Annotated in this window: 57 protein-coding genes and 2 pseudogenes (2 of these 59 cut by a window edge); 51 read left to right on the top strand and 8 right to left on the bottom strand. The window is 39.0% G+C overall.

Translation table 11 applies throughout. From position 1 onward, the window contains the following. Positions 1–578 carry the 5' portion of an FMN-binding glutamate synthase family protein gene (locus tag IOC57_RS06180; RefSeq protein WP_207437880.1) on the bottom strand. 835 nt of this gene lie to the left of the window's left edge, so only the first 578 of its 1413 coding nucleotides appear in the window; its start codon is at positions 576–578; its stop codon lies beyond the left edge, outside the window. 210 nt (positions 579–788) lie between these two features. On the opposite strand from IOC57_RS06180, the gene IOC57_RS06175 reads away from it, so the two are divergent. Beyond that, a complete protein-coding gene (locus tag IOC57_RS06175) occupies positions 789–1535 on the top strand; it encodes a YqjF family protein (protein WP_207437879.1) in 747 nt (248 codons plus the stop codon). A 412-nt stretch (positions 1536–1947) separates the two neighbouring features. Here the strand turns inward: IOC57_RS06175 and IOC57_RS06170 are convergent, their stop codons facing one another. After that, a complete protein-coding gene (locus tag IOC57_RS06170) occupies positions 1948–2115 on the bottom strand; it encodes a hypothetical protein (RefSeq protein WP_207437878.1) in 168 nt (55 codons plus the stop codon). A gap of 905 nt (positions 2116–3020) precedes the next feature. On the opposite strand from IOC57_RS06170, the gene IOC57_RS25735 reads away from it, so the two are divergent. The 9 genes from IOC57_RS25735 to IOC57_RS06130 all read left to right on the top strand — a co-directional run bounded on the left by IOC57_RS25735 (position 3021) and on the right by IOC57_RS06130 (position 12822). After that, positions 3021–3122 carry a hypothetical protein gene (locus IOC57_RS25735; protein WP_309487677.1) on the top strand — a complete coding sequence of 34 codons (102 nt, stop codon included), beginning with the start codon at positions 3021–3023 and terminating at the stop codon, positions 3120–3122. Between the two features lie 91 nt (positions 3123–3213). Next, positions 3214–3618 (top strand): spore germination protein, encoded by a 405-nt coding sequence (locus IOC57_RS25730; protein WP_309487676.1) that lies wholly within the window; start codon positions 3214–3216, stop codon positions 3616–3618. A gap of 53 nt (positions 3619–3671) precedes the next feature. Next, positions 3672–4859 (top strand): Ger(x)C family spore germination protein, encoded by a 1188-nt coding sequence (locus tag IOC57_RS06160; RefSeq protein WP_207437877.1) that lies wholly within the window; start codon positions 3672–3674, stop codon positions 4857–4859. 275 nt (positions 4860–5134) lie between these two features. Beyond that, entirely contained in the window at positions 5135–6235 is a 1101-nt protein-coding gene (locus IOC57_RS06155) for a GerAB/ArcD/ProY family transporter (RefSeq protein WP_207437876.1), read from the top strand. 479 nt (positions 6236–6714) lie between these two features. After that, positions 6715–7815: a GerAB/ArcD/ProY family transporter gene (locus IOC57_RS06150; RefSeq protein ID WP_309487675.1), complete on the top strand. Its 1101-nt coding sequence runs from the start codon at positions 6715–6717 to the stop codon at positions 7813–7815. Positions 7816–8537: 722 nt separating this feature from the next. Then, positions 8538–8915: a winged helix-turn-helix transcriptional regulator gene (locus tag IOC57_RS06145; protein WP_207437874.1), complete on the top strand. Its 378-nt coding sequence runs from the start codon at positions 8538–8540 to the stop codon at positions 8913–8915. A gap of 297 nt (positions 8916–9212) precedes the next feature. After that, a complete protein-coding gene (locus IOC57_RS06140) occupies positions 9213–10400 on the top strand; it encodes a hypothetical protein (RefSeq protein ID WP_207437873.1) in 1188 nt (395 codons plus the stop codon). 17 nt (positions 10401–10417) lie between these two features. Further along, positions 10418–11650 carry a Zn-dependent hydrolase gene (locus IOC57_RS06135; RefSeq protein WP_309487674.1) on the top strand — a complete coding sequence of 411 codons (1233 nt, stop codon included), beginning with the start codon at positions 10418–10420 and terminating at the stop codon, positions 11648–11650. Continuing rightward, the gene (locus tag IOC57_RS06130; protein WP_207437871.1) at positions 11647–12822 is read left to right on the top strand and encodes an amidohydrolase; all 1176 of its coding nucleotides are present in this window, start codon (positions 11647–11649) and stop codon (positions 12820–12822) included. The genes IOC57_RS06135 and IOC57_RS06130 overlap by 4 nt, the downstream gene beginning before the upstream one ends. Positions 12823–13010: 188 nt before the next feature. Here IOC57_RS06130 and IOC57_RS06125 read toward each other — a convergent pair. Beyond that, positions 13011–13455, bottom strand: a pseudogene (locus tag IOC57_RS06125) (GNAT family N-acetyltransferase); the annotation flags it as partial. Between the two features lie 430 nt (positions 13456–13885). Between IOC57_RS06125 and IOC57_RS06120 the strand changes: the two are divergent. From IOC57_RS06120 to IOC57_RS06040, 17 genes are all read left to right on the top strand, one after another. After that, positions 13886–14713 (top strand): MerR family transcriptional regulator, encoded by an 828-nt coding sequence (locus tag IOC57_RS06120; protein ID WP_207437870.1) that lies wholly within the window; start codon positions 13886–13888, stop codon positions 14711–14713. A 130-nt stretch (positions 14714–14843) separates the two neighbouring features. Continuing rightward, a complete protein-coding gene (locus tag IOC57_RS06115) occupies positions 14844–16331 on the top strand; it encodes a UbiD family decarboxylase (protein WP_286184559.1) in 1488 nt (495 codons plus the stop codon). Between the two features lie 55 nt (positions 16332–16386). Next, positions 16387–16962 carry a non-oxidative hydroxyarylic acid decarboxylases subunit B gene (locus IOC57_RS06110; protein WP_207437869.1) on the top strand — a complete coding sequence of 192 codons (576 nt, stop codon included), beginning with the start codon at positions 16387–16389 and terminating at the stop codon, positions 16960–16962. A gap of 35 nt (positions 16963–16997) precedes the next feature. After that, complete coding sequence (locus tag IOC57_RS06105; RefSeq protein WP_396020774.1) at positions 16998–17459, top strand: pyridoxamine 5'-phosphate oxidase family protein; 462 nt, start codon at positions 16998–17000, stop codon at positions 17457–17459. A gap of 276 nt (positions 17460–17735) precedes the next feature. Then, the gene (locus IOC57_RS06100; RefSeq protein ID WP_207437868.1) at positions 17736–18569 is read left to right on the top strand and encodes an alpha/beta fold hydrolase; all 834 of its coding nucleotides are present in this window, start codon (positions 17736–17738) and stop codon (positions 18567–18569) included. Between the two features lie 241 nt (positions 18570–18810). After that, on the top strand, positions 18811–19497 hold the full coding sequence (locus IOC57_RS06095; RefSeq protein WP_207437867.1) for a cyclase family protein: 687 nt from the start codon (positions 18811–18813) through the stop codon (positions 19495–19497). Between the two features lie 14 nt (positions 19498–19511). Continuing rightward, positions 19512–20231 (top strand): carboxymuconolactone decarboxylase family protein, encoded by a 720-nt coding sequence (locus tag IOC57_RS06090; RefSeq protein WP_207437866.1) that lies wholly within the window; start codon positions 19512–19514, stop codon positions 20229–20231. A gap of 21 nt (positions 20232–20252) precedes the next feature. Next, on the top strand, positions 20253–20942 hold the full coding sequence (locus IOC57_RS06085) for a CoA transferase subunit A (RefSeq protein ID WP_207437865.1): 690 nt from the start codon (positions 20253–20255) through the stop codon (positions 20940–20942). Then, entirely contained in the window at positions 20935–21567 is a 633-nt protein-coding gene (locus IOC57_RS06080; protein ID WP_207437864.1) for a 3-oxoacid CoA-transferase subunit B, read from the top strand. The genes IOC57_RS06085 and IOC57_RS06080 overlap by 8 nt, the downstream gene beginning before the upstream one ends. Positions 21568–21587: 20 nt before the next feature. Continuing rightward, on the top strand, positions 21588–22703 hold the full coding sequence (locus IOC57_RS06075) for a muconate cycloisomerase family protein (protein WP_207437863.1): 1116 nt from the start codon (positions 21588–21590) through the stop codon (positions 22701–22703). A 76-nt stretch (positions 22704–22779) separates the two neighbouring features. Continuing rightward, positions 22780–23118, top strand: coding sequence for a DUF3870 domain-containing protein (locus IOC57_RS06070; protein WP_207437862.1), 339 nt, complete (start codon positions 22780–22782; stop codon positions 23116–23118). 4 nt (positions 23119–23122) lie between these two features. Beyond that, the gene (locus IOC57_RS06065) at positions 23123–24316 is read left to right on the top strand and encodes a thiolase family protein (RefSeq protein ID WP_207437861.1); all 1194 of its coding nucleotides are present in this window, start codon (positions 23123–23125) and stop codon (positions 24314–24316) included. 27 nt (positions 24317–24343) lie between these two features. Continuing rightward, complete coding sequence (locus IOC57_RS06060) at positions 24344–25156, top strand: dioxygenase family protein (protein ID WP_207437860.1); 813 nt, start codon at positions 24344–24346, stop codon at positions 25154–25156. A 209-nt stretch (positions 25157–25365) separates the two neighbouring features. Further along, positions 25366–25689: a hypothetical protein gene (locus IOC57_RS06055; RefSeq protein ID WP_207437859.1), complete on the top strand. Its 324-nt coding sequence runs from the start codon at positions 25366–25368 to the stop codon at positions 25687–25689. Positions 25690–25925: 236 nt separating this feature from the next. Further along, complete coding sequence (locus IOC57_RS06050; protein ID WP_207437858.1) at positions 25926–27266, top strand: MFS transporter; 1341 nt, start codon at positions 25926–25928, stop codon at positions 27264–27266. 31 nt (positions 27267–27297) lie between these two features. Continuing rightward, a complete protein-coding gene (locus IOC57_RS06045) occupies positions 27298–28104 on the top strand; it encodes a sugar phosphate isomerase/epimerase family protein (protein ID WP_207437857.1) in 807 nt (268 codons plus the stop codon). 157 nt (positions 28105–28261) lie between these two features. Continuing rightward, positions 28262–28663 carry a YybH family protein gene (locus IOC57_RS06040; protein ID WP_207437856.1) on the top strand — a complete coding sequence of 134 codons (402 nt, stop codon included), beginning with the start codon at positions 28262–28264 and terminating at the stop codon, positions 28661–28663. Positions 28664–28868: 205 nt separating this feature from the next. Here IOC57_RS06040 and IOC57_RS06035 read toward each other — a convergent pair whose 3' ends face one another. Next, positions 28869–30302, bottom strand: coding sequence for an aldehyde dehydrogenase family protein (locus IOC57_RS06035; RefSeq protein ID WP_207437855.1), 1434 nt, complete (start codon positions 30300–30302; stop codon positions 28869–28871). A 26-nt stretch (positions 30303–30328) separates the two neighbouring features. Continuing rightward, positions 30329–31947: pseudogene (locus IOC57_RS06030) on the bottom strand (acetolactate synthase large subunit). A gap of 564 nt (positions 31948–32511) precedes the next feature. On the opposite strand from IOC57_RS06030, the gene IOC57_RS06025 reads away from it, so the two are divergent. From IOC57_RS06025 to IOC57_RS05945, 17 genes are all read left to right on the top strand, one after another. Then, on the top strand, positions 32512–32997 hold the full coding sequence (locus IOC57_RS06025) for a peptidoglycan-binding domain-containing protein (RefSeq protein ID WP_207437854.1): 486 nt from the start codon (positions 32512–32514) through the stop codon (positions 32995–32997). Positions 32998–33301: 304 nt separating this feature from the next. Beyond that, on the top strand, positions 33302–35917 hold the full coding sequence (gene ppsA / locus IOC57_RS06020; RefSeq protein WP_207437853.1) for a phosphoenolpyruvate synthase: 2616 nt from the start codon (positions 33302–33304) through the stop codon (positions 35915–35917). Positions 35918–36469: 552 nt separating this feature from the next. After that, positions 36470–36748 carry an ArsR/SmtB family transcription factor gene (locus IOC57_RS06015; RefSeq protein ID WP_207437953.1) on the top strand — a complete coding sequence of 93 codons (279 nt, stop codon included), beginning with the start codon at positions 36470–36472 and terminating at the stop codon, positions 36746–36748. 109 nt (positions 36749–36857) lie between these two features. Beyond that, positions 36858–37241 carry a VOC family protein gene (locus IOC57_RS06010; protein ID WP_207437852.1) on the top strand — a complete coding sequence of 128 codons (384 nt, stop codon included), beginning with the start codon at positions 36858–36860 and terminating at the stop codon, positions 37239–37241. Between the two features lie 1282 nt (positions 37242–38523). Beyond that, positions 38524–39288, top strand: coding sequence for a hypothetical protein (locus IOC57_RS06005; protein ID WP_207437851.1), 765 nt, complete (start codon positions 38524–38526; stop codon positions 39286–39288). Between the two features lie 385 nt (positions 39289–39673). Continuing rightward, positions 39674–39886, top strand: a complete 213-nt coding sequence (locus IOC57_RS06000) for a hypothetical protein (protein ID WP_207437850.1) — start codon at positions 39674–39676, stop codon at positions 39884–39886. A 688-nt stretch (positions 39887–40574) separates the two neighbouring features. Continuing rightward, positions 40575–40835: a metal-sensitive transcriptional regulator gene (locus tag IOC57_RS05995; protein WP_207437849.1), complete on the top strand. Its 261-nt coding sequence runs from the start codon at positions 40575–40577 to the stop codon at positions 40833–40835. Between the two features lie 39 nt (positions 40836–40874). Continuing rightward, entirely contained in the window at positions 40875–41180 is a 306-nt protein-coding gene (locus IOC57_RS05990; protein WP_207437848.1) for a monooxygenase, read from the top strand. 114 nt (positions 41181–41294) lie between these two features. Next, positions 41295–41774 carry a DsrE/DsrF/DrsH-like family protein gene (locus tag IOC57_RS05985; RefSeq protein ID WP_207437847.1) on the top strand — a complete coding sequence of 160 codons (480 nt, stop codon included), beginning with the start codon at positions 41295–41297 and terminating at the stop codon, positions 41772–41774. Between the two features lie 26 nt (positions 41775–41800). Further along, positions 41801–42163 carry a rhodanese-like domain-containing protein gene (locus IOC57_RS05980; RefSeq protein WP_207437846.1) on the top strand — a complete coding sequence of 121 codons (363 nt, stop codon included), beginning with the start codon at positions 41801–41803 and terminating at the stop codon, positions 42161–42163. Positions 42164–42184: 21 nt separating this feature from the next. Then, a complete protein-coding gene (locus IOC57_RS05975; protein ID WP_207437845.1) occupies positions 42185–42481 on the top strand; it encodes a rhodanese-like domain-containing protein in 297 nt (98 codons plus the stop codon). Positions 42482–42536: 55 nt separating this feature from the next. Then, complete coding sequence (locus IOC57_RS05970) at positions 42537–43109, top strand: sulfurtransferase TusA family protein (protein ID WP_207437844.1); 573 nt, start codon at positions 42537–42539, stop codon at positions 43107–43109. Between the two features lie 257 nt (positions 43110–43366). Beyond that, positions 43367–43477 carry a hypothetical protein gene (locus tag IOC57_RS26475; RefSeq protein ID WP_396020779.1) on the top strand — a complete coding sequence of 37 codons (111 nt, stop codon included), beginning with the start codon at positions 43367–43369 and terminating at the stop codon, positions 43475–43477. A gap of 86 nt (positions 43478–43563) precedes the next feature. Then, the gene (locus IOC57_RS05960; protein ID WP_207437843.1) at positions 43564–44685 is read left to right on the top strand and encodes an MBL fold metallo-hydrolase; all 1122 of its coding nucleotides are present in this window, start codon (positions 43564–43566) and stop codon (positions 44683–44685) included. 42 nt (positions 44686–44727) lie between these two features. Further along, the gene (locus IOC57_RS05955; protein WP_207437952.1) at positions 44728–44955 is read left to right on the top strand and encodes a sulfurtransferase TusA family protein; all 228 of its coding nucleotides are present in this window, start codon (positions 44728–44730) and stop codon (positions 44953–44955) included. Positions 44956–45006: 51 nt separating this feature from the next. After that, positions 45007–45786: a sulfite exporter TauE/SafE family protein gene (locus IOC57_RS05950; protein ID WP_207437842.1), complete on the top strand. Its 780-nt coding sequence runs from the start codon at positions 45007–45009 to the stop codon at positions 45784–45786. An 835-nt stretch (positions 45787–46621) separates the two neighbouring features. Then, positions 46622–47038 (top strand): hypothetical protein, encoded by a 417-nt coding sequence (locus tag IOC57_RS05945; RefSeq protein ID WP_207437841.1) that lies wholly within the window; start codon positions 46622–46624, stop codon positions 47036–47038. A 940-nt stretch (positions 47039–47978) separates the two neighbouring features. Here the strand turns inward: IOC57_RS05945 and IOC57_RS05940 are convergent. Beyond that, positions 47979–48278, bottom strand: a complete 300-nt coding sequence (locus IOC57_RS05940) for a spore coat protein (protein WP_207437840.1) — start codon at positions 48276–48278, stop codon at positions 47979–47981. Positions 48279–48663: 385 nt separating this feature from the next. Between IOC57_RS05940 and IOC57_RS05935 the strand changes: the two genes are divergently transcribed. Genes IOC57_RS05935 through IOC57_RS05925 form a run of 3 tightly spaced genes read left to right on the top strand, consistent with a single transcriptional unit; the run spans position 48664 to position 50406 of the window. Continuing rightward, positions 48664–48879 carry a spore coat protein gene (locus IOC57_RS05935; RefSeq protein WP_207437839.1) on the top strand — a complete coding sequence of 72 codons (216 nt, stop codon included), beginning with the start codon at positions 48664–48666 and terminating at the stop codon, positions 48877–48879. Between the two features lie 12 nt (positions 48880–48891). Beyond that, positions 48892–49254 carry a spore coat protein gene (locus tag IOC57_RS05930; protein WP_048682441.1) on the top strand — a complete coding sequence of 121 codons (363 nt, stop codon included), beginning with the start codon at positions 48892–48894 and terminating at the stop codon, positions 49252–49254. 15 nt (positions 49255–49269) lie between these two features. Next, positions 49270–50406, top strand: a complete 1137-nt coding sequence (locus IOC57_RS05925; protein WP_057215463.1) for a zinc-dependent alcohol dehydrogenase — start codon at positions 49270–49272, stop codon at positions 50404–50406. Between the two features lie 529 nt (positions 50407–50935). On the opposite strand, the gene IOC57_RS26470 is transcribed toward IOC57_RS05925, so the two are convergent. Together IOC57_RS26470 and IOC57_RS05915 are read right to left on the bottom strand one after the other, a co-directional pair. Continuing rightward, positions 50936–51061 (bottom strand): topoisomerase C-terminal repeat-containing protein, encoded by a 126-nt coding sequence (locus IOC57_RS26470; RefSeq protein ID WP_207437838.1) that lies wholly within the window; start codon positions 51059–51061, stop codon positions 50936–50938. 150 nt (positions 51062–51211) lie between these two features. Further along, positions 51212–51877, bottom strand: a complete 666-nt coding sequence (locus tag IOC57_RS05915; protein WP_207437837.1) for a GntR family transcriptional regulator — start codon at positions 51875–51877, stop codon at positions 51212–51214. Positions 51878–52485: 608 nt separating this feature from the next. Here IOC57_RS05915 and IOC57_RS05910 point away from each other — a divergent pair. The 4 genes from IOC57_RS05910 to IOC57_RS05895 form a co-directional block, all read left to right on the top strand. Further along, a complete protein-coding gene (locus IOC57_RS05910; RefSeq protein WP_207437836.1) occupies positions 52486–53928 on the top strand; it encodes an aldehyde dehydrogenase family protein in 1443 nt (480 codons plus the stop codon). Between the two features lie 18 nt (positions 53929–53946). Beyond that, on the top strand, positions 53947–55152 hold the full coding sequence (locus IOC57_RS05905; RefSeq protein ID WP_207437835.1) for a hydroxyacid-oxoacid transhydrogenase: 1206 nt from the start codon (positions 53947–53949) through the stop codon (positions 55150–55152). Positions 55153–55261: 109 nt separating this feature from the next. Beyond that, complete coding sequence (locus IOC57_RS05900) at positions 55262–56506, top strand: iron-containing alcohol dehydrogenase (RefSeq protein ID WP_286184558.1); 1245 nt, start codon at positions 55262–55264, stop codon at positions 56504–56506. Positions 56507–56639: 133 nt separating this feature from the next. Continuing rightward, a protein-coding gene (locus IOC57_RS05895; RefSeq protein ID WP_207437834.1) for an MFS transporter crosses the window boundary here: on the top strand, positions 56640–57671 show its 5' portion. The gene runs 264 nt beyond the window's last position; 1032 of the gene's 1296 nt are visible here — the first part of the coding sequence; the start codon lies at positions 56640–56642; its stop codon lies beyond the right edge, outside the window.

Below are 57671 nucleotides of genomic sequence, written 5' to 3'. Positions count from 1 at the left end.
TCCTTTGACCATTCTGTTTTTGAAAACTGTAATATATACTTTCCCGCTTTATCTAATTCTTCAGGTATCACCCCGCCTTCTCCGGAATTAATCGCGGTTCCTACGTTTTTTGCCGCTTCCGCCAAAGAAAGCCTTGTTTGTTCACTAAGTGCGATACCATAGGCCATCCCTGTAATCATAAGAGGAATTTTTATTTTCATTGGTTTTTTTGCTTTTGGTCCAATGGTTACCTTAACATCAACGTCTTCTTCACCATCAATAGGAAATGGTGTCGTTTGAGCAGGAATAAAAGTAATTGGATCCAAATGCGGCCATTTTTTTGAAGAGCCAAGTGGCCGATGAAGGACATCGCCTGTTTCTGCACGCAAGCTATTTTCAAGCATATTTTGAACGCCCATATGCCTTAGTCCTGGCATCAACTCCATGATATTTTCTTGATAGCTGTCGGTTAAAATGATTTTTCCAATTTTCTTAACTAAACGTTTCATAATCCAACGCCAACCAATAAGCATGGATAAAAATAGGACAAATATTATTGCAACCATCACAAAAGATAAATAGGATAGAATGTTCGACATATTCACATCTCCACTATCAAAATAATTTAACAGCCTGATTTTATGGTAATTTCCAAAAAAAGTAATAATATGTTATTTTATAAAGATATCACTCACAACTTTATAGGGTGAAAGTCCATGCAGAGAGCAATTGAAAAATACAAGCAACATCAAATGGTTTTCTGAGTTTTTTCACCTCTGAACTAAGTAGATATAAAGGAGATACTTTTCATGAACTTACTAGATGATAACGCTCACCGTCCTTGGCCAATACCTTCAAAAAAGTGGATTATGCGACAACCTTGGAGAAATCTCTTGTTTACTCATTGGCCTATTCCAGCTAAAACACTAAGACCGCATATTCCTCCTCATTTAGAAATTGACACCTATGATGGATATGCCTGGTTGGGAGTTATTCTCTTCGTTATGGAGGGAATTTATCCTCGTGGATTGTCATCTGTATCACTGACCCCTGAATTTTCAGAAATCAATGTAAGGACATATGTTCATTGTGATGGTAAACCCGGTATCTTTTTCATGTCTCTTGACGTTGATGACTGGGCCTCCTATACAATAGCCAAGAAATGGTTTCGTTTACCCTATTATTCTGCACAAATTTCTTTAGAAAAAAAGGGACGGACCTTTCATTGTCAAAGTATTCGTAAAGGAAAAACAAATACACCAATTAGATTTAATGCAAAGTATGCTCCAATACCAGAAGTTTATTTTCCGGAAAAAGGAACTTTAGACCATTGGCTCACAGAGAGATATTGCTTGTATAGTACGGATAATGGAGTCACTATCTATTGCGGAGAAATACACCACCGTCCTTGGCCGCTACAAAAAGTAGAGGCAGAGATATGTACGAATACACTTTTTACTCCCTTTAACTTTGACCTTACTGAAGTCAAACCGCTTTTTCATTTCTCTAAAGGTGTTGATACACTTATATGGAATATTAAGAAAACACGGTTCTAGTGTAAAAAGATTCCTTGAACTATTCATTTCTTTCGGGGATTAAGAAACTTCACTTCAATACTCAAAATCCCCTCCCATCTAAAACTTAAATGGGACCGAAAGCAAATAGAAAAGACTCCATTTTATTTAATGAGTAATCCCTTAATAGTCGTTTAGATGTTATAAAATAACATTAAATAGGGTCTAAGGTATTTTTATCGAAATTTTTTGAATTCAACCCATAGTTTTAAGACCGGAACTGACGTTAAGGCACTTTACTTAACTAAGGGTGCATTATCAATTAGTGAGGTTGCTGATGCAGCCTTTGACTTATGGCGCTAACGGGGCAGTTAGTTCCATTGTGCACTATTAGGGGTGAGTAGTTTGAAGATTAGAAAAGTAAGGGAGGAGATATAAAAGCCGGAGCAAGAGTTTAGTTTGATGGCTGGAGGACTACTTCTCTAATAAGGACTAGAAGACTAGCTAATTCTTCAAGAGTATGTGCTACTTTAAAGCCTTTTTTGTAAGGCTGCTTTTTATCCAAGAAAGCTTGAATCTGACTTTCCCCTTTTGCCATACCCAGACCAACAACTGGATCCATTATCTTTACCTCCTCTACTTATTAACCAGTCCCCTTAGTCCTCCATGTAGTGTCATAGCTTCGTTTGTTATACAAGATCTGTCTCCCAACCAGCCTCAAACATGTTTCCATAAGTAGGGAGCGGACAGTTTAGTTCCCGTTTGGAGATATACGTAAAATTATATAAATTAATAAGATTTAATAATAATTCTCATCAATTATTTGTCCAATGCTTTCCTTGGTTTTCCCTGCAGTAAATTGTCTCTGGTGTCGGTTATCAGTATGATTTTAGTGAGACTTTCTTTATTTTATGATTAGTTGTATAAAAAAACATAAATGAAAAATAATAGAAAAACGTAAGCTATCTGCGAGGGGGACAAGCTTGGTTCGTAATATAAGTAAATTATTAAGAAATCCTAAGCAAAAGAATCCCCATCTACAACATGAAAACAAGGGCGCTAGAAAACAGAAAACCCTACATGGAAATTTTGGTCAACCTGTCGAAACACATCGTTCCGTTTACGGAAAGACGCGGGCGATGCTTATTTACATTGCGGGACTCCAGACATCGAGGCGATAGAGCGATATGTGTGCTATCTAAGATCATCCGACAGGCATTAAAAGAACCACAACCATTAAATGAGTTTATTATCGAACATAAAATGCCCGTTCCCAAATTGGTGAAAGTGAATATGTTGGCGGATTATGCATTGAATCGATTCCCTCGGGAAACCCGATGCTTCTAAAGGAAGGGGAAAGCGGTGGACTTTCTTTAGGATTGTCCAAATGGGAAAAGCATGCCATTGAAGAACCTGTGGCAGAGGGGGAGTTAAGGGGGCATGAGAGGGATTTATTGAATCTCTAGAGGTAAATACATCCCAATTGCGACGTATTTTATTAAAAGTCCTGCCCTTAAAATACAATCGATGAAGATTGGAACTTATACCAGGACGAATGTTTCAATTGCTTATATGGATGGACTTGTGGATAAAGCACTGATTGAAGAGGCTACAACTCGGTTGGAATGAATTAAAATAGACGGTATTTTAGAAAGTGAGTCCATCGAGGAAATGATTGAGGACAATCCGTATTCACCTTTCCCCCATACCATGAGCGCTAGTGATTGGGCAAGCTTCCGCTCAAGCAGGGTTAGTTTCAACACCCATGGTCATTATGGTTACGATTACGGGAATCGCTTCTTTTATGATGCCTCGTTATATTGCAGGAATTGCTATTCGGATGCTGCGTTTTCCAATGCTGCTTCTTGCTGGTACCATAGGACTGCTTGGCATCATGATGGGCCTTATTGCTATGGTCACTCATTTTATGCAGCCTGCGGTCTTTCGGCGTTCCATACTTAGCACCCGTTGGCACCATTTAAAAGGTCGAGAGCTGAAGGATATGCTGTGGAGTGCTCCAGGGTGGAGGATGGATATATGCCCGCGCCTCACAGGGGAATCTACTGTATACAGTCAGCCCCAGGAACAGGGACCAAATCCCAAAAAGGGAAGTGATACGGAGTGAATAACGGTCGAAGGCCAACAAAGATATTGGAGAAAGTAAGGAGGCGTCATTTCATGAAAAGCGTCCTTCTTTTGCTTGCAGTTTGTGGAGCAACCCCTATTTTAAGCAGTTGTTGGGATCGAATGGAAATCAATGATCTGGCAATTGTCACAGCTGCTGTCATCGATAAGAAGGAGGATAATGAAATCGAACTATCCGTCCAAGTTTTTATCCCTAAATCAATAAGCAGCGGAGGGGATGAAGGAGGGGCAGGTCAAGGAGGGTCGGGGGGGACGACATTGGTGAGAACAGGAAAAGGATCTAATATTTCAGATGCATTGTCCAAGCTTCAAAGTAAGATCCCACGAAAAGTATTTTGGGGACAATGTAAAGTATTTGTATTCGGTGAAAAGTTAGCGAAGGAAGGGATTAATGAGGAGCTGGATTTTTTGCTGCGGCATCCACAGCCAAGGGAGCGAGCAAATGTGTATGTAAGCGAAGGGAAAGCGAAGCATATCCTTGAATCAATGCCCCCTCTAGAAATCTATTCAGGGGAAGTGATTAGGGAATTATCTGATTTACATATTGGGATGCAAGTCACACTACAGGAATTAAATAAAATGTTAATGGGTAAACCTCAAGAGGCTGCACTTCCATTCATTAAAATGTTACCGCCAGGTAAAGGGCAAACGAAATTACAGGGGGTTCCTTACATTGTCGGGACAGCTGTGTTTAAAAAAGATAAGATGACTGGGACAATGACGGAAAAAGAAACAAGAGGGATATTGTGGTTAAGAGATGAAATGAAATCATACACTGTGACCTTTCAACCCAAAGGTGTGAAAGGGGAGATATCTTTAAATCCAGTGTCGGCTAAAGTCAAGTTGATTCCGCAAATTCGAAATAATAAATGGAAAGTGTTCGTGAAGATAGATACAGAAGGAGCTGTTATTCAAAATGGAACGAACTTGAACCTCTCAAATCCAAAAACAGTAAAGGCTGCAGAACGATCTTTTCAAAAAGATATAGAAAAACGTATCGAGATGGCTTTTCTGCATATTCAGCATAAGAAAGCGGACATTATAGGGCTAGGTAAAGAATTCTATCGGAAATATCCTAAACAGTATAATAAAATCGAAAATCATTGGGATGAGATATTTGCGGAGTTGGAAGTGGAAATCGATGTTGTGGCCCATATTCGCAGACAGGGCTATATAAATAAACCGGCGGGATTGTCTGAGAATGAGGTGAAGGACAAGTGAGATGGGTGCTTTCTTGTGTACAACCGTGATTGTAGCTCTAGTCATTTTGTATGAATGGCCAAAAATGAAAAAAATCCCAAAAAAGATAAAATGGCTTTTCTTACACTACTCCTCATGGGCTTGGCTCTTTCCATGTTCAATCTCCCAGAGATGGCAGGACCCACTGAACGGATTGAATCTCTTTTCAGGCCGTTTGGAGAGTTTATGGAAAAGTAAATCTAACAGTGAGTTCTGTAATTCCAATTTTCCATACTTTCACAGAAAGGAGAAAGATAATGGAGAAAGGAAAAATTTCATCTCTACAGATGGCATTCATGATGTATCCGACAATTGTGGCAACGGCTATTCTTGGGGTTCCAAGCATTACAGCGAAATATGCCAAAACTGATTTATGGCTGTCCCCCATTCTGGCTTCCCTCATTGGGTATGTAACGGTGTATATCGCTTATAAACTACACAAACTTTATCCGAAACAAACGGTGATCCAATTTAGTGAACAGATTATTGGGCGTATTCCTGGAAAAATCCTCGGTTTTTTATTCTTATTTTTTTATATCCCGATCACCGGGCAAATCCTAAGAAGTTATGGAGAATTTGTTGTTGACTCTTTTCTGGTCAATACCCCAATTAGTGTGATCATGGCATCGATGGTATTCCTCTGTGCCTTTATCGTACGTGGAGGTATAGAGGTGTTGGGGAGAGCTGCCGAACTGTTTGTCCCTGTTTTTATCTTTCCACTCTGTATCTTCTTCATCTTAATTAGCTTTGATCTTGAATTTAAAAATATATTCCCGATATTAGGGGATGGAATTATGCCACCAATCAAGGGTGGGATTGTGCCGGGGGGCTGGTTCAGCGAGTTTTTTCTGATGGTTTTTCTCTTCCCTTTTTTAGCGGATAGAAAAAAAGGAATGAAATACGGGATGATGACTGTTTTTGCCGTGATGATGACGTTAGTTGTGGTGAATCTTATGGTTCTTTTTATACTTGGTGCCACAACATCCTCAAAGGTTTATCCCCTGATGAGTGTATCTCGAACCATCAGTTTGGCCGATTTTTTTGAACATGTTGAGTCCGGTGTTATGGCCGTTTGGATCGTAGGAGCTTTCGTCAAAATCTCTGTGTTTTATTATGTTGCTGCTTTAGGTACCGCGCAGTGGCTGAATCTCTCCGACTATCGGCCTGTTGTATGGCCGATAGGGATTTTAATTGTCGAATTCAGCTTTTGGTCGTTACCTAGCTCAATGGAAGCCGCCCGTAATGACGTCATCGCCTTCCCTATTCAAGGAATTTTGATGCAAACGATTATTCCTCTAGTATTGTTGGTGATTGCTGTCATACGGAAAAGAAAAAGAAAGGGAATCGATTCAAGCTAAAACATAAAATTGGTCGATTTCGTCTTTGATATTTGAGCAATCTTTGGTCCACCCAAAAAGTATTGATCTTCAGAAAATGCCTTTCATTAGAACTTTCTAATGAAAGTAATCTACTTCTGAAATAGAAGTTGTGGACTGTATCTGAAGACAGGGCTATATAAACGACCGGTGGAATTGCCGGAAAAAAGGTGAAGGAATGAAATAAGGGGCTTTTTTTTTTACAACCGCGATTGTAGCTAGAATCATTTTGGTATGAATGTTCGAAAATGAAAAAAACTAAAAAAGATACAATGGCATTTCTTACACCGCTCCTCACTAGCTTGGTTCTGTCCACGTTTAATCTCCTAGAGATCGCTGGACCCACTGAATGGATCGAAACTCTTTTTAAGCCGTTTGGGGAGTTGATGGAAAAGTAAATCTATCAGTGAGTTGAGTGCGTGATTCTGATTTTCGATTTTATTTCAGAAAGGGGCAAGATGATGGAGAAAGGCAAAATTTCATCCCTTCAGATGGCATTCATGATGTATCCCACGATTGTGGCTACCGCCATTCTTTCAGTTCCAAGCATTACAGGGAAATATGCTGAAACAGATTTGTGGCTGTCCCCCATTTTGGCGTCCCTTATCGGGTATATGACTGTGTATATCGCTTATAAACTGCACCAACTTTATCCGAAACAAACTGTCATCCAGTTCAGTGAACAAATCATTGGTAGATTCGCGGGAAAAATTATCGGTTTTTTAATCTTATTTTTTTATATACAGGGCACGGGACAAATAACCAGAGCTTACGCAGAATTTATTGTCGACTCCTTTCTAGTCCATACCCCAATTAGTGTGATCATGGCATCGATGGTATTCCTCTGTGCCTTCGTTGTACGCGGAGGATTAGAAGGGGTAGGTAGAGCAGCTGAATTGTTTTTGCCAATGTTTATACTTCCAATCCTCATCCTAATCATCTTAGTGTCTACCGATTTAGAATTTAAAAACATATTCCCGATATTGGGAAATGGGATTATGCCTCCAGCGAAGGGCGCGATTGTACCGGGGGCATGGTTCACAGAGTTTTTTCTTATCACTTTTCTTCTCCCATTTTTAGCTGATAGAAAAAAAGGACTGAAATATGGAATGATGACGGTATTTGCCGTGATGATGACCTTAGTTGTGGTGAATCTGGTTGTTCTTTTTATACTCGGACCAGCAACACCCTTAATGGTTTATCCCTTGATGAAAATAGCTAGGTACATCAGCATCGCCGATTTCTTTGAACATATGGAGTCTGTCGTAATGGCCATTTGGATCGTAGGAGCTTTTGTCAAAATTTCTGTGTTTTATTATGCAGCTACATTAGGTACCGCACAGTGGCTGAAACTTACGGATTATCGGCCAATTGTATGGCCGTTAGGGATCCTGGTCGTATCATTCGGCTTTTGGTCGCTTCCTAATACAATGGAAGTGGCACGCTATAATATCGGGGCCTTCCCTCCTTTCGGACTATTGATACAAACTATGATTCCTCTGTTTTTGTTGCTGATTGCAGTTATAAGGAAAAGAAATAGAAAGGGAGTTGATTCAAGGTAATATTCATAATGCTGTCAATTTCTTATTTAATGCATTTCAGTCTTTGGCTCTATCCAGAAAGCAATCATTTACAATAATGTGCGAAGTGACCATCTATCTGCACTGAATGAAAGCAATCTATTTCTGAAAATGAAAGGGTATGGGTTAATTACATAAGTGGACCTGCCCATGAATTGATAGGCCTAACCAGGACAATTCAACCCATGGGAGTTTAAACAGGTTTTAGTAGATATAAATCAATCTGTATTTAAAATAATCAAAACTACAATCTTGAATTTTTCTGGTTATTCCCAATACAAAAATAGGGAATAGCCATTTTTTGAATAAAGAAAAAAGGGTAGTGGATGGAATAGTGTTATTTATAGTACCAATTGGAACTTATATTCATTCTGTGTATACGATGTAAGCATACATTAAAGCGCCGGAAGAAACTTTGGAGGTTGTAAAGTTAGAGTTGTTCAAAATAGTTTACGAATGGGTTATTTTTATTTGAACATGATGATATTTACCGTTCGTTAAAGTTTAAAAACATTTCCGAACGTTTTTGATAGAATTAACATGGAGAGGTGTAAAAAATGGAAGTTCGGAAATTTGATACATAAGAGTGAGTAACAAAGATCCAAATGAAGCACGGCAACGGCAACTTCAGGGCATGTTAGAAAAAGGACTCGATGAACGAGGTAACTTTTTAGAAAAACAAAAGATGTAACGAACTTCAAAGTTTGTTACCGAACATTTCAAAAGGAATATTGACTGGACAACTGAGAGAATTGGGAGAGAACGGAATGGTTCACAGAGACGTGTATAAAGAAGTTCCACCTAAAGTAGAATATTCGCTGACACCATATGGGAAAAGCTTTATGCCAGTACTGGACATTATGGGAAGTGGGATAAAAAATATATGGAAAAAAAACAAAAAGAACAAAAAGACTCCACACCAAGTTCATAAAAAGAATCCATTTTATTGTCCATCCAAAGCCAATTACACTTATTTTTGGACAGTCAATTTTCTAATCCAAACCAAATTGAACAGTTGTAGATTGTGTTTTATGTTAATACCGAAATCTCTTTTACTGGTTATTTATCAAAAACCAGAGTGAAGAAAGGTACTTAAACTATTTTACTTCTAAAAAGGGAGTTGCTTCGGCAGCTCTTTTTCTAATGGAACTAACGGCCGCACACCAAAGATAATTCATGATTAAAATTATTTCGATATATCCAATCATTAAACTATTTGAGAATATTTGGTTAATTGAATCAAAATTAAAACACTTACATTTCCTATTATATGAGTAAAATTACCCGAAAATATCAAATCATCTTTAAATTCAGATGATTCAGTGTTATTATTTTATAAGAATATTCAAACTATTAAATTGGAAGGTGAGGGAACTCATATGTCACAGATGTTGGCTTTGGTTATTGTTATTTTGATTTTATTTGTAGGGGACATAGTGGCGGTTCGAACAAAAGCCTGGGTACCTTCCGTTTTCATTTCCGCGATCCTCTTTCTATGTGGTTATTGGACATTTTTCCCGCAAGATATCGTTTCCATAGCAGGTGTCCCACCGGTAGTGGCAACCATGATGATGTACTTATTGATCACGAATATGGGGACATTGCTGTCAATAAGAGAGTTGGTAAATCAATGGAAAACGATTGTCATCTCCTTATCTGGTATTCTTGGGATTGTTGCACTATTATTCGGAATTGGCATATTTATATTTGATCTGCAAACTATCCTTGTAGCGATTCCACCATTAGTGGGAGGTATGGTATCTTCAATTATCATGTCAGAAGGAGCGGCAGACGCGGGACTTACGAGCTTGTCCGTTTTTGCCATTGTTATTTATGTCATGCAAGGTTTCGCTGGATATCCTTTAACTTCAATTGTCTTGAAGAAAGAAGGGAAGAAGCTTTTGGGGCAATACCGCAATGGGCAATTAACGGTAAAAAAGAGTGATACTGCATTCGTTTCAGAAGGTATGACGGAACTTAAACTGTTTAATAAACTGCCTGAAAAATATAATACGGAATATTTTAAATTTTTAAGACTTGCGGTCGTTGCTTTTCTCGCTTACCTTGTGTCGACTGGACTAGAGCCGATTATATCAATCAATGCATTTGTTCTTTGCTTATTATTCGGGGTTGTCGGAAAAAGTATAGGTTTCCTGGAAAGACAGACTCTGCAAAAGGCAAATGGATTTGGATTTGCCATCATGGCGCTTATGCTTTTCGTCTTTGATGGATTAAAAAATGCCACACCAAGTATGATGTTGGAGATTCTTTACCCACTTGTTGTTTGCATTTTCTTAGCTGTTATTGGCATGTATATATTCTCATTCATAGCAGGGAAATTGTTGAAAGTCAGCAAAGAAATGGCCTTTGCTGTATCTTTAACAGCATTATACGGTTTTCCAGCCGATTACATTATCACCAATGAAGTTGTCAATTCATTAACAAAAGATGAAAATGAAAAAGAAGCATTGCTAAGCCATATGCTGCCGCCGATGCTTGTTGGTGGATTTATATCGGTTACAATCGTGTCGGTTATTTTGGCAGGAATATTCGTACAATTCTTGTAAGATTGGAGGGATTCAAAGTGAGTCTTATTGAACGTATAGAAAAGCAAATAAATGATTTGAGCGAATTTACATCAACACCCGGAAAAGGGACTACCCGGCTTACGTATAGCAAGGAAGACTTACTTACACGAAATTATATTAAAAATAAAATGATGGAATACGGTCTAACAGTACAGGAAGATGGATTTGGAAATATTTTTGGAAAGCTTGAGGGTACTTTAGTAGACGCACCAAGCGTTCTGGTCGGTTCACATTTTGATTCCGTACCAAATGGTGGTGCGTATGACGGACCAGCCGGTGTAATTGTCGCTCTTGAAGTGGCTGCCTTATTTGCTGAAAATCAAGTAACACCTAAATATCCATTGGAAATCGTTGCCCTAATTGAAGAGGAGGGTGCTCGTTTTGGCGGAGGTCTAATGGGTTCGAGAGGAATAGTGGGAACACTTAGTGAGGAGAGTTTTAAAAACTTAAGGGATAAAGAAGGTATCACAACAATTGAAGCGATGTCAAAAATTGGACTGGATTTCTCTCTTCCAAAAGGGAGGAATCCCAAAAGCATTAAAGCATTTCTCGAATTGCATATAGAACAAGGGCCAATCCTTGAAGAGAAGAATATTCCCATTGGTGTTGTAGAAGCTATTGTTGGTTTAACTCAATTAGAAGTGACCATTGAAGGAAAGGCAGGACATGCAGGCACAACCCCCATGGATCGCCGTACGGATGCATTGGTTGCAGCCGCTCAAATTATTTCTCAATTACCAGGCTTTGCAATTGAGGAAGGAGAAGGAACGGTTATCACGACGGGACGATTAGATGTTTTACCAAATGGAGCCAACGTCATCCCGAATAAAGTGGTATTTTCGGTAGATATTCGATCTTCCAAGGAAGAACATATTAACAATGTCATCAAGCGGATGAAAGAATTAATCGAATCCTATCATGAACAGGGGATCCATACAACAGCGGAACAGCTGTTATATATGCCGCCAAAGGTATTGAGTAATGAGATTAAAGCTTTATTTAAAGATAAAAGTTCTGATTTGGAAATCCCATACTGTTCCATTAATAGTGGAGCAGGTCATGATGCGATGGTTTTTTCCGATGTGACTGATGTTGGCATGCTCTTTGTTCCAAGTAAAGCAGGACTAAGTCATTGTCCGGAGGAATGGTCTGATGCACGTCATTTAGCAAATGGAGTGCAAATATTTTACGAAGTGGCTAAATGTTTAACGGAGGTAGAAAAAGAATGATTAATCAAACGATAAAAGCAGCGATTCAAAATTATAGTGATGAATTAACGGAGATACGTAGAAAACTTCATAGCGAACCTGAGTTATCATGGGAAGAAGAAAATACAACGGCCTTTGTTTGTGAATATCTTGAAAAATTAGGGGTTGCTTATCGAAAAGCAGAACCAACAGGTGTCATTGCAGTAATTAAAGGCGGTAAGGCAGGAAAGACGGTAGCATTAAGAGCAGATATGGACGCCCTTTCTGTTGAAGAATTGAATAAAGACTTGCCATATGCATCAAAAGAAGAAGGGAAAATGCATGCATGTGGTCATGATGCACATACATCAATGCTATTAATTGCAGCGAAGGCACTAAACGGAATAAAAGAAGAATTACCTGGGAATGTGCGATTAATATTTCAACCAGCTGAAGAGGTGGCAACAGGTGCAAGGGAAATGGTTAAACAAGGGGCTGTTGAAGGTGTTGATAATGTCTTTGGCATACATATTTGGTCGCAAATGCCAACAAACAAAATTGCATGTGCTCAGGGACCTTCATTCGCTTCAGCAGATATCTTTACAGTAACGTTTAAAGGAAGGGGGGGACATGGCGCAATGCCACAGGATTGTATCGATGCAACTATTGTTGCCTCTTCATTCGTCATGAATGTACAGTCTGTCGTATCAAGAACGGTCGACCCACAAAATCCCGCTGTTTTGACAGTTGGAAAAATGGTCGTTGGCACACGATTTAATGTCATTGCTGAAAATGCCGTTATAGAAGGGACTGTCCGCTGTTTTGATCATAAAACACGTGACCATATTGAAGAACAGCTCCAGATCTATGCTGAAAATGTTGCTAACATTTACGGTGCAACAGCAAAGGTTGAGTATTACCGTGGAACACAAGCTGTCATCAATGATGAATACAGTGCCAAATTAGTGCAAAAAGTGGCCTCAAATGCATTTGGCGAAGACGCTGTATATAATGAAAAGCCAACAATGGGCGGAGAAGACTTTAGCTTCTATTTAGATGAAGTACCCGGAAGCTTCGCTTTAGTTGGATCTGGAAACCCTGAAAAAGATACGGAATGGGCCCATCATCACGGGAAATTCAACATTGACGAAGATGCGCTTGCTACTGGTGCAGAACTTTATGCTCAATATGCATGGGCATATTTGAATGAATAAAGGACTGGATAAAAGAGGGAATACACTGGATTACTAAAAGGTGTTTGATCGCCAAAAGGCCGCCAATTGGCGGCCTTTTGGCGTAAAGGGTTAAATTTCACTAAAAGGGGCAATTGGAGCATGTTAACTCAATAAAAAGGAGATTGTCATATAACAATCTTTTGGTGAAAAATCAATATTACCGGTATTTATTCAAAAAATGCTCTTGGATAATGAACAGTGCCGTGTATATTTTGAAGAGAGCCTTCAGTTAATTCTAAAGCCATAAACGTGTCATCTGGTACCCTGAATTTTAATATTCCACAAGCTAGCTGGTTTAAAGCCAAATCTCGGATAATAATCTTTGTGACCTAATAAAATTATTGAGTCATATCCAAGTTCCTTTGCTTTTTTTAGTTCTGCACGAATTAATTTACTTCCAACACCTTTATTTTGATAATCAGGAGCAACAGAAACTGGAGCAAGTGCTAGAGAATCATCTACTACTACTTGTATTTTCGTCAATAAGATATGACCTATTATGTCATTATCTTGGTTTACTGCAACTAGAGAAAGTTCTGGAATATAAGCATCTGAACTTCTAAGACGATTGACAAGGAAATGTTCTTTCTTATCACTATATTCTTCATTTATAATTCTGCAAATGGTACGTTCTTCATGTATAAATCATCAAGAATGTCTACTCACCCAGTACTATACATAAGTTTAGCAAACAAAAACCTCCAAAAAAAAATCTAATAATTCTAGTTTATTAAGGTAGAGCCGTCAATCATCTATATTACTTCCTTTTATTCAACTAAATGAAGGGTTGATAGATTCATTATTTTTTTCGATAGACAGGACCTTTGAAAATCCATTCATTATAAAAGGGAAAATGATAAAAGGGAAAATGGTAAAGTTAGGGGAGGATAGATGTTGTCTATCAAACTGACCCTCTCCAATCAGCTGCAGCTGCCGTTTGTAAGGAGGGAAATCAAAATAAAACTAATGATGGTAGTGAAAGTAAGTGAATGAAAGACTTAGGAAGAACATTACAAAAAGGCTTTACGGAGGAGGAACACATATGGGCAATTACTTATCAATCAGTGAAATGGCTTCCATTCATAGTATCTCAAGGCAAACACTCATTTATTACGATAAGATCGGATTATTTGAACCCGTACATATAGATGAACATGGTTATCGATATTATAGTGCAGTTCAGATTCCGTTTCTAAGGGAAATTTGCTTTTTAAAGTCGATTGGCATCAAACTGAATGATATTAAGGACCATATAGGAAATCGGAATGTAACTACTGCCATGTCACTTTTGGAATTTCATCAAGAATTCATTGATAAAGAAATAAATGCCTTGATGAATACACGTACATTTATTCAACAGAGATTAATGAAATATTCAGAAGCCAAAAATATTAAAAGTGAATTGGATAAACCTATTATAGAAGAATTTCCTGAAAGGCATGTCTTATTTATACCATTTGAAAAGGAATTGTGCCGTGAAGAATTACATTTAACGCTGATGAAAGCATGGAATGTATTAAGTAAACATGAGATGCTTCCGTCAGAGGGATTTGGCACGGTTATTTTAAAGGATAAGCTTGGAACGGATGATGTTTTCGAGGGTGCGGGAATATATACTTCATTACCCTTTATAGATCCTGATATGAATAACATGATGACGTTGCCTGCTGGTCAATATGCATGTGTGTATAAATACGGAATGCCATATAACATTGAATTTTTAAATGAATTGATTCATTGGATCTGTAAAAATCAGTATAGAATTGTAGGGGACGTCGTGGACGCTTGCTTATTGGATACGACCTTTTACGAGAATGATAATAGTGTTGATTTTTGTCAGCTGCAAATCCCTGTAGAGAAAATTACTTGAATTTTCAAATATCCATTGACTGTATAGTAGAAATACACTTTAGAATATCAGTTGTAACCGATACCATATAGGTTATTTGAATTTGATTGATACATAGGATACTGGTCATAAAGTGATAGGGGGATTTTTTATGTCTGAAAAAATGAATAAAGTGACAGATTTACGTTCTGCCTTGGAACTACTGAAGTCCATTCCAGGACAATTGATTGAAACGGATGAACCAGTCAATCCTCATGCTGAATTATCTGGGGTTTATCGTCATGTCGGTGCTGGCGGAACAGTAATGCGGCCAACAAAAATTGGACCTGCCATGGTTTTCAATCATGTATTGGGACATGAAGACTCAAGCGTGGTGATCGGACTTCTAGCCAGCCGTGAAAGAGTCGGTCTCATGCTTGATACAAAACCCGAGCGACTGGGGTTCCTTTTAAATGAAGCTGTTAAAAATCCAATTGATCCAATCACCATTTCAAATGACAAAGCGAAAGCTCAAGAAGTGGTTCACTATGCAGAAGATCCGGAGTTCGATATCAGAAAGTTAATACCTGCGCCTACGAATACAGAGGAAGATGCAGGCCCGTATATCACCATAGGCATGTGCTATGCCTCCGATTCAGAAACGGGTGAATCTGATATAACGATACATCGTTTGTGTTTACAAAGTAAAGATGAGATGTCCATGTATTTTGTTCCTGGCCGCCATTTAGAAGTTTTTCGTAAAAAGGCTGAAAAGGCAGGGAAACCGTTACCAATTTCCATTAGTATCGGTGTTGACCCAGCTATTGAAGTCGCTGCTTGTTTTGAAGCACCTACGACTCCCCTTGGCTTTAATGAGTTGAGTGTTGCAGGGGCGATCAGGAAAGAAGCGGTAGAATTGGTCCAATGCTTGACCATTGATGAAAAAGCTATCGCGAATGCTGAATATGTTATAGAAGGGGAATTGGTTCCCAGAGTGCGCGTTCGGGAAGATCAAAACACCAATACTGGAAAAGCAATGCCTGAATTCCCTGGTTATACAGGCTCAGCTGTTGCGGAACTGCCTCTAATCAAAGTGAAAGCTGTAACGCACCGTGTCAATCCTATCATGCAAACAGTTATTGGTCCAAGTGAAGAACATGTGAATATGGCTGGCATTCCAACTGAAGCAAGCATTCTTCAAATGGTGGAAAAGGCCATGCCAGGAAAATTATTGAATGTTTATGCCCATACTTCAGGAGGAGGTAAATACATGGCTGTTCTTCAATTCAAGAAAAGTCAGCCAAGTGATGAAGGTCGCCAAAGACAAGCTGCACTATTGGCGTTCTCTGCCTTTTCTGAACTTAAGCATGTATTCATAGTGGATGAAGATGTGGATCCCTTTGATAGTAATGATGTTTTATGGGCGTTAAATACTCGTTACCAAGGTGATGTTGATACGGTTTTCATTCCTGGAGTGCGCTGTCACCCGTTAGATCCTTCACAAGATCCCGCATACAGCCCTACCATTCAGGAAAAGGGGATTTCCTGTAAGACCATTTTTGACTGTACAGTACCGTTTCATTTAAAAGAAGAATTTAAAAGGTCTGAATTTAAACAGGTAGATCCAAGACGATTTGTGCCTGGATTCTCCAATGTATAAGTTCTCTATATTTTATAGTTTCGATTCCATGATTAATGAATAAGGAGGGGAAATAATGAAAATCATTGTTGGGATAACCGGAGCGACTGGAGCCATTTTCGGAATTAGGATTCTTCAGATGCTTAAAAGCAGTGAAGTGGAGACCCATTTGATCATGTCCCCCTGGGCACATGCCACCATTCAACATGAAACTTCATATTCGGTTAAAGAAGTGGAGGGATTAGCTGATCATTCCTATTCTTACAAAGATCAAGCAGCAAGAATATCAAGTGGATCTTACCGGGTTGATGGCATGATCGTAGCACCTTGCAGTATGAAAACACTAGCTTCCATTCGTATGGGACTAGCGGATAATTTATTAACGCGATCTGCCGATGTCATGTTGAAAGAAAGAAAAAAATTATTACTAATGACAAGAGAAACCCCTCTAAATACGATTCATTTGGAGAATATGATGGAGCTTTCCAAAATGGGGACTATTATATTCCCTCCGATGCCAGCTTTCTATAATCATCCTGAGGATGTTAACGATATCATTGACCATCTGGCTTATAGGACGTTGGATCAATTTGAAATCGATGCACACGGTGCGAAACGGTGGGGCGGAATGAAATATCGCACAAAAATATAACAGATTACTAGTGAATGAATGAAAAAGGTGAAAAAATGAATGGGATGGAAATGCCAGTAGAGGTATTCGACTTGTTAAATGGTAAAGAACTTGCCGACAAGCAGCATGAAGCCATGATGCTTTTGACGGTAAGTGAAGAAGGATGGCCACATAATGCAATGATTAGCGTGGGTGAGATCGTAGCGATAAGCAGGAAGGAATTAAGGATTTGCCTATGGCCTGATACTTCGACTACAGCCAATGTCATTCGTACCCAAAAAGCTACACTGGTTTTGTTTTGGAAAGGTAAAGCCCAATATATTCGCCTTTCATTAGGGAGATTAAAAGAGCTGCCAAATGCCCAATACCAAAGAGTAAGATTCCATGCCAAAATAGTAGAGGCACGGAAGGATATTGCTAAGTATGCTGAAATAACCTCTGGAATTAAAATCGACTTGAAAAACCCTAAAGAAATTGTTGAACGATGGAGGGACACCGTAGATGACCTCCTTCAATAAAATCTCAGTGCCGAATTTAAGTTACTAAGAAATCAAAATTATCAAATTATAATTGAATAAATTAGAACTTCATGTAAAATGGAATCATTACATGTATTTATATCTTGCCTATTCATTAATCATTAAAAAACACCCTTTCTTAATGAAAATTAATGAACTGACTGGCTATCTTAATTTCTCGATCAAGTTACCTTGGTGGTGAAGTTAAGATAGCTTTTTTTATTAAAGATGTAGGCTGGTTTATTTTTATAATCAAGGAAATGGAGGAGAGTTACTATGGAAATGTATGTAAAGGAATTGGGGAATCAAAGAATCCAAATTGCAGATTATCCTGGAACGAAAGGGCCGATCATCGCCATACATGGTTTAACGGGTAATCATAAGCAAATGCATTATTATGCAGAAATGTTAAAAGGCGAGTATAGGGTCATTTCGATCGACTTGAGAGGAAGGGGAAATAGTTCAAGGGCAGATGCACAGTCTTCTCTATTCAAACATGCAGAAGATGTAATTGAGTTAATCCAAGAGTTAAGGATTAAAAATCCAATTTTAATCGGGTATTCAATGGGGGCTTTCATCTCAAGCGTTGTAGCCAGCAAGTTAACCTCGGTACAAGCCCTGATATTATTGGATGGTGCGGCCACTTCCTCCCAACAACAAAGGGACATCGTACAACCGTCACTAGGACGATTAAGTAAAGAATATGAATCTCAAGAAAGCTATATTGCAGAAATTAAGGAAATCTATAGCCGTTTGGGTATCGAATGGACGGATCATCTGCAAAGTGTGGCGGAGTATGAGCTTCTTGAAGTGGATGGTCACTGGGCGAATAAATCATCAGAAGATAGCATTCTTAAAGATTTCAATAGTTTTTATTCTTTTGTCCCTAAAGAAGTTTGTAGACAAATTTCCTGTAAAACCTTATTGGTTTATGCCAGTGGGAAAATAGGGGGTTTTCCTCCATTATTTTATGAAGAAGCCTATGATGATACGAAGAAATATACACCTGATATTGAAACGATCGTTTCAACTTGTAACCACTATACCATGGTGTTTGAAAATAGGGCGGAGATTAACGAAGGAATAAAATCTTTTTTAAAGCGAATTTAATTTTTTTTGAAGATATTTTTAAAAAAATATTGTAATTAACGGAAAATAGTGTAATATTATGAATATATAAAAAACTTAATTATTGCCTATTCATTAGCTATTAAAAAACACCCTTTTTTAATAACAACTAGTGAACAACTGGCTACCTTAAACACCTGCTGTCAATTATTGATAGTAATGTTTAGGGTAGCCATTTTTGTCGTGATAATGTAGACGCTTAATGAATTTGGGGGTTTTATCGTTGAAAATCATTGATTTAACATTGGAACTTTACGATGGTTTAGTTACGAATAATGATTTACCTGCAGTAGGGATTAAAGATGAACCTCTTGAACATAAGGGGAAATATGATCCACTTCCTAAAGGCTACCGTTCCAAGTTGATTTCTTTTTCTGACCATAGTGGGACACATGTGGATGTGGCTTCACATTACTCAGAAAACGGGGAGTCGGTTGAAACCATCAATCTGAAGAATATGTTTGGGGATGCCCTCATACTGGATGTAAGCATGTTAAAAGCGACAGATGAACCTGTTACGAAAGATTTACTTGAAGAGGCCGAACGCAGGCAGGGAGTATATGTTGAAAAGGACGATATTGTCCTCATCAGGACTTGGGGGAAATCATGGGGGGAAGAAGGCTTTTTCGAAGCTCAGGCATTAGATGATAGTGTGGCCCATTGGTTAATTGAAAAGCAAATCCATATTATTGGGTTGGATTTGCCAAATGCAGATTTGAACCAAGATTCAGAAATTGGAATTCATCAAAAATTACTGAACAATGATATATATATCGTTGAAAATCTAGTGAATCTGGAAAAATTGCCTAAGCATTCTCGTTTTCTTTTTTTCGGGATTCCTTTAAAACTAAAAAATGCAACAGCCTCACCTATAAGGGCATTATCGATACTTGATTCACAATTAATTTAAAGAGGTGCAGACGGATGAGCGAGGGATTATTGTATTTCAAAGAAGTTTATGATGTGGTACCAGGGTGGGTGCAAAAAATGCACGATTATAGCCCCAATGCACTTGATCACTATACCAACTTACGAAGTAACATCATGCAAGAGGGAGCCTTGACGAAGAAGGAAAAAGATATATTACTGGTAGGCATGAATGCTGCGAGGTTGTATGAACGGAGTATGGTTTACCATACCAAAGGGGCTATCGATGGCGGGGCAACAATACCGGAACTGGTGGAATACTTCATTGTTTCTTACTTATATAACGGAACAGAAGCATTAAAAATAGGAATGAAGTCTTTGGAGTATGCCCTTAGACTTAAAGGCATTCGATATCCCGAAATAAGTGGCGATCAAGGAACAGCAGAAGAAATCCTGCTTTATATGATTGAACTATTAGGTGATGAGGAGACGGGATTCGTCTCGAATGTTTTGAAACTGGTTAAATCGGAAGACCAAAACTCCCTCAAAGATTATATATTAAGTGATTCAGTCGTTTCAAAAAGTCTAAAACATCTCCTGATGACAGGCATATTCATTACAGAATTAAAAGGGGAACAGGTTGGGGAATGGATGGAGGCGGCAAGGTCAAATGGAGCATCGGAAGAACAATTAGCGGAAGTGGGACTGATTTGCTTATTGACTGCTGGAATACCTGCTTGGTTTGAGGCAAGTGATTCATTAATTGAAAATAAGTAACGTGAGATTGGTGGGGAAAACATGGCAAAAGTACATCAAGATATAGAAGCAGCTTTAACTTGTGTGAAGAACGGTCATACATTGATGGTAGGTGGATTTGGCTTGATCGGTGCCCCTCTTACATTAATAGATGGTTTGGCCAAAAAGGATGTAGCAGGCTTGACAGTAATCAGTAACAATTTAGGCGAGAAAGGGAAAGGTCTGGGAGTTCTCCTAAGCCAGAAGAAAATAAGAAAAGCGATCGGTTCTTATTTTACAAGCAATCGTGAAATTGGGGAGTTTTACCAACGTGGTGAAATTGAATTAGAACTATTGCCACAGGGGACATTAGCGGAATCCATTCGTGCTGGCGGTGCTGGCATAGGAGGTTACTATACGAAAACGAGTGTAGGGACCGATTTAGCTAAAGGAAAAGAAGAAAGGGAAATAAATGGGGCTACATATATTTTTGAACCTGCCATAAGAGCAAATGTAGCTTTGATCAGGGCATGGAAGGCAGATACACTCGGTAATCTTGTTTATTATAAAACGGCTCGAAACTTTAATCCGGTAATGGCAACAGCTGCAGATGTCGTAATTGCTGAAGTGGATGAGATAGTTGAACCTGGAGAACTCCCGCCAGAGGAGATTGTAACACCGCATCTATTCGTCGATGGAATTATGAAGGCAAAGAAAATCCTGACGAAGGAAGGTGTCAAAGGTTATGAGTGACAAAGAATTCATGCAAAATATGATAGCAAGACGCGCGGCAAAAGAATTGAGGGGTCCATGTATAGTGAACCTTGGAATTGGGATTCCGACCTTGGTTGCAAAATACATTGATGATGAAAATGTTTTTTTTCATACGGAAAATGGATTATTAGGGGTTGTAGAAGTGGATGAAGATAAAATCGATCCCAATTTAGTTAATGCAGGCAAGTTACCCGTAGGGGAATCGATTGGTGCATCATTCTTTAATAGTGCAGAATCGTTTGCAATGATCCGTGGAGGACACATTGATGTTGCTATCTTAGGTGTTTTGCAGGTAGGTCAAACCGGGGAAATTGCAAATTGGGCGGTACCCGGCAAGAATATCATGGGTGTTGGAGGAGCGATGGACCTGTTGGTTGGCGCCAAAAAAGTGATCGTGACAATGACACATACAAGTAAGGAAGGTAAAAGTAAAATTTTAAATGAATGTACCTACCCCATTACTTCCACCAGAAGCGTTGACTTGATCATCACCGAGTTGGCTGTCTTTCAAATTATTGAGAAACAGTTGACACTGATAGAATTAATGCCCGGTGTAACGATCGAAGAAGTAAGAGCAAAAACAGAAGCGGATTTTATCTATTAAATTTTAAAAAGGTGGATTAAATGAAAATACGTTCAGTTGATGTATACATTATTGATTTACCCACAATTCGTCCCCATCAGCTTGCCATGCATACGATCGTGGAACAAACGATCATTCTTGCCCGTGTCATGGATGAAGAGGGAGCGGAAGGCTGGGCTGAGGTGGCGACAATAGGCGGGGCCTCATATGGTGAGGGGACGCCTGAGGCGATAAAAGTGAATATTGATACATATATCGCGCCACTTATCATTGGTAAAAACCCCGTCCATTATGACAAAATCATGCATGAAGTTTCACTATATGTAAGAGGGAATAATTTTGCGAAGGCTGTCGTTGAATCAGCTATGGTGGACTTAGTAGCTAGAAGAAGGAACATCCCTGCTTATGAATTATTCGGTGGACAAATTCATAAATCATTGCCGGTGGCATGGACATTGGCAAGTGGTGATACGAATAAGGATATCGAAGAAGCGAAGGAATCCTTACACCAAAAACGTCATAATATCTTTAAATTGAAAATTGGCAAAGGTAACCCATATAAGAATGTGGAGCATGTATTGAAAATTATTGAAGCCGTAGGAGATCAAGCACGCATTACGGTTGATGTTAATCAGGCATGGGATGAAACTACGGCTACTTATTGCATAGAAGCTTTACAGGAAGGTGGGGTTTCCATGGTCGAACAGCCGCTGCCAGCTTGGGATAATGAAGGGATGTCAAGGTTGACCAATCGTTTTAAGGTTCCGATCATGGCCGATGAATCATTGAATACTTTACAAGATTCATTCCAAATAGCAAAACATAGAGCAGGTAATTCCTTCGCGTTGAAAATATGTAAACATGGTGGAATGACCCAAACGAAAAAGGTGGCTGCAATTGCTGAAAGTGTAGGCTTTGGTTTGTACGGGGGAACGATGATTGAATCATCATTAGGAACGGCCATTTGTGCACAACTTTATTCAACCATTCCAAAATTCGAATTCGGTACGGAATTATTTGGACCATTACTTTTCAAAGAAAATATTACGCTAAACCAAATTAAATATGAGAATTATGAAATAATCATTCCGGATGGCCCAGGATTTGGCATGGAGATAGATCTGGAAAAAGTAAAACATTTTTCAAGAGGTCTTTAATTAATATAAACTGGAAAGGGGGATTATGGAACACCCACTAGTTTATGCAAGTAATCTTGAGAGGATGTAGTTTTTTATGGGACAGCCAACATTATTAATCACCGCCTATGCGAAGGCACCGCAAAATACGAGCATGTATGAAAATTATAAATACGCTGGGATGGTACTTGAAATCCACAAGGAAAGTCACATTATCATTAATGCAGAATTTACGTTTTTAACAACTTTGGCCCAGGATTTTTTTAAGCGAATGATAATTGGTTTCGATTTTAGTAAAGATATTGATTCCTTAATAGAGAATATTAAAACGGACTTTTTAGCTCCATCGCAGCAGTCGGTGATTGTTGCCTTGAAAATAGCTCACCAAAGATATAAGGATAGTTTAGAAGAAAGAAATAAAAATAACAGGGGGTAGAAAATTGAGCAATGTAGTTATTATAGACTCGGTTCGCACCGCTATAGGGAAATTAGGGGGAGCATTGGAAAATGTTCCTGCCGATTTCCTGGCAGCTGCTGTCCTTGATGAAGTGATCAAGAGAGCGGATATTCCTAAAGAAAGTATTGATGAAGTGATATTGGGGCAAGCGAAACAAAGTTCAGACGCTTCAAATTTGGCAAGAGTAGCATCGCTCCGGGCAGGTTTTCCTGTGGAAGTACCAGGTTATACCGTTCACCGACAATGCGGCTCAGGCATCCAGGCGATCAATTCTGCAAGTCAGCAAATACAATGCGGATATGGAGAAATTATCATTGCAGGTGGAGCGGAATCAATGAGCACGGCCCCATACTATATGAGAGATATCCGTTTTGGATTGAAATCAGGCAATGGACAGTTATTGGACCCGAATACGGAAAGCCAGCCAGGTTCACAGCCCATTGAAGATTACGGTATGTTAACGATGGGAATGACAGCAGAAAATCTGGCTGAAAAATATTCCATTTCAAGGGCTGAACAAGATGAATTTGCTTTAAGGAGCCAAGAAAATGCAAGGCGGGCAATTTCTACTGAAAAATTTACGAAAGAAATCGTTCCCTATCAAATTAAAACGAAAAAGGGTGTAATCGATTTTAATGTGGATGAGCACCCAAGAGAAACCAGTCTGGAAAAGTTGGCTAGTTTAAAACCGGTTTTTAAGAAAAATGGAACGGTAACCGCGGGAAATAGTAGTGGAAGAAATGATGGTGCATCCGCTCTGATACTGATGTCGGAAGAAGTGGCGAAAAGGCGTGGTAAAAAGCCGAAAGCAAGAGTTATTGCTCAAGCGGCTGCGGGCGTATCACCGAATTTTATGGGGATGGGGCCTGTCAACTCTACCTTGAAAGCGCTTCAAATGTCAGGGTTGAAACTGGATGATATTGATTTAATAGAACTGAACGAAGCCTTTTCTGCACAAGCATTGGCAGTAATCAAAGAATTGAAGCTTGATATGAATAAGGTGAATCCTAACGGCGGTGCGATTGCCATGGGCCATCCAATTGGTGCCACTGGAGCCATTTTAGCAACCAAATTGATGCATGAGCTAGATAGAACCGGAAAAAGATATGGGCTTATCACATTATGTATAGCAGGTGGATTGGGAATTACTACTATTATTGAAAATATACAGATATAAAAACTTATTAAAATTGGAGGAATTGTAATGAAGAATCAAAAAGTAATCGACGTTTATAATGGATTGGTAGTTAAATTCAAGGAATTAGTTAGTGAATACGAAATTGATCATAATGACTATCAAGCTCTTGTTGATTGGATGGATCAATTAGGCAGGGCAGGGGAAATCCCGTTGTTTATGGATGTTTTCTTTGAAACTCATGCACTTCAAGAAATGTATAAAAGCGTAAAAGGAACTGAACCTACTATTCTAGGACCATATTACATTGAAAATACGCCAGTCGTTCAAAATCCTGGAGTGCTGCCACAACGCGAAAATGAACCAGGTGACGCCCTTTTCTTTTCAGGATCAGTGAAAGATATTGATGGAAATCCGTTGGCAAATACCAGAATCGATATGTGGCAGGCTGATACAAATGGTGAATACTCATACTTCGCTGAAGGTATTCCAGATGATAATTTACGAGGTGTTTTTTATACGGATGCGAATGGTAATTTTGAAATTAAAACAGTTGTACCGGGGAATTATTCAATTCCAACAGATGGGCCTTCTGGTCAGTTCTTAAAGTGGATTGATCATCATTCATTTCGTCCAGCTCATTTGCATCTATTGTTCCAACCGGAAAATGGAGATAGATTAGTAACACAAATCTATTTTGAAGGAGATGAATATTTAGAAAATGATGTTGCACAAGGTGTTCGTGGAAGCTTAATTACGAAGTTAGATAAACATTCCGGTGCAGAAAAAGGGTTGAAAAATAATTATTATACAGCTCATTTAGATTTTGAACTCAGATTACAAGATAAACCTGTTTTCGATAAAGCTGTCGTGAATAACTAATCATCCCTAAGAATAGGCAGGCAAATATTCTCGAAAAATAGGGTAGTTCATTCTGTATATGTACCTACGAATCTTTTCAAAATTATATATATAGGGGAGTCCGTATTAACTGGTGTCAAAGTGGGTAATAAAAATAAAAAAGATAGCTTGTTGAACTATTTCAATCTACGTTATCTGATTTTTCCGATTCCTATTTTGGAGCTCGGAAAATGCGTGGTGTAGTTGCTTCGGGTATCATTACTGCTAAATTTAACCGCTTTCATCTACTCGTTTTTTTGATGTTTATATGCCATCGCCTTCGACGGTATGATCTTGCGAAGTATGGTGTGGGTTTGCCTTGGATGTTGGAAGATTGGGATTTAACCTCCAGTCAGGCAGGGGGGCAAGTCGGCAGTCATTCCTTATTCGGCGGCATGGTGATGTCAACAGGCATGAATCCAAAGTTGGTTTTGCTACATTTGCCCTGCCAAGTATCATTGCATCGATCGATTATATTCTGGTCCAAGAAAAATATGGATCTTTTGACAGGGTAGTCAAGGAGGATAATGAAGTTGTAGAATCAGGGAAGACTGTAACTATCTGAAGAAATGATTCACCATTCAAAAAACAATCACCTAAGTTGCAGCAAGGGGGTGTGCCATCAACGTTCCTAGGGACTGCTCTTAAAAGTATTAATTCAGATTGTAAGTAATTGCAGGGAACATACAAGCATTTATAAATTTAGTAGAACGATGTACTAATGTTGGGCATTAGGTTAGGGGGATAAATATTGAGCTCAGAATTAAAGGCAATAATAGAAGACCGCACACCGGAACTGGTAACGGGCAGATCAAAAAAAGGAAAACAGAAAACTGTTCGATGGTTTATCCTATTTCTAATTGCTTTAGTCACTTGTATAAATTACATCGACCGTGCCATCATTTCGCTTGCGGCTCCGAATATTCAAGCCGATTTACAAATAGATCCGGCTTTAATGGGAATCATATTTTCCGTATTTGGCTGGAGTTATACCTTCTCCATGCTATTTAGCGGCTACTTCCTTGATAGATTTGGTCCTAGAAAGGTGTACACGGTTTCCCTCATTTTTTGGTCTATATTTACATTCTTGGTAGGAACCGCGAAAAGTATATCGTCACTGATTACATATCGCATAGGACTGGGTGCCTTTGAATCTCCCTCCATACCTACTAATGCCTGGTGTGTATCCGAGTGGTTTCCTAAAAAAGAACGTGCTACTGCGGTAGGGATTTATACGGGTACCCAATATATTGGGTTAGCCTTCCTGACTCCAGTTTTTACTTGGATCATCATAACCTTTGGATGGAACTACCTTTTTTATATCGCCGGAATTATAGGGATTCTTATTGGATTTGTTTGGTATGGATTCTACCGGAACCCAAGGGAACATGATCGTATTTCACAGCAGGAGCTAAACTATATCAAAGAAGGTGGAGGGATGATCGGTACCGAAGATAAGCATCCTTTCTCCTGGAAACGGATTGGCCAACTGCTTAAACACCGTCAAATTTGGGGAATGTTCATCGGGCAATTTTCCATTCAAACTACTTTGTTTTTCTTTATGACTTGGTTTCCCTCCTATTTGATTGATGAAAAGGGAATGACGATGTTAAAAACCGGAATTTATGCAAGTATTCCATACATAGTAGCGATACTAGGAACCCTGATTGGCGGGCGATGTTCCGATTGGATGATAATACGCGGATTATCAACCGGAATGGCACGGAAACTCCCCATTATTGTTGGATTGTTACTTTCTTGTTTGATTCTCGGGGGAAATTATACGGATTCACCAAACATAGTCATCACCTTTATGGCAATAGCATTTTTCGGGCAGGGGATGGCATCGACGGTGACCGGTGCCCTGTTAGCTGATATTGCTCCGAAAGGGATGGTGGGCCTAACGGGTTCTTCCCTATATTTTGTAGCTAACATTGGCGGGGCATTATCTCCGTTAATCGTCGGTTTGATCATTAGTGCGACACATTCTTATGCAACAGCGCTAACCTTCATTTCCGTAGTGGCCCTAATTGGCGCTTTTGCATATATCTTTCTACTTGGAAAAGTCCAGCGTATTGAAATCACTGAATGATAAAAATAAAAAAGAGAAGGGCGGAATCACATTGAAACTGAGTTTATGCACAACAGGATTTAAAGAATGGGATATAGAGGAAATAATAAAATGGCTGCTTCCGTTGCAAGGGGATGTAAAAGGACTTGAATTATGGAATAAACATATAGAACGATTTCAGGAGAAGCACGGACCACTGGATAAATTAGCTGAATTACTTGAAACCAATGATTTACAAATACCTTCCATTAGTGGATATACGACTTTTTCGAAACTCTGGAACCAAAAAGAACATCAAAATGAAATCAATCAAGCAAGAAAATTGTTAGATATGGCTCATCAATTAAACTGCCCATTAATACGGACGTTCGCAGGACATATAGCATCAAGGAATGCCTCACCAGAGCAATGGGCGGAAACGGCAACCGAATTAAATAAATTAGGGCAAATGGCGGATCTCTATGGAGTGGATGTAGCAATAGAAATTCACTATGACTCCTTCGCTGATAACCTCGAAGCCATTCATAAGCTTTTAGAAGATATCGACCATCCACGGATAAAACTGATTTTCGATGGTGCTAACTTATACGTTGATCAATTGAATCCTAAAGAGGTATTGGAATCCATTTTCCCGCATGTCAGCCATGTACATTTAAAAAATTATCACTACAATCATAAAGAGCGTTATAAAAACAAACCAGCACCCATTTTTAGTGGGGATGTCGACAATATTCGCTTACTCGAAGAATTGAGAAAGCGAAATTATACAGGATTTGTTTCCCTGGAATATTTCGGTCAGGAAGGAATGCCTAACTTGCTTGCCTCATTAGAACAATGGAAACGACAACTGACATATTGATTCTTGTGCGTAATTTAGATGAAGTTCAGTGGTGGGAATTCAACTTTTGTTAAAACATACTCTTTTCCCTTAATGGGCAGGAAACCCCATCATGACGGTCGAACATCAATTAGTAAAAGAGGGGTCTAATTAAGAGAAGCTGAAAAGGAGGGTGAATATGCAGAATCATGAGCTGGAACAAGTCATAAAAAATGCGGACAGGGCAATAAATAATGGGGATTTCGAGCAGTTAATGAAGTTCTATTCAGAGGATGCAACTTTAGTTGTCAAACCTGGAACATTCGCAAATGGGAAAGATGAAATTCGTCGGGCATTCATTGCTATCGCTGAATACTTTAATCATAGTTTAATCGTCAATCAAGAAAAGATGGCAATAATCGAAACGGGTGATACGGCATTGGTTGTGGCAAAAGCCCAGTTAAGTGCGAATCAAAAGGGCGATTCCGAATTCTCTATGGAAAGAACCGCGACATATGTATTTAAAAAGGATTCCACGGGTATATGGCGCTGCATAATCGACAACTCTTATGGTGCTGAAATAATTGAAGAATTGGAGTGATTGGTGAAAGCTGCCGTATATGGTGGCTTTTTATTTTTTCCCAACTAGATTACACCATCATGTAACTATGAGGCATTTTGATAGCCCATTAATAATTAAGAACAAATGCTACATAGTAAAAACATTAATTCACGACAAGACAAGAAGACGAAATCTTTAAGATATCGCCGTCCTATATACTACGGGTTTATAATTTTCCCTATGTTCAATTGTCGCTTATTTTAAAGCTGATAAATTTCTGCTCCATCATTTCATGCATCGCATATTTGACGCCTTCCCGACCAACACCGCTGTCCTTCCATCCACCATAAGGCATATTATCAATCCGATAAGTTGGGATATCATTGATTACGACTCCACCTGTTTCCAACCGTTCCGCCGCATAAAAAGCTCGTTCTATACTTGGTGTCATCACTCCTGAGTTCAATCCGTAACGCGAATCATTCGCATCATTGATGGCATCATCTAGCGTATCGAATGGGAAAATGCAGACAATTGGACCGAATACTTCGAAACGAAATACCTTTGAGTCACGATTTACATTGGTTAAGACGGTAGGAAAAAGTACATTGCCCTCCACTGTACCGCCGCACTCAACTTTTGCTCCTTCCTGTACTGCCTCTTCAATCCAACTTTGTAACCGTTCCAATGATTTTTTTGAAATAACCGCTGTAATATTTGTATTTTCATCCAGTGGGGGACCGATGACAAGCTGTTTTGTTGTACTTACGAATCGATCTAAAAATTGTTCGTATAGTGATTTGTGAACATAAATTCGTTGAATCGAGATACACACCTGCCCATTATTCGTAAATGAACCCATCACACTTCTTTGAATAATTTTATCGATGTCGACTCCTTCATCAATGATGAACGGCGAATTGGATCCGAGTTCAAGGGTAAGCTTACGGAAGCCTGCCTGCTGCTGGATAAGGTGTCCGACCTCTACACTGCCAGTGAAAGTCACTTTTTTTACATGTGGATGGGTCGTCAAGGCTTCACTTAAAACATCCCCTTTGCCCGGTATGATATTCAATACTCCATCTGGCAACCCTGCTTCTTTAAAAATATCGGCAAGAACCAGTGCACTCAACGGGGTTTGTTCGGCAGGTTTTAACACAATCGAATTTCCAGCTGCAAGCGCTGGACCGACTTTATGGGCGACCAGATTAAACGGAAAGTTAAATGGAGTAATCGCAGTAACGACACCAATCGGGGTGCGAACCGTGAAGCCAAAACGGTTTATCCCGCCCACTGCCGCATCCATCGGGATTTGTTCCCCATAATTGTTCTTGGACGCTTCTGCAGCAAAACGATAGGTCTGAACCGTACGATTCATTTCTTCACGGGAATTACGAATCGTTTTGGCCGCCTCCAGAGAAATGATTTTCGCAAGTTCTTCACTGCGTTCTTCCATGATTGCAGCAGCTTTAAATAAAATTTCTGCTCGTGCATGAGCCGGGTAGGATCGATATTTCTGAAAAGCTGAATTTGCCTCAACGATGGCTTCAATGGCATCCACTGGTTCAGCCTGTCCGATTTGTGCAATTTCTTCGTTTGATTGGGGATTATATAATGGCTCATATGATTTAGCCTCCCGCCATTTACCACCAATCCACAATTGCCACTTTTTCTTCATCTGAATCCCTCCATTAATATCTGCCTTTATATTTTACAAATATAATCACCTAGTGTTTTCGAGAGCTTAACATTTTCCGAATAATCGACATCCACATCAATCAAGACAATTTCCTGACTTGAAATCGCTTCTTCTAATGCATGAAGCAATTCATCGGAGTGGGTAACCTTCACTCCTTTAACCCCAAAACTTTTTGCGAACCCTAAAAAGTCTGGGTCTGTAAATTCAATAGCATTCGTACGATCAAATTTATTCAATTGCTTCCACTCAATTAGGCCGTATTTTGAATCATGGAAAATGACTATCACGAAGGCAAGTCCTAGACGCTTTGCAGTTGCCAATTCAACCCCATTCATCAGAAATCCACCATCCCCTGTAACCGCAATGACAGGTTTATCAGGTTTTGCCATTTTGGCTGCAATTGCACCGGGAATGGCAATTCCCATCGATGCGAAACCATTAGAAATGATCGTGTGATTAGGCATTTCCGGCTGATACATCCGGGCAATCCATAGTTTATGGGCACCCACATCAGATATGACAATGGCATTACCCTTTTCCGCCCTTTTCAAATCGGCGATAATTCGCTGGGGGATGATAGGGCTTCCTGATACGTCATCAGAAGAATGAAATTTTTCAATGATTTGAGACCTTAACTTATTCACTTCCGGCCAAAGCTCTTTTTTTGCTACACCAGGGGTCAAGGCTTCAAGTGCCTCCGTAACGTTCCCGACCAATTCAGCTTGAACGGGGTAATAAGCATCAATCTCAGCCGGCCGAGCATCAATATGAACAATCGGATTCCTTGCCTCATCGTTCCAATACTTTGGCAAATACTCGACGAAATCATAGCCGACGGTGATAATAAGGTCGGCCAAATCAAACCCGCATAGAACATAATCCCTTGCTTGTATCCCTACTGTAAAAAGAGTCAATGGGTGGTTAGAAGGTAAAACTCCTTTGGCCATGAACGAGTTCACAACGGGAATTTGCTTCTCTTCAGCAAATTTCCGTAAGGACTCAGCAGCTCCATCGCGGACTACGCCATTACCAGCTAGAATAATAGGTTTTTTAGCGTCATTTATTAATTCGACGGCTTTTTTGATTTCTTCCCCGGCAGGGCGGGATCTAGGCATTGGTGTAACCGGAAGAGGTTCACCTTCTGTATCCATCATCGCCACATCTTCCGGGAGTTCTATATGAACAGCTCCCGGCTTTTCTATGACTGCAGTCTTAAATGCTTTACGGATAATTTCCGGAATCGTATGCGGCACCTTAATTTGTTGATTCCATTTCGTTACTTCCTTAAAAACCCCAATAATGTCCACATATTGATGCGACTCCTTATGAATTCGATCAAGGCCCGCCTGACCTGTAATCGCGACAACAGGGGAATAATCCAGATAAGCACTACCTATCCCTGTCAATAAATTGGTTGCACCCGGTCCCAATGTGCCTAAACAGACACCGGGCTTTCCAGTCAGACGGCCATAGATGTCTGCCATAAAAGCGGCAGCTTGTTCATGATGAACCAAGATAAATTTAATATCAGGCTTATTAGAGAATCAATAAGATCTGTATTTTCCTCACCAGGTATCCCGAAAATATACTGAACCCCTTCATTCTCTAAACATCTTACAAACAAATCAGATGCCTTCAAAATATTTCCTCCTCGATCATTTCAAATTCTTTACCTATATGTTGGCTTCGCCTACTGGAAATTATGTACTTGCGTATATTAAAACCATTTCGAACATTTGCCACTCTGTTACAGGAATTCAGTAAATGAACCTCAATATTCTTAACTAGGAAGGATAAGATGGATAGTGCAAGTCGATTAATTATCATCTCTTTTTACTGTTGCACTTGTTGTCATAACCCTTGTTCTTATCTGTTTATTAATAATTGACCGAAATCAGAAGCATCACACCATACTACGGGATTATCTAGAACAAGGCGGGGTGCCAATTTTTTTGAAAAATCCGGCCCGGAGTTCGGCAATATTTGTATAACGAGGAAACTGAAAGGAAGCTGTTTTCAAGTGGACATCTTGTTAAAAGCGCAACGCAAAATGTATGCGAGATGTAATGGGGAGGTGGTTCAAAACGTGAGAAGGTTTCAAAACAGGACATTGGTCGGAAGGGAAATATAAAATCTGAGGGGAAATGGTAAGGGAGTTCGAATGTACAAAAAAGAGGGAGCTGGAGTTATGAAGAAATTACTTACTAGTTTGGTAATATTAGCGATGGCCCTTGGGATATCTTTTTCCACGGCTTCAGCATCAGCTGGAGGGTTTCATCATCCCCAAAGCTGGGATAAAAACTCTATTTTGCGGAAGGACAGTCATGGGGTGGAAATCAGAAATATGCAGTATATCTTAAATGTCATGGGTTATTATACGGATTCAGCAGTGGTGGACGTCGATGGAATTTTTGGACCAAAAACCGAAGCGGGTGTAAAGAAATATCAAAAAGCAAACAACTTGAAAGTGGATGGTGTGGTTGGCCCACGGACGTGGGATAGCTTCTCGCAATATATTAAAAAGAATGGTAATGAAACATATGGAGCCGGCGGAAACATGGGACTCAGAATTAAATGGAAGTACGATAATTCTTCCTATTCATCCGGATCTAAAGCCTATATATATGGTAATGGGGATACACTAAGCGACCAATATCGCTTGTATGCGAATTAGAAAGTACCAAATATTTTCCCCTTCATATGAAAAACGTGTCCATAAATAGGCACGTTTTTATTTTTGTTTTCATGAGTTGATTGGTATATCCTACCTAAGATCCAAAACTTCCTTATCCTTATGCAATTGCAGTGAATCTTGAATGTGCCTTTCAGTCAACCACTATTTTTATTCTTTAAAAGGAGGATTTGATATGAACATGTGACTTCGCCAGGAGCAGGAACGAGTGGACAGGGTTGATCAGATGAACTATTTTTGTAATATGATTCATCTTGGGATTGAGCGATAAACGGGAGGGAAAGAAATGAAACCATATGTAATAGAGCTTCAGGAAATCGATAAAACGCAACTTTTGCTCGTTGGAGGAAAAGGATCGAATTTAGGGGAACTATCGAAGATTCATGGAATACATGTGCCAGAAGGATTTTGTGTAACGACCGAAGCTTATCAAAAAGCCATCGAACAAAACGAAGTCTTCTACGCCTTGTTGGATCAACTAACACTGCTAAAAATAGAAGATAGAGCTCAAGTTGGTGAAATCAGCAGGAAGATTCGGAAAATCATTATGGAAGCAGAGATTCCTTCCGATGTAGTGAAGGCTGTTTCTCACTATTTCTCCCAGTTTGGCGAAGATCATGCTTATGCAGTGCGCTCCAGTGCAACTGCTGAAGATTTACCACATGCATCTTTTGCCGGCCAACAAGATACCTATTTAAATATCATCGGAAAAGAAGCAATCTTACAGCATATCAGCAAATGCTGGGCTTCCCTATTTACGGATCGTGCGGTAATCTACCGCATGCAAAATGGATTTGACCACAGACAAGTATATTTATCCGTCATCGTTCAAAGGATGGTTTTCCCACAAGCTTCAGGGATTTTATTTACCGCTGATCCGATTACTAGTAACCGAAAGCTGCTATCAATCGATGCCAGTTTTGGACTTGGAGAAGCACTGGTCTCTGGTTTGGTATCTGCCGATTGTTATAAAGTACAGGAAGAGGAAATCGTCGATAAAATGATAGCAATAAAGAAATTAGCTATCTATGGATTAAAAGAAGGAGGAACAGGGACCCAGCAGATCGTTGCCGATCAGCAAAAGACCCAAACCCTTACTGAACAACAAATTTTACAACTAGCACGCACAGGAAGACAGATCGAAGCTTATTTTGGTTACCCACAAGATATCGAATGGTGTTTGGTTGATGATACATTTTATATTGTCCAGAGTCGGCCAATCACTACTTTATACCCGATCCCTGAAGCGAATGATCAAGAAAATCACGTTTATGTATCTGTCGGTCATCAACAAATGATGACCGATCCCATGAAAACACTGGGATTGTCTTTTTTCCTGTTAACAACTAATGCACCCATGCGTAAAGCTGGTGGAAGGTTGTTTGTTGATGTCACACATATGCTGGCTTCACCTGACAGCAGAAAAATGTTATTAGATGCCATGGGACAACACGATCCGCTCATGAAAGACGCACTTATGACCATAATAGAGCGAGGTGATTTCATAAGATCTTTACCAAATGATAAGCAAGAACAGAGTTCCGGTAAAAGCAATAAAAGTGTGTCGCCTGTGGATTCTAGGGCACAAATCGAAAACGACGTGACAATCGTTTCTGATTTGATTAAGAGTAGTCAAACATCGATAGAAGAGTTAAAACAAAACATCCAAACGAAATTAGGATCGGATTTATTTGATTTTATTCTGGAGGATATCCAGATATTAAAGAAGATTTTATTTGACCCACAAAGTTCAGCTGTGTTTATGGCTGCTATGGATGCTTCATCATGGATCAATGAAAATATGAACGAGTGGTTAGGTGAAAAAAACGCAGCCGACACGCTTTCTCAATCTGTACCAAACAATATTACTTCGGAAATGGGTCTGGCGCTATTGGAGGTCGCAGATGTGATTCGTCCTTATCCAGAAGTAATTGATTATTTAGAACATGTAAAAGATGGTAACTGTTTGGATGAATTGGTTAAGTTTGATGGTGGACAGGAAACCCAAGACGCTATCTATGGTTATCTCAGCAAATACGGAATGCGATGTACCGGAGAAATCGATATTACTAAAACTCGTTGGAGTGAAAAACCAACTACACTTGTCCCCGTGATTCTCAGTAATATCAAAAACTTTGAGCCTAATGCTAGCAATCGGAAATTTGAGCAAGGGCTACAGGAAGCTTTGATAAAAGAACAAGAGTTATTAGATCGATTGAAGCAATTACCGGATGGTGAACAAAAAGCCAAAGAAACAAAACGAATGATCGACCTAATCCGGAATTTCATCGGTTATCGGGAATATCCAAAATACGGCATGGTTAATCGCTACTTCGTTTATAAGCAGGCTCTACTGAAAGAAGTCGAACAACTCGTGCAAGCCGAAGTCATTCATGAAAAAGAAGATATATATTATCTCACTTTTGAAGAGCTTCACGAAGCCGTACGCACAAATAAACTAGATTACCAGATCATCAGCAAACGAAAAGAAGAGTACAAATTATATGAAAAACTAACTCCACCACGTGTTATCACGTCTGATGGCGAAATCATTGCAGGTGAGTACAAGCGAGAAAATCTCCCAGCCGAAGCTATTGTAGGTCTACCTGTTTCTTCTGGAGTTATAGAGGGACGAGCACGTGTCATCTTAAACATGGAAGATGCTGATTTAGAAGATGGAGATATATTAGTCACCTCCTTTACTGATCCTAGCTGGACACCATTGTTTGTATCCATAAAAGGCCTAATCACTGAAGTTGGTGGACTGATGACCCATGGAGCAGTCATCGCACGTGAATATGGCTTACCTGCCGTTGTCGGTGTTGAAAATGCCACTAAGTTGATAAAAGATGGGCAACGTATTCGTGTGCATGGAACAGAAGGGTTTATCGAACTATTATAATTGCTGAATACCTTACAATATGAAGGAAGTTATAATGAAATTATTATCTTAGAATGATCATTATTGTGTTTTAAGATTTTTTGTCCAACTAACGGGTGCTATTCTTGAATAAGCAACAAAAGTTTATTCATTTCTTTAAGTCCATTAAACGGGAAAAAAAACCCTGCTTTTTAATCGAGATCAGGGGTTTTTTCTATGTTTAAAAATTGTAATTGATTTTAAAAAAACTATATTATATTAAAAAAATGCCAGTCAGCTATTCAACAATCGCGACTTTAATGAAGTAACACTTCTTATGAGATGGATATTTAAATTGTGTGAGATTGTAAAAGATTGAATAAGAAACGTGTTAAAAATAAAAAAGCATAAAAGGTGCTTATAAGTTTAACTAGTGTGTTGATACAAGGAGGATTAATACTTTTTTTGTTGAAATACTGTTTAAATTTCTATATTGGTTCAAACTACTATTATGTGTGATACGGTTCCTTTATCATGCAACCATACAGTTGCTTATTCTTGACAAGCAACTGTGGAGTTGCTTATACTCGATATATGAATGGGGACAAAGACGCTATATTCAAAGCACTTGGTGACCCGACTCGGCGGCTCATATTAGACGAACTATCTGAACGCAACGAGTTGACATTGTATGAACTTACAGTACGTCTCATTATGAACCACGACCTTGCCATTTCGCGACAAGCGATAGCTAAACATCTTTCTGTATTGGAAGATGCAGGGCTCGTAAAATCAAAAAGAAAGGGAAAATATCGAGTACTTATATTCAACAACCAACCACTTAAAAATTTGCTGAAAGGATGGATAGATTAATTTTATAAAATCGGAACAGCACTTCTGGCTATTGTGTGGGTCGTTTTGCTTGCGCCAGATTGTTAGCATAGAACCATGCGTCACAACTATCAAAGGAGGCAAAAACAGTATGAAAATCATTGTTACCAGTATTTTCGTAGAAGACCAAGATAAGGCACTGGAATTTTATTCAGAAACACTGGGATTTGTAAAAAAACATGACGTTCCCACAGGAGAATTTAGGTGGATAACACTAGTTTCTCCCGATGATCATGACGGTACCGAGCTTTTACTCGAACCGAATGAGCATCCTGCCGCAAAGGAGTATCAAGAGAAGTTATTTGCTGAAGGCATCCCAGTAACCATGTTTGGGGTTGCAGATATTCACATAGAGTACAAACGATTAAGCGAAAAAGGCGTGAAGTTTACCATGGAACCGACAAAAATAGGCGAATTAACGATAGCTGTCTTCGACGATACATGTGGAAACCTAATTCAGATTTTGCAGAAGTAACTTTATGCAGAAATAGAAGGAACTTCGGCTTAAATGTTTCTTGAAAAGTTATAACCCTGTCCTAATTTCAGGACGGGGTTATATGTTTAAGGTTTAAAATTAAATAATATTGTTGCCATCCTACAAGTACATATATTACATGGCTAATATGTACTCTCCTTTATTAATAAAGGTTTTTTATCATTAAGTCTAGATAACATGAGCTTGATGGAATTCGTTTGATTCTTTCTGAGTGTAATGATTAGTTTAAATTGTATACTCGCTACAATAGTGAGGTTACAATGAAATCCCTGAGCAGCCCCAATTAGATATTCCACATGGAACTATACTGGACCGTGAAATTTATCATGACTGATCAACAAGATAAGCCTGATATTAAAGCAATGTTGGAAAGATTTCAATCCTAGAAATCAGAACTCACAAGTCAATATGGACGTAATTTATCCAATGGCCAAAACGTAAATCATGTACTTCTGATGTGAGGAAAGAGCTGCTTGAGAAGACACTGATATGATTTGTAAGGTTCGGCGGATGTATCGGAATAGACCAGTTTATTTGTTTTAGTAAAACATCAAGCGCTTGAAGGAATTTTTCATAAGAATGTAAATTCGGGCATGATGGAGTTTGTCACTCCTGCAGCAAGAAAGCAGTTCCATGACGTGTATCAAGAATTAATTTTAAAGGAAGCAAGGAATTCTTATACTTGGATCCCAAGATTAAATATAGGGTGAAGTTCAGAAATTAATCGAAGAATGGTTTGCTCCGCATTCCTTCTTTTGCTGAATATATAAATAACAGTCAATCCATTAAGTTAGGATAACGAAGGGGGAGACAAGATGAAAGTATTTGATGAACCTATGAAAGTAAACAAAAAGACAACTGATAATAAAGAAGTCCAACTAGCAGTTATATGGGAAAGGGTAAAGCCCTAGATTTGAAAACAATTGTAAAAAAGAATATAACATTTTGAGCCGTTTACCAAGGATTTTAATTGATGTAATGGACGAGATAAATTGGGGGCATCCATTAAATGGGGTGCTTTTTTTATTGGTGAGAGAATATGAAATCAGGAAGAGGTTAAAAGAAGACTGTAAAGAAGTAATGCTATCCTTTGGTAACCGTATATTGATGTATATTTTTTGTAAACGAGGCATACAGTCTTACATGTTCACTAACAAGTAACCGTTCCTGTAAAACTCTCCTGACTAGTTTAGATTGAATAAATATCGGTGAAGAGTCCCTTTTGTCGAATTTAGAAGTTAAATAGGAGGGAATGAATAGTATGAAAATATCAGACGTTGGATTTAAAGGTCAAGTTTTTGGATTTATAAAGTTCACATCTTTTGTGGAAAGTTTCTTGTCTGGAGATTTATATATGAATAATTTCAAAAAGTATATTGATATGGAAAGTGCTTCGGGAGAAAAAGGTATAGGAGACAAATTTGAAGCATCAAATGTTTTTACGGAATTAACAATGAATTTCTTTACTCATGATACCCGTGAATTAATAAAGGCGGGGCGAACTAAAAAGATGAATTTCAGAAAAAATACAAATGAAAAAAGACCTTTATATTGTATGTTTGCAATTGTCGGCGATATGTTAAAAGTGGTTAAAGAGGATGAAAAGTATTATTATACCAAATTTGATTTACCTAAAGAACAAATCGATAAAATGATTAGAGAGTTCGGAGATAGACTGATTTTTGTTACCCCATCGCAATTTATTGACAGAATTACTAAGACACTCAATGAAAAGGGGTATGCTTACAGAGGGGGATTGGTGAAATATGACGATTATAACATCAATTCCTCAGCAAGGATGAACTCTTATAAAAATCAAGGAACAGATATTTACTTTTGGAAAGATAAATACTTTGAAAATCAATATGAATATCGCATAGTTCTCACAGATCAAGAAGTTGATGAAGCTTTAATTGTGAACGTAGGTGATATTTCAGACATTAGCACTATATTTAATGCCAATGAATTTTTCAGTGATAAATTTGAAATAAGATTACGAAAGAAAAAAAATCTAAGCATCCATTAAATGGGGTGCTTTTTATGTACAAAAACACAATACCTTTTGCCTGTCCAGTTCAGTTACTTTTGGGCAGCTTCAAAACAATAACCTTTGCGTCGGTTCCCTTCATTTCGTTGAAACTGGGAAGTAGAACGATGAGAAAGCAAGGAAGTGAAAAAGGTTAGCAGGAGACTGACAGCAGAAAAAAGATAAAACCGTTGATTGAGTTCTTCTGGCCCCATTAATACACCCGTTGAAGAAACCTCCTTTTTGACTGAATGTTTTGAGAACATGAGAAGTCAAAGATTATTGTTATTCCAGCAAAAAGAGGCTTAGTTCAAGAGAAAGGATAGCACGTTTTTGTTTAGGATGTAATTATTTTCCTTAGCTTGATGGCTTGAGGTGGGGCTTAATGCGCATAGATATTCCAGTTGAAGCGGTAGCCGATGCAGGGCAAACTTTAGCACAAGCGGGTGTTTCAATTGTTTCTACTGTACCTATTGATATTCCCTCAATTCCAATCCCATTGTTTCATGAAATGGGTATAAATGTCTCGCTTTTAAATGACAGCATATACGGATCATTGGGGCCAATTAAGCCCAAGGTGCGTGCTTTACAAAGCTAGTCTAAGGCTGAGTGGTCAGACGAGCCCTTGGTTTCTGGCGGAAAAACACCTTTAAATTCAGAGGGGAGCGAGCTTGGCCGACTATTGGTGAAAAAGCGGATGCTACTTTGTGAAAGCTAATTGTTCAGCGGAAGCAGTCGCAAGGTGTGCAAGGCGACTTGGGTTATGCACAATAGGGAAATTGTTTCAGGTTCATTTAATCCAATCTCAGCAATAAATTAATATTATAACGAAAAAATGCGATTCTTTTTGTAGAAATATACAGAAAGGATGGCGTTTTTTATGAGTTCTTCTGATTTAGACAAAATGAATCTCTCTTTTTCAAAAACTGCACGTCTAATTCTCTCTCTATTCTCGACAACAATTTGCTAAAGAAAGTTGGTATTGTTCAACCTATAAGTAAATATCAGACCTATGAAAAGTCCGCGGGCATATGTATTTAAAAAGGATTCTATTGGTACTTGGCACTGGATAATCGACAACTCTTATAAATTGAAGTAATTAGTGAAAAGCTGCCGTATATGGTGGCTTTTTTTATATAAGTGTGAATTACACGACTTGACAATATACCCCTATAGGTATAATGTAAACTCGTAAGTTAAAGAATGCATAAATTCACGTGTAAATTGCCCAAACTCATTTCTAATATATTGGAGTGAACTTGGGGCTGAAGATGGGTGGGCGGAGTATGGAGTATGATAAAAATGTCATTAATCGCTTGAAGCGGATTGAAGGACAAATCAAGGGTGTTCTTGGAATGATGGAACAGGGAAAAGATTGCAGGGAAGTCGTCACTCAATTGTCTGCTGCACGTAATGCCATCGATAGGACCATGGGTGTTATTGTAAGTGACAATCTTGAGAAATGCGTTCGGGAAAACGTCGAGAAAGGCGAAGGTACTGAACAACTAGTCAAGGGAGCGGTTGAGTTACTGATTAAAAGCAGATAAAAGAATTTAACCTGACCGGTAAAAAAAGGAGTGTTATTCATGTCTTACATTTTACAAGTGGATTTTAAAATGGAGGGGCCATTTGGTCAAGAAATGGTAAAAGAATTTACTGATTTAGCAAAAAGCATTAATGATGAAGAAGGCTTGATCTGGAAGATTTGGACCGAAGACAGTGAGGCAAATGAAGCTGGTGGCATTTATCTGTTTGAAACGAAGGAATCCGCATATAAGTATTTGACTATGCACACAGCTCGGTTAAAAGGGTTTGGTATAGAGAAGGTCAATGGGAAAATATTTGAAGTGAATGAAGGTTTGACTCAAATCAATCACGGACCAATTAAATAAAGAAAACCCTATTCCGTTCATTTTTAAGTGAATAGGGTTGACGAACTATATTTTTTTAACATATTTTATACCCTTGTGGGTATATGTAGAATATCGATCAGGAGGAAAGCATAAATGACTGAAAAGAAAAGAACGACGATCATTTTATTTAGTGGTGATTATGATAAGGCAATGGCTGCTTATATCATTGCAAATGGGGCGGCGGCTTATGATCATGAAGTGACCATCTTTCATACATTCTGGGGATTGAATGCTTTAAGGAAGAATGAGCCGATTTCATTAAAAAAAGGATTTCTTGAAAAAATGTTTGCAAAAATGATGCCGCGTGGTTCTGATAAAATGGGTCTATCAAACATGAACTTTGCTGGGATGGGGCCTAAAATGATCAAACACGTGATGAAAAAACATAACGCTATGTCACTGCCAAATTTAATTGAGCTGGCCCAAGAACAGGAAATCAAACTAATAGCCTGTACGATGACAATGGATTTATTGGGCTTGCAGCAAAAGGAGTTATTGGATGGAATTGAGTATGCAGGTGTAGCGGCATATTTAGCTGAAGCAGAGGATGGAAATGTAAACTTATTTATATAAATTTGGGTTCTGGAGGGATGAGGCTAATGGGAACCATATTTAATATCGTCATACTAGGTGTCATAGTTTGGTTTTTTTATCAGCGATTTCTCCCGGTAAAGGGGATAAAAAATATAAATGCGGCTGAGTTAAAAGCTGAGTTGAATAACAAAGGAAATAAGCAATTCATTGATGTTCGCACTCCTAACGAATATAGGGGCAACCACATTAAGGACTTTAAGAATATACCTTTAAGCGAACTGGGCAAAAGGGCACAAGAACTATCAAAAGATAAAGAAGTAATTGTAATCTGCCAAAGCGGAATGAGGAGCATGAATGCCAGTAAAGCATTGAAAAAACTCGGATTTAAAGTAACCAATGTTAAAGGCGGCATGAGTTCTTGGAGCTAATGAAAGGGGGATATCAAGACGATGAAAGAAATTTTACCGAATGAAGTGAAAGCCTTATTGAAGGGAGACCCGCCAGTCCATATTATTGATGTACGGGAGGTGGATGAAGTAAAGGCGGGGAAAATACCAAATGCTTTGAATATCCCGTTGGGTCTAGTGGAATTTAGAATGCAGGATCTGGATAAATCAAAAGAGTATATCATGGTCTGCCGATCAGGGGGCAGAAGTACAAGGGCCGGGCAGTTACTTGAGAATCATGGATATAAAGTGTTGAACATGATGGGAGGAATGAATGAATGGGAAGGTCCCACAGAATAATTTTGTATATCCCGATATACCCCCATCCCTATAAAGATAACAAGGAGGAAATAGAATGATTAAAACAAATTCCGTTTTGGATGCTAAAGGTTTAGCATGTCCAATGCCAATCGTAAAAACGAAAAAAGCCATGAATGGGCTTGAAGCGGGGGAAGTACTGGAAGTTCAAGCGACTGATATAGGGTCGACTGCGGATATGAAAGCCTGGGCGGAAAGTTCAGGCCACCAATATTTGGGTACGGTTGAAGGAGTAGCCACACTAAAACATTATCTCCGGAAAGCAAGCGGAGAAGAAACAGAAGTAAAGAAGTATGAAAAAATCATTTCAAATCAAGAACTTCTACAAGTAATGGAAGAGAATCGAAATACAATCATCCTGGATGTCCGAGAATCTGCAGAGTACGCTTTTAATCATATTCCAGCAGCTAAATCAATTCCAATGGGTGAATTGGAACAGCGTATGGGTGAACTGGATAAAGATTCAGAGATTTTCGTGATTTGCCGTACCGGCAGCCGAAGTGACCTCGCTGCACAAAAACTGACGGCGGCTGGATTTGAACAGGTATTCAATGTTGTTCCCGGCATGAGCCAATGGAACGATCCTTCACAAAAATCCATTAATGAATAAAGGGACTAAAAAATGGAGGAATGTATCATGAAGGTAGCTATAATCAATGGCGGTGTATTTATGCATATGAAGTGTTTAACATCGCAGCGGCAGCAACAGATCAAGATGTGGCCATTTTTCTTCCGTTTCGAAGCTTGAACTTAAATCATAATGAAGGGAATGGACAATTTCCATAGCCTGAAGTAAGGAGTTTTTTGCCGAAGGCTTTAACATGTAATGTTCCTTTCATTCCAGAATTAGTTACTGCGGCGCAGGAAATGGACGTCAAATTTATTGGGTGTCAAATGACAAATGACCATGGGCGTTTTGGGTATGGAAAGGGAGTTTTCGTTGACGGTATCGAAGTAGGTAAGCGGTCACATCTTTAGAGTTTGTTAAAGAAGCTGATGTTACATTAACTTTTTAATGGACGAAAAATTTTTTGATATGATTTATACTATAGGGGGTATGTGAGATGGTAATTAAGCAAATGACAGCCGCTGAGGTTTCAAAGAAAGTAATCGATAAGTCTGACTTATTTATTTTGGATGTTCGAAATGAAAGTGACTTTAATGATTGGAAAATTGAAGGGCAGAACTTTAAATTCCTTAATATCCCTTACTTTGATCTACTGGATGGCGTGGAAGCCGATCAAATCCCAGCCAATGAAGAAATCCTCGTAGTATGTGCAAAGGAAGGCTCATCAGTTATGGTAGCTGAAATGCTATCTGAAGCTGGATTGGATGTTTCTTATTTAAAGGGCGGCATGAAAGCATGGAGTGAACACTTGGAACCAATGAAAATCGGCGAATTGACCAATGGCGGCGCGATTTACCAATTTGTTCGACTAGGTAAAGGCTGTCTTTCCTACATGGTCGTTTCCAATGGTGAAGCAGCGGTTATTGATTCTACAAGAATGATTGATGTCTATCTTGACTTCGCCGATGGTATCGGGGTGGATATTACACATGTTCTGGATACGCACCTACATGCCGATCATATTTCAGGTGGAAGACGAATAGCCGAAAGAACAAATGCATCTTACTGGCTGCCGCCAAAAGATGCGGCTGAAGTAACTTTTGAATATCAGCCATTAGAAAGCGGTAAAGTGATAAGAATCGGTCATACAGCGATTGATATCCAAGCATTATATTCACCGGGCCATACCATTGGATCCACTTCATTTGTGATCGATCAAAAATACTTGCTTTCCGGGGATATACTGTTCATCGATTCCATTGGCAGACCGGATTTAGCTGGATTGGCTGAGGATTGGGTAGGGGACTTGAGAGAAACACTGTATACACGTTATAAAGAATTACCAGACGAGTTAATCGTATTGCCTTCTCATTTCATGATCATCGATGAATTGAATGAAGATGGAAGTGTCGCTAAAAAGTTGGGTGCGTTGTTTGCTGACAATCATGGATTGAACATTGCCGATGAAACGGAATTCAGAGAGCTGGTAACAGGTAATTTACCGCCTCAACCAAACGCTTATCAAGAAATACGCGAAACCAATATGGGGAAAATCGAACCTAATGATGAAAAACAGCGCGAAATGGAAATCGGGCCCAATCGTTGTGCGGTTCGCTAATTCTGTTGAAAATTGAAGTCATGTAAATAGGAGAGATGAAATATTAATGCAGATAAAGTGTTAGATGCCAAGGGACTTGCATGTCCAATGCCGATTGTTAAAACGAGAAAAGCCATGAATGATTTGCAAACAGGGCAAGTGCTGGAAATACATGTAAGCGATAAAGGAGCTAAAGCCGACTTAGCAGCTTGGTCAAGATCCGGTGGCCATGAACTGGTGGAAACGGCAGAAGAAAATGATATACTGAAATTTTGGATCAGAAAAGGCTGAAAAGGAGGAGGGAACCATTAGGGTTCCCTTCTTTTTAAGGGAGGCACTACAATGGATATCACCTGTATCATTACTATCTTTTTGATTGGTTTTATAGGTTCATACGTTTCTGGAATGCTTGGCATCGGAGGCTCGATAATAAATTATCCAATGCTGCTGTTAATTCCCCCAATCTTCGGTTTAGCGGCATTCAGCGCACATGATGTGACAGGTATAAGTGCTGTACAAGTCCTATTCGCTTCCATCGGAGGTATATGGAGCTATCGTAAGAGCGGGCATTTAAATAAAATGCTTATTTTCTATATGGGGATCAGTGTGTTAATAGGAAGCGTGGTTGGAAGTTTTGGATCACGATCGATGTCGGAAAACGGAGTGAATATCGTCTATGGCGTTTTGGCGTTGATAGCGGCTGTCATGATGTTCATTCCGAAGAAAGGGATAGATGACATTTCTTTGAATCAAGTTACCTTTAATAAATGGTTAGCGGCGATCCTTTCCTTAATCGTTGGTTTAGGTGCCGGAATAGTCGGTGCCGGAGGGGGCTTTCTATTAGTTCCGATCATGCTTATCGTTTTAAGAATTCCAACCAGGGTAACGATTGCTTCTTCATTAGCCATCACTTTCATTTCATCCATTGGTGCAACAGCAGGGAAAATCTCAACGGGACAAGTTGATTACTATCCGGCATTAATCATGGTTATGGCTAGTTTAATGGCATCTCCGCTTGGGGCAATGGCCGGTAAAAAAATGAATGTAAAAGTCCTGCAATTCATACTGGCTCTATTGATTTTAGCGACGGCTGTGAAAACATGGATGGGAATCGTGTCTTGATGCACAATCTGGCTTGACGTTGACAGGGAAGGGATCGTGGTTTGAAACCCTCACAGGTCATCAACTAACAAAGGCTTAAATCCTTGATATAACAAGGTTTTGGGTCTTTTTTTGTTTTTAAATATATAGTTCATTATGTATTATTTACTCAATTGGTGGAGGGTAGAGAAGGATTAAAAGGTATTACAGGACAATTATTTGTAATAATTAATATTTCAAGGAACTGTAGGTAAAGCCTTTTGCTTATTCAGCCCACGATGGATGTTAAAAATAAGACCGTATTTTTGGCTTTTCTTTAAAAGGTACATAATCATATTCTTCGGTAAAATCCACTTTACTATAATGTGTTGGATTACCTTTACTACCAAATACCATGCACGGGAATACTTCTTGGATGGTCTGAACATGACGCTTGAATGAAATGTAAAATATCGGCAAACGTTGAAAGACTTCAGAGATAAATTTTCAGCTCACAGAGAGAGTGGTTACAACGAACCTGTCCCCTACTTTGATATTGCGCATAATGTGGCACTTCATTACGTTTCTTGGCTTGAAAAGTATAATACAATGCCTTCTCTTGAAATGATTACAACCGATGATAGAAAGTTTTGAAGTGGAATAAATAGAAGGAGGAAAGTATGGAAGAGTAATTAAAAGTAAATCCCTTTCCTATTTAATCAGGACTTACCCTCCACTTCAGTATTATATAGTAAATATTTCCTTTATTTTAACTGTGTGATTTTAATTTCTCAAAAGTTTATTATATTGATAAAGGAAGAATAACTTAATCTACTACTATAATGAAGTAAGTCTTTAAAAGGGGAGTGATAGTTAAATGCTTTATATAAGCGATATCGAAAAGATAATTAATAACACATTAAATGAGCATAATTTGGATATTATTTGTGAATTTGACAATAATCTAAGTGCACCTATGAGTTATAACGTATCGACCAATACTATAAAATTCAATTACCTTCAAGTTAACGGTTATAAAGGGAAAATTAGAATTAAAGAGACAGAGGAAGACTTTGTTAAAATTATTCTTTATCGTATGATTGGTTATTATTTAGATTTTAAGAAAAACAAACATGATTTAAGGATTTTAATGTATGGTCACGAAGAAGAAAAAGAAAAGCTAAAATCTGAAATAGAAACTAATGCTTGGGATTATGGGAGAACATTAATACCTGAACAACTATTGGAGTCATATGATAAAGTTCGTGAATTAGATAAAATGCTAATAAATTAATGTACTAAGAAAATGGAGACCCGACTTTAAACTAAAACAAGAAAAAGAAGCCCCCTTGGAGAATCACTCTGGAGCTGACTTTTGAGTGAGAAATTAAACTGATATCCAATAAGACAAGACCCATAGAAAGAGGAGTTGTCTTAGAAAGCTTGATAAATAAACAAATAGAAAATGAAGTTCAAAGTTCGTGCTCAATTTTAAAAGAAAACATGGAAAAGCATATCGATTACTTGACTAAAGAAATACACTGGACTGAACATACTTCTGAAGCAAGGTTTTCATGAACAACATATACTAGATAAAGAGGAAAGAGAATTATTGTTGAAGTGGGCTACAGAGAGCGATTGCGTAGATAAGTATTATGACCTGCTCATCCAAAAATTTGTTCATAGCAGTAATTTCGATACAGCAGACCATAATTACGATGTTTTTATCCAACCAAACTTGAAGCAATTTAACGAGAACAATTTCTTGCTATATATGATGGTAGTAACAGAAACCATCAATGTTATGCGCATAGATTTGGACGCTTAGTGCTATCATTGTAAATTCGGTTTTATTAATATTTCCTTTTGTATATATGATTTTAGGAACAGTGATATTTGGTGTTTAAGTTTTTGATAATACTGATGACCTTTCTTCAATTAACACAGGTGCTTTACTTCAATAAGGGAGTTGCTTCGGCATCTCTTTTTTGTATGAAAACACATTAGTAAAAAAGCCATGCTAAAATAAACCCTTCATATTGACTCAAATCCACTATATTGAATCATTTATAAATGGCTCTAATTAGGGGTTAATATGATTATTGCCTTATAATATATATCCCTAAATATACCCCTAAAAAAAGCAATGTATCTCTAGTTTGAGAAATTCATTGCTTTTTTCCATTTGCCCGTACCTCTGTTTGATCTGTCTGTTTTCACATCCATAGTTGTCTTTATTGTTGAGGAAGGTTTAGGGCTGTATTTGCTGTATTTATATCAACTTGTAATTGTTCATTTAAATCATGTGGATGATAGTAACCTTTTGAAATCATATAGTTACTTATCTCTCCGTGTCTTTCTACAGCGGCACGAAGCTGTTCTCTTAAGGCTGCTTTCAATTCAGGTGTTTTTGTTTCTGTAATGGCAAATGCAATATTTCTAATTCCTGATTTTGCGGATATTAAGAAGTCCGTTGCAATCACCTGATCAGTCATGCTACCCATCCCCGCCATATTTTGCAAAAAATTTGTCATTACTGTTCCCCTCGATTCGTCAGAATTTCCTGCAGTTTTTGAATATCTTGTGTCCCAGTGCTCATGTCTTTTAATAGAATATTTTGTAGTTCTGTATCCTGCACTAAACTGCTCATTGTAGAGGACTTTGTTAGACAAAGACTCTTGAAAGTTAAAATTTCGTGCGCCTCTAAAGTTTCATGCAGTCCTAAATTTTTCGTCATGAGTTTTCACTCCGTTTCTTTGAGAAATCACTTACATATCTTTCGTAATACAAAAGTTTTTATACATCATCATTTTTAAAGGTAACGTGGGCGAAAATAAACTACCTATCGGTCAATATCCGTATAACAAACATATGAACTGGGAAAGGTATTTTTGATATATAGATTAGAGAGGTGAACGTATGGAAAATGAAAGCTTGGCATTTCATGAAACCATGGAAACGCATGAAATTTTAAATTTTAAAACAATAGGTTTAATGAGATCAAAATTAATGCAAGGAATTTGCTTTGACAATGACTTAAAAGCATTAATGGAAAAAGACGTACAACAATCTATAGCTGCTATAAACGAGCTAAAGGGTTTTTATACAGGAGCTCGAACAAACTATGAAAAATGAGGTGAAATGTAAATGGAAATGGATTTTTTAGATCCTCAAGGCGCTGAACATATGCCGGAAATGGCTGATTCCTCTTTCGCGCTAGATTTTCTACTCTCTATCAAAAGTGGGATTCATACTTATGGTATTGCATTATCTGAAACAGCGAATCCCGCATTGAGAAAAGCATTGTACCAGCAAATGGAGCAATCTATTGATTTACATGGTGAGTTATCCGATTTAATGATAAGGAAGGGCTGGCTTTATCCCAACGATGTAGGTAAACAGGTGGAATTAGATTTGAAATCAGCCGATATGGCGGTTAGTATCGCTGGAATGAATCTTTTCCCGAATGATACTGACAGACTCGGCATGTTCGCAACGCCGAATAAATAAAGGAGGAAAAGCATCATGAAAGCCGTAACTTACCAGGGCAATAAAAATGTACAGGTTAAAGAAGTTAAAGACCCTAACATCAAAAATTCGGATGATATTATTGTAAAAGTCACTACTTCAGCGATTTGCGGCTCTGATTTGCACTTAATTCATCAATTAATTCCCAATATGCCTACAGATTATGTGATTGGTCATGAGCCGATGGGGGTTGTTGAGGAAGTTGGACCAGGAGTAACTAAGTTAAAGAAGGGAGACCGGGTCATTATCCCCTTTAACGTTAGCTGCGGGAGCTGCTGGTATTGCGACCACGACCTTACAAGTCAGTGCGATAATTCAAATCCTCATGGGGAAATGGGTGGTTTTTTTGGATACTCAGAAACAACTGGTGGGTATGCGGGCGGGCAAGCTGAATATATGCGTGTTCCTTATGGAAACTTTACCCCTTTCAAAATCCCAGAAGACTGCGAGGTAGAAGATGAAAAATTGGTGTTGCTCGCTGATGCAGCATCCACAGCATTCTGGAGTGTAGATCACGCAGGTGTTAAATCTGGCGATACGGTTATCGTTTTAGGCTGTGGTCCTGTAGGTCTACTTACTCAAAAATTCGCTTGGTTAAAGGGGGCGAAAAGAGTGATTGCTGTCGATCATCTCGATTATCGTTTAGAGCATGCAAAAAGGACGAATAAAGTCGAAACCGTAAATTTTGCACAATATGAAAACACTGGCGAATACCTTAAAGAAATCACTAAAGGTGGTGCAGATATCGTTATTGACTGTTCCGGGATGAGTGGCAAAATGACTCCGATGGAATATCTTGCATCGGGTCTTAAATTACATGGGGGAGCCATGGGAGGGATTGTAATTGCGTCCCAAGCCGTACGTAAGGCGGGAACCATACAAATAACAGGCGTTTATGGGGGCCGTTATAATGGATTCCCCCTAGGAGATATTTTCCAAAGAAACGTGGATATTAAAACCGGACAGGCTCCTGTTATTCCTTATATGCCCTACCTTTATAAACTAATATCAGAAGGAAAAGTAGATCCTGGCGATGTTGTAACCCATGTACTTCCAATTGACCAAGCGAAGCATGGGTATGAAGTATTTGATACAAGGACAGATGGATGTATTAAAGTGGTCCTTAAGCCATAAAGATGGTTGTTTTCATTTGGAAAAATAGATTTTACAACTATGGTATGGTCTATGAGTAAGAAGGGAAGGTATCATACCCTTTTTTTTAACTTTTTGGAGTAATTTTTACTTCTGTATGAAATACGCATAGAAGAAGATTTAGGAAAAGTGAACACCCCTGTCTTGAGAGCTACATTTACCTTATTCAAATTAAGCACCAGAAAATACGATTTTGCCCACGTTAAGGGAAAATCGTATTTTTTTGGTGCTCTAAGCTATCTTTTTTTCAAAGAGGTTTTTTCATTAAGTAAAACCCATGATCTACAAAAACTATAAGTGGCAAATTAGCTATAGGGTTGTTATTTTTTACTTTTTTCGTTTGTTTATCACATATACTCTTTCTTTTCTTTGGAGATCAAAATCAGAAAAGGTTATAGCAGTAAGTGGATTCATTCAGCGAATCATTCGGCATATACTCTTTCATAGTAAAATCCCTAACAATTGTGATAGGGATTTTAGTTTGTTATTTTGATTTAGCAAATGTTTTTTTTTATTCAAATCCAATCGATCCATCATCTTTCAAAACAAGAGAAGCATCAAAAGTCTTCTTTTCTTTTGCCTTTGGTTTCATCCCTTTGATTACACTTGTTTTCTTCTTGGTGCATAAATCCTTCACGTGTTTATCTGTCTTTCTTTAAGCATTTGAGATGGGAATGTCTGATTATACCCACTTGCATATTCCGAGCATCCAAGTGAAATGAAATGTGATCAAAGCGATTGCGATGACTGATATCCGAAGTAGATTATCCCCAATAGCTTCCAAGTATTATCTTTTTGTCCTCTCCAATAAACGATCTATGGAATCCTGTATGTGGCTGGAGATCGCAATCTCGGCTCTGTATACATCCCTTGTCCGGATGGCCTCAATGATTTCCATATGTTCCGATGGTGCGTCTTTTTGGTCGATCTCACCTTTGAAGTGATAAAACCGGCCTATATGAAGATGACAGTGCATGCCTTTATATGCTTCAAATAAAAACGGGTTTCCTCCAGCATTCATGATGGCATAATGAAATTGTTGATCTAAATGAGTAAAATCTAGTATTTTTTTGTTGGATGCACCTGTGTTAGTGGAAAACATTTCATCTGTAAGCGCGGCCATTTCTTCCGTCACGCTTACTTTATTTAAGCGGATAATATTCCGGACCGCATGCGTCTCCAGTAATATCCGGGCCTCCAACATTTTCGCCATATTTTCAGTATCTAATATGTCACTGACCCGATACCCCTTATTTGGTTCTAAGATGACTAAGTTCTCAGAGTTCAGACGAGATAATGCTTCTCTGAGAGGTATGGCGCTAATGTTGATTTCCCGGGTTAAATGGCTGATATTGATTTTTTGTCCCGGCGATAAATCCCATTCAAAAATCTTTTCTTTTAATAAATTGTAGACATATTCCGTTGTCTCTCCGCGTTCTTTTTCCTTTATCATCGAAATGCCCCTAACTTAAAAAAATTTCTATGAGAACAAGTGTTATTTCATATAGATGTAACAACTTAAATTATTACTGAAGTAGCTTTCTGCTTGTTGCCCCTATCAATAAGATAAGTCGAAACCATATTGATATCAAGAATAGAGAGAGTATAAGGGGACTCTATAGTTTATAGTTTACTGGATAGCTACAAAAATATATCCTCATTACTGATAATTATATATTATATTCGGTGAGTTTTGTAAAAATTATATATAAAATCATTCAAATTAATATGAATTAATTAATCTGTTGATATTATTTAAAGTCATAAATCCTTTATTATCAAGGTTTTTTTCAAAAAACTGAAAATTTAAATTTTAAATATTTACATAATCGTATATTATATGATATATTTTTGGAAATGATTACATACTATTTTTGAACAGGATTCTATAAACAATAATAATCAGTTACTAAAGAGTATTGATGGGCAGGCAAAATCTTAAGTTTAAAATGGAAGCGCTTTATGCTTGCCGTTTTCTTAATTGAAATTTATTGAATCTATTAGAAGAAATAACTGTGAAGTTAAAAAAGTGATCTTTATTTTTCAAAGGAGGAATCTTCAATGAGCACTACGCTGAGCAGAAAAAACACATTTTATGGCCATTTCATAAATGGCCAATGGATATCCGATCAACATACAATCGCTGTTATTAACAAATATAACAAAGAAGAAATTGCCCAGATCGGCAGGGCATCCCGGAAAATTGTTTCTGAAGCGGTGACCAATGCCTTGGAAACCTTTAATACGAGAAAGCTAGATTCCAATCAACGCTACGAGATTCTAATGCGTGCAGCGGATATCGCTAAAGAGAGAAAAGAAGAGCTGGCGATGATTCTGGTTCAGGAAGTCGGTAAAGTATTGAAGGATGCTAGAGGGGAAATCGATAGAGGAATCCAAACGATGATAGCTTCAGCTGAAGAAGCAAAACGGATTGCCGGTACAGGCGTTCCTTTGGGGCAGTCTGGAAACGACAATAAGATGTCTTTCACCATCAGGGTTCCTGTTGGGGTAATCGGTGCGATCACCCCGTTTAATTTCCCATTCAATCTCACCATACACAAGGTAGCTCCTGCGTTGGCAGCGGGAAATACAATCGTGTTGAAGCCGGCTGAAATGACGCCACTCATTGCATGCAAGATCGCAGAAATTTTTTCTGAAGCTGGATTGCCTGCAGGTTTTCTGAATGTGGTTAACGGGTTTGGGCAGGAAACAGGTCAATACCTTTTGGAGGATGAACGAATTGCGATGTTCACTTTTACAGGGAGTCCCGGTGTAGGTCGGCATATTAAGAGCAGTACGGGAATTCGTAAGGTTACTTTGGAATTAGGGAATAACTCCCCAAATATCATTCACAAGGATGTCCATGATTTAGACAGAGCAGTTGAGCTCTGTGTCACACGAGGGTATGTGAATGCAGGGCAAGCCTGCATCTCAGTACAGCGAATCTACGTTCATAGAAATATCTACGATACGTTTGTGGAGAAGGCAGTCAAGGTGGCACAGGGCTTGAAGGTTGGTAATCCGGAAGATTCTTCCATGGACATTGGCCCTATGATTTCCGAGAAAGAAGCAAGGCGTGCGGAAGAATGGATCCAGGAAGCCAGGCGTCTTGGGGCCAAAGTGGTATATGGAGGGAAAAGGCAGGATTCGATTCTAGAACCTACTATATTAATAGATGTGAAACCGGAAATGAAGGTAGTCTGCCAGGAAGTGTTCGCGCCGGTGATTAGCATCATTCCTTTCGATAGCATCGAGGAGGCTTTCCATCAGGCCAATGATACGAAGTTCGGCTTACAAGTTGGTTTATTTACATCCGATATCACTTTAGCCATGCGGGCAACACAGGAACTCCATTTTGGCGGTGTAATCATCAATGATGTTTCTACATACCGTGCCGACATTATGCCGTATGGCGGAGTGAAGGACAGCGGAATTGGTAAAGAGGGACCGCATTATGCCATGCAAGAAATGACAGACGAAAAACTTGTAGTCATCAATCTTTAGACTTTGGAGGTAAGGAATATGAGAAATACATGGGATTTTTATTCTACCGAAAGAATCGTATTTGGAAACGGGGCAATCGGGCAATTGGATGTGATCCTTCAAAGATTAAAGGCGAAAAACATCTTGCTCGTTACTGACCCAGGGATCAAATATGCAGGAATCGTAGACAGAATTTCATCGTTGTTGGAACATGCAAATTACAAAACAGTTATCTATGACCAGGTCGTACCGGAGCCTTCGGTAGATTCGGCGATGGACTGTTATAAGTTTGCTAAATCTCAAATGGATATTGATGCAGTAATTGGCCTTGGCGGAGGAAGCAGCATTGATATGGCGAAGATTGTCGCTTTGTTGGTCGCCCATGGCGGACATCCCCTGGACTATTATGGCGGAGAAAACCAGGTTCCTGGACCAATCGCCCCTCTTGTAGCGATTCCGACAACTGCTGGAACCGGTTCAGAAGTGACATCTGTAGCGGTGTTGACCGATGTTGAAAATAACCTGAAAGTTGGTATCTCGGATAATTACCTAAGACCAACCGTTGCTCTACTTGATCCAGAATTAACGTTAGGGCTTCCCGCTTATGTAACAGCTTGTTCCGGAATTGATGCTTTGTCACATGCGATAGAGGCATACACAGCCAAACCTTCTGCATATATCCAGGCAGAAGGAAGCATTTTATTCCAAGGTTCAATCCCCATAAGTGATGTACTCGCCTTCAGAGCCATTGAATTGATTGCAAAAAACCTGCCGCTTGCGGTGCAGCAAGGGAGCAATCTCGAGGCCCGTTCCAATATGCTAATGGGCAGCCTGCTTGCTGGAATGTCCTTTTCAAATGCAGGTACAGCAGCAGCCCATGCGTTGGCTTACCCAATCGGAGGACTTGTGAAGTCACCGCATGGAGAGGTGACCGGGCTCTTGCTTCCATATGTCATGGAATATAATGCAACTGTAGAAACAGAAAAAATGGTGAGAATTTCCCAGGCATTCAATGTGAACTCGGATGGCCTCTCCGATAAGGAAGCCGCTTTGGCTGCTTCAAAAGCTGTGCTTACCCTGCTTGGGGAAATTGGACTGCCTACAAAGCTGACGAAGATTGGGATCAAAGAAGAGGATATTCCCGAAATTGCTGAGAAGACCCTCCAAATCGATCGCCTGATTCGGAATAACCCAAGAGTGCCAACACAGCACAGTTTAGAAGAATTACTTAGAAAAGCTTTATAGATTGCTTGAAGGAATGGTGTCCCTGGAAGGTTAAGCATCATTCATGATGGATCTGCAGACTGCGACGGAAAGGGTTTCACTATCAAATAGAATATAAATGGAGAGGAAGATGAAAATGTCTCTTTTGCCTTTTACATATAGTATGCCGACACGGGTGGAATGCGGTAACGGAATATCTGGAAAAACAGGGGAACTAATTAAGGATTTAGGTGTATCGAGTGTGCTGATCGTAACAGATAAAGGGGTTAGAGGAGCCGGTCTCTTACAAGGCATTGAAAAATCCCTTGCTTCGGCAAACCTTTATTTTGAGATTTACGATGAGGTAGAGCCTAATCCATCAGCTCAAACAATCCAACAGGGGACAGTGTATCTTAAGCAACAAAAGATGGAGGCGGTTCTGGCTGTAGGCGGAGGAAGCAGCATTGACACAGCCAAGGGCATCGCGGCAATGGCTACTAACCGCGGCCATATCCTGGATTATGAAGGAGTTGGAAAGATTTCCAATCCTCCGCTCCCTATCATAGCAATCCCGACTACGGCTGGAACTGGCAGTGAAGCTACTAATTCGACAGTGGTAACGAATAAGGACACCTCTTTTAAATTAGGAGTACTTAGTTCACTTTTGTTTCCAAAGCTAGCTATATTGGATCCTGCCCTTACATTAAATTTGCCTCAAGAGATTACTGCAGCTACTGGTATGGATGCTCTGACTCATGGAATTGAATCTTACACCTCCAAATCTGCCAACCCTGTCAGCAAGGCTTTCGCGATGCAGGCCATTAAGATGATCGGTGAAAATTTAACACGATCGTACTTTGTGGGAACGGACATGGAAAGCAGGGAAAACATGCTTTTAGCCTCCCTGTTAGCTGGTGCAGCCTTTTCACAATCCCGATTGGGTAATGTACACGCCATTTCCCATACATTTGGAGGAGTCTTTAATATCCCGCATGGCATCGCAAATGCAGCACTATTGCCATTCGTCATGAGATTCAACCTGCCGGCATGTGAGGATCAGTATAGAGAAATTGCAATAGCTTTAGGAAGGGATGTAAGCGGTTTATCCAATGCGCAAGCATCCGAGAAAGCTATCGAAACCATCATCGAAATGAATCGGAGCATGAATATTCCTCTTAATATTAAAGAGCTTGGAGTCTCATTGGACGTTTTGCCGAAATTAGTGGAAGATTCCATGCGAAGTGGTAACGTGGTCGTTAACCCAAGGCTGACGAAGGCATCGGATATCCAACTGATTATAGAGAAGGCTTACGAGGGGGACTTTGAAGGTTTTAATAATGGTAATCGAAATGCAAGCAGTGCAAAAAAATCAGAAACGGCCATCGTGAATGTATAAAAACCATTCAATTTGAAAATCACCTGGAATTTCAGGGGATTTCGAATCAGTTTCCCCTTTTTAACTTTTTTCGGACACATGGATTTCCCGCAGTATTTTTCTACCTGAATATAATTATCTAATGAGGTGACGTATGAAAAAGACCAATGGAAGATGGCTTGTAGTGGTACTCCTTTTCGTCGCAACAACAATTAATTATATGGATAGGGCAATTCTTGGCATTGCAGGACCCTCGATAATGAAGGATCTTTCGCTTTCGGCAGTAGAATTCGGGATATTGGGGTCAGCGTTCTTTTGGTCGTATGCCTTAATGCAGATCCCGGTCGGGGTAATCGTTGATAAATTGGGGGCACGCTTAACGTATTCGATTGCCATCGTTTGGTGGTCGCTCTGTACGGTGTTTACTGGAATGGGACGTTCGCTTGGCGGACTGATCGGTATCCGCGTTTTAATGGGAATCGGAGAGGCTCCAGCGTTTCCAACCAATACGCGCGTTATTTCAGACTGGCTGCCGTCACACGAACGGGGCATTGCAAACGGGATATTTAATTCTGGTACAGCTATCGGGATTGGCATAACGACACCCATTTTAGCATGGATCATCCAGACTTGGGGATGGCAAGCATCCTTTGTGGTAATTGGATCCATCGGTTTTGTATGGCTGGCATTCTGGTTATTCTTTTTCAAAAACCATCCAGAACAAAGTAAGATTGCAAACGAGGCCGAAGTAGCCTATATCAAAGAGGAGGAAACTCATACCGAAAAAGCGACGACACTAAACATCTCGCCATTTAAATTCTTCAAATTCAGAAGTGTTTACCCTATGTTATATGGCTTGTTTGCCCATAACTATCTTACTTATTTAATGATGACCTGGCTTCCCACTTATCTTGTAGTCGAAAGGCAAATGACTCTTTTAAAAGCCGGATTTTTCACGATGCTACCTTGGATCATGTCCTTTCTGGGAAATATTCTAGGAGGGGTTTTGTCGGATTTCTTGATTAAAAGAGGCTGGAATTCCATCAAAGCAAGAAAGACTGTTTTAACCATCGGCATGCTTTTTCCATTAGCCATTATACCGACTATCTTTACAGATAGCGCCATAATGGCACTTACGTATATCTCAATAGCAATCGGCGGTGAAGGATTGGCTGCGGGCATTCTC

The organism is Bacillus sp. SD075 (assembly GCF_017355165.1).
Lineage (GTDB): Bacteria > Bacillota > Bacilli > Bacillales > DSM-1321 > Peribacillus.
This window is presented reverse-complemented; position numbering and strand designations above follow the sequence as displayed.

Bases quoted from the DNA above. Each gene is read 5' to 3' on its own strand.
- IOC57_RS06075 (WP_207437863.1), top strand. From the start codon at position 21,588: ATGAAAATACGTTCAGTTGATGTATACATTATTGATTTACCCACAATT.
- IOC57_RS05990 (WP_207437848.1), top strand. From the start codon at position 40,875: ATGTCTTACATTTTACAAGTGGATTTTAAAATGGAGGGGCCATTTGGT.
- IOC57_RS05900 (WP_286184558.1), top strand. From the start codon at position 55,262: ATGAAAATGTCTCTTTTGCCTTTTACATATAGTATGCCGACACGGGTG.
- IOC57_RS05980 (WP_207437846.1), top strand. From the start codon at position 41,801: ATGGGAACCATATTTAATATCGTCATACTAGGTGTCATAGTTTGGTTT.
- IOC57_RS06055 (WP_207437859.1), top strand. From the start codon at position 25,366: ATGCGTGGTGTAGTTGCTTCGGGTATCATTACTGCTAAATTTAACCGC.
- IOC57_RS06105 (WP_396020774.1), top strand. From the start codon at position 16,998: ATGAATGGGATGGAAATGCCAGTAGAGGTATTCGACTTGTTAAATGGT.
- IOC57_RS06175 (WP_207437879.1), top strand. From the start codon at position 789: ATGAACTTACTAGATGATAACGCTCACCGTCCTTGGCCAATACCTTCA.
- IOC57_RS26475 (WP_396020779.1), top strand. From the start codon at position 43,367: ATGGACGTCAAATTTATTGGGTGTCAAATGACAAATGACCATGGGCGT.
- IOC57_RS05925 (WP_057215463.1), top strand. From the start codon at position 49,270: ATGAAAGCCGTAACTTACCAGGGCAATAAAAATGTACAGGTTAAAGAA.
- IOC57_RS05950 (WP_207437842.1), top strand. From the start codon at position 45,007: ATGGATATCACCTGTATCATTACTATCTTTTTGATTGGTTTTATAGGT.
- IOC57_RS06005 (WP_207437851.1), top strand. From the start codon at position 38,524: ATGAAAATATCAGACGTTGGATTTAAAGGTCAAGTTTTTGGATTTATA.
- IOC57_RS05960 (WP_207437843.1), top strand. From the start codon at position 43,564: ATGGTAATTAAGCAAATGACAGCCGCTGAGGTTTCAAAGAAAGTAATC.
- IOC57_RS06080 (WP_207437864.1), top strand. From the start codon at position 20,935: ATGAGTGACAAAGAATTCATGCAAAATATGATAGCAAGACGCGCGGCA.
- IOC57_RS06150 (WP_309487675.1), top strand. From the start codon at position 6,715: ATGGAGAAAGGCAAAATTTCATCCCTTCAGATGGCATTCATGATGTAT.
- IOC57_RS06040 (WP_207437856.1), top strand. From the start codon at position 28,262: ATGCAGAATCATGAGCTGGAACAAGTCATAAAAAATGCGGACAGGGCA.
- ppsA (WP_207437853.1), top strand. From the start codon at position 33,302: ATGAAACCATATGTAATAGAGCTTCAGGAAATCGATAAAACGCAACTT.
- IOC57_RS06160 (WP_207437877.1), top strand. From the start codon at position 3,672: ATGAAAAGCGTCCTTCTTTTGCTTGCAGTTTGTGGAGCAACCCCTATT.
- IOC57_RS05970 (WP_207437844.1), top strand. From the start codon at position 42,537: ATGATTAAAACAAATTCCGTTTTGGATGCTAAAGGTTTAGCATGTCCA.
- IOC57_RS05915 (WP_207437837.1), bottom strand. From the start codon at position 51,877: ATGATAAAGGAAAAAGAACGCGGAGAGACAACGGAATATGTCTACAAT.
- IOC57_RS05945 (WP_207437841.1), top strand. From the start codon at position 46,622: ATGCTTTATATAAGCGATATCGAAAAGATAATTAATAACACATTAAAT.
- IOC57_RS06085 (WP_207437865.1), top strand. From the start codon at position 20,253: ATGGCAAAAGTACATCAAGATATAGAAGCAGCTTTAACTTGTGTGAAG.
- IOC57_RS06035 (WP_207437855.1), bottom strand. From the start codon at position 30,302: ATGAAGAAAAAGTGGCAATTGTGGATTGGTGGTAAATGGCGGGAGGCT.
- IOC57_RS06060 (WP_207437860.1), top strand. From the start codon at position 24,344: ATGAAGAATCAAAAAGTAATCGACGTTTATAATGGATTGGTAGTTAAA.
- IOC57_RS06000 (WP_207437850.1), top strand. From the start codon at position 39,674: ATGCGCATAGATATTCCAGTTGAAGCGGTAGCCGATGCAGGGCAAACT.
- IOC57_RS05905 (WP_207437835.1), top strand. From the start codon at position 53,947: ATGAGAAATACATGGGATTTTTATTCTACCGAAAGAATCGTATTTGGA.
- IOC57_RS05985 (WP_207437847.1), top strand. From the start codon at position 41,295: ATGACTGAAAAGAAAAGAACGACGATCATTTTATTTAGTGGTGATTAT.
- IOC57_RS05910 (WP_207437836.1), top strand. From the start codon at position 52,486: ATGAGCACTACGCTGAGCAGAAAAAACACATTTTATGGCCATTTCATA.
- IOC57_RS06010 (WP_207437852.1), top strand. From the start codon at position 36,858: ATGAAAATCATTGTTACCAGTATTTTCGTAGAAGACCAAGATAAGGCA.
- IOC57_RS06170 (WP_207437878.1), bottom strand. From the start codon at position 2,115: ATGGATCCAGTTGTTGGTCTGGGTATGGCAAAAGGGGAAAGTCAGATT.
- IOC57_RS05975 (WP_207437845.1), top strand. From the start codon at position 42,185: ATGAAAGAAATTTTACCGAATGAAGTGAAAGCCTTATTGAAGGGAGAC.
- IOC57_RS06120 (WP_207437870.1), top strand. From the start codon at position 13,886: ATGGGCAATTACTTATCAATCAGTGAAATGGCTTCCATTCATAGTATC.
- IOC57_RS25735 (WP_309487677.1), top strand. From the start codon at position 3,021: ATGAAGATTGGAACTTATACCAGGACGAATGTTTCAATTGCTTATATG.
- IOC57_RS06155 (WP_207437876.1), top strand. From the start codon at position 5,135: ATGGAGAAAGGAAAAATTTCATCTCTACAGATGGCATTCATGATGTAT.
- IOC57_RS05940 (WP_207437840.1), bottom strand. From the start codon at position 48,278: ATGACAAATTTTTTGCAAAATATGGCGGGGATGGGTAGCATGACTGAT.
- IOC57_RS06015 (WP_207437953.1), top strand. From the start codon at position 36,470: ATGAATGGGGACAAAGACGCTATATTCAAAGCACTTGGTGACCCGACT.
- IOC57_RS06110 (WP_207437869.1), top strand. From the start codon at position 16,387: ATGAAAATCATTGTTGGGATAACCGGAGCGACTGGAGCCATTTTCGGA.
- IOC57_RS05995 (WP_207437849.1), top strand. From the start codon at position 40,575: ATGGAGTATGATAAAAATGTCATTAATCGCTTGAAGCGGATTGAAGGA.
- IOC57_RS06090 (WP_207437866.1), top strand. From the start codon at position 19,512: ATGAGCGAGGGATTATTGTATTTCAAAGAAGTTTATGATGTGGTACCA.
- IOC57_RS06115 (WP_286184559.1), top strand. From the start codon at position 14,844: ATGTCTGAAAAAATGAATAAAGTGACAGATTTACGTTCTGCCTTGGAA.
- IOC57_RS06130 (WP_207437871.1), top strand. From the start codon at position 11,647: ATGATTAATCAAACGATAAAAGCAGCGATTCAAAATTATAGTGATGAA.
- IOC57_RS05935 (WP_207437839.1), top strand. From the start codon at position 48,664: ATGGAAAATGAAAGCTTGGCATTTCATGAAACCATGGAAACGCATGAA.
- IOC57_RS05930 (WP_048682441.1), top strand. From the start codon at position 48,892: ATGGAAATGGATTTTTTAGATCCTCAAGGCGCTGAACATATGCCGGAA.
- IOC57_RS06100 (WP_207437868.1), top strand. From the start codon at position 17,736: ATGGAAATGTATGTAAAGGAATTGGGGAATCAAAGAATCCAAATTGCA.
- IOC57_RS06140 (WP_207437873.1), top strand. From the start codon at position 9,213: ATGTCACAGATGTTGGCTTTGGTTATTGTTATTTTGATTTTATTTGTA.
- IOC57_RS06070 (WP_207437862.1), top strand. From the start codon at position 22,780: ATGGGACAGCCAACATTATTAATCACCGCCTATGCGAAGGCACCGCAA.
- IOC57_RS06025 (WP_207437854.1), top strand. From the start codon at position 32,512: ATGAAGAAATTACTTACTAGTTTGGTAATATTAGCGATGGCCCTTGGG.